Annotated in this window: 46 protein-coding genes (1 of these 46 running past the window's edge); 21 read left to right on the plus strand and 25 right to left on the minus strand. The window is 73.6% G+C overall.

From position 1 onward, the window contains the following. Both ACIRGB_RS26540 and ACIRGB_RS26545 read right to left on the minus strand, forming a co-directional pair. Positions 1-1771 (minus strand): type I polyketide synthase (locus ACIRGB_RS26540; protein WP_403869930.1); only part of this gene is annotated, 1771 nt, incomplete at its 3' end. Next, positions 1768-3024, minus strand: coding sequence for a PucR family transcriptional regulator (locus ACIRGB_RS26545; RefSeq protein WP_403869933.1), 1257 nt, complete (start codon positions 3022-3024; stop codon positions 1768-1770). The genes ACIRGB_RS26545 and ACIRGB_RS26540, both read right to left, overlap by 4 nt. 338 nt (positions 3025-3362) lie before the next feature. On the opposite strand from ACIRGB_RS26545, the gene ACIRGB_RS26550 reads away from it, so the two are divergent. Further along, entirely contained in the window at positions 3363-4673 is a 1311-nt protein-coding gene (locus ACIRGB_RS26550; protein WP_403869936.1) for an acyltransferase domain-containing protein, read from the plus strand. 94 nt (positions 4674-4767) lie between these two features. Here the strand turns inward: ACIRGB_RS26550 and ACIRGB_RS26555 are convergent, their stop codons facing one another. The 8 genes from ACIRGB_RS26555 to ACIRGB_RS26590 all read right to left on the minus strand — a co-directional run bounded on the left by ACIRGB_RS26555 (position 4768) and on the right by ACIRGB_RS26590 (position 16817). After that, positions 4768-5985, minus strand: a complete 1218-nt coding sequence (locus tag ACIRGB_RS26555) for an acyltransferase family protein (RefSeq protein ID WP_403869939.1) — start codon at positions 5983-5985, stop codon at positions 4768-4770. Between the two features lie 314 nt (positions 5986-6299). After that, complete coding sequence (gene msrA, locus ACIRGB_RS26560; protein WP_403870692.1) at positions 6300-6845, minus strand: peptide-methionine (S)-S-oxide reductase MsrA; 546 nt, start codon at positions 6843-6845, stop codon at positions 6300-6302. A 79-nt stretch (positions 6846-6924) separates the two neighbouring features. Next, positions 6925-8355: a GAF domain-containing protein gene (locus ACIRGB_RS26565; protein WP_403869942.1), complete on the minus strand. Its 1431-nt coding sequence runs from the start codon at positions 8353-8355 to the stop codon at positions 6925-6927. 52 nt (positions 8356-8407) lie between these two features. Continuing rightward, entirely contained in the window at positions 8408-9469 is a 1062-nt protein-coding gene (locus tag ACIRGB_RS26570) for a rod shape-determining protein (protein WP_358740770.1), read from the minus strand. Positions 9470-9609: 140 nt separating this feature from the next. Further along, positions 9610-13638, minus strand: a complete 4029-nt coding sequence (locus ACIRGB_RS26575) for an SAV_2336 N-terminal domain-related protein (RefSeq protein ID WP_403869947.1) — start codon at positions 13636-13638, stop codon at positions 9610-9612. Beyond that, positions 13638-14663: an AAA family ATPase gene (locus ACIRGB_RS26580; RefSeq protein WP_403869950.1), complete on the minus strand. Its 1026-nt coding sequence runs from the start codon at positions 14661-14663 to the stop codon at positions 13638-13640. The genes ACIRGB_RS26575 and ACIRGB_RS26580 overlap by 1 nt, the downstream gene beginning before the upstream one ends. Positions 14664-14778: 115 nt before the next feature. Beyond that, positions 14779-16434 (minus strand): trypsin-like peptidase domain-containing protein, encoded by a 1656-nt coding sequence (locus ACIRGB_RS26585; RefSeq protein ID WP_403869953.1) that lies wholly within the window; start codon positions 16432-16434, stop codon positions 14779-14781. Then, a complete protein-coding gene (locus ACIRGB_RS26590) occupies positions 16431-16817 on the minus strand; it encodes a CU044_2847 family protein (RefSeq protein WP_403869956.1) in 387 nt (128 codons plus the stop codon). Before ACIRGB_RS26590 ends, ACIRGB_RS26585 begins: the two co-directional genes overlap by 4 nt. Positions 16818-17043: 226 nt before the next feature. Here ACIRGB_RS26590 and ACIRGB_RS26595 point away from each other — a divergent pair, with 226 nt between their 5' ends. Further along, complete coding sequence (locus ACIRGB_RS26595) at positions 17044-20700, plus strand: S8 family serine peptidase (protein ID WP_403869959.1); 3657 nt, start codon at positions 17044-17046, stop codon at positions 20698-20700. Between the two features lie 79 nt (positions 20701-20779). Here ACIRGB_RS26595 and ACIRGB_RS26600 read toward each other — a convergent pair whose 3' ends face one another. The 4 genes from ACIRGB_RS26600 to ACIRGB_RS26615 all read right to left on the minus strand — a co-directional run bounded on the left by ACIRGB_RS26600 (position 20780) and on the right by ACIRGB_RS26615 (position 25295). After that, a complete protein-coding gene (locus ACIRGB_RS26600; protein WP_403869962.1) occupies positions 20780-20908 on the minus strand; it encodes a hypothetical protein in 129 nt (42 codons plus the stop codon). 62 nt (positions 20909-20970) lie between these two features. Then, positions 20971-22347 carry a carboxyl transferase domain-containing protein gene (locus tag ACIRGB_RS26605; protein ID WP_403869965.1) on the minus strand — a complete coding sequence of 459 codons (1377 nt, stop codon included), beginning with the start codon at positions 22345-22347 and terminating at the stop codon, positions 20971-20973. Next, positions 22340-23797, minus strand: coding sequence for an acyl-CoA synthetase (locus ACIRGB_RS26610; RefSeq protein ID WP_403869968.1), 1458 nt, complete (start codon positions 23795-23797; stop codon positions 22340-22342). The genes ACIRGB_RS26605 and ACIRGB_RS26610 overlap by 8 nt, the downstream gene beginning before the upstream one ends. Positions 23798-23906: 109 nt before the next feature. After that, a complete protein-coding gene (locus ACIRGB_RS26615; protein WP_403869970.1) occupies positions 23907-25295 on the minus strand; it encodes an SLC13 family permease in 1389 nt (462 codons plus the stop codon). A gap of 198 nt (positions 25296-25493) precedes the next feature. On the opposite strand from ACIRGB_RS26615, the gene ACIRGB_RS26620 reads away from it, so the two are divergent. Next, positions 25494-26201 (plus strand): FadR/GntR family transcriptional regulator, encoded by a 708-nt coding sequence (locus ACIRGB_RS26620; RefSeq protein WP_403869973.1) that lies wholly within the window; start codon positions 25494-25496, stop codon positions 26199-26201. Positions 26202-26222: 21 nt separating this feature from the next. Here the strand turns inward: ACIRGB_RS26620 and ACIRGB_RS26625 are convergent, their stop codons facing one another. After that, on the minus strand, positions 26223-26825 hold the full coding sequence (locus ACIRGB_RS26625) for a hypothetical protein (protein WP_403869976.1): 603 nt from the start codon (positions 26823-26825) through the stop codon (positions 26223-26225). A gap of 99 nt (positions 26826-26924) precedes the next feature. On the opposite strand from ACIRGB_RS26625, the gene ACIRGB_RS26630 reads away from it, so the two are divergent. Then, complete coding sequence (locus ACIRGB_RS26630) at positions 26925-27698, plus strand: IclR family transcriptional regulator (protein ID WP_052842408.1); 774 nt, start codon at positions 26925-26927, stop codon at positions 27696-27698. Then, on the plus strand, positions 27695-28555 hold the full coding sequence (locus ACIRGB_RS26635) for an SMP-30/gluconolactonase/LRE family protein (protein ID WP_403869980.1): 861 nt from the start codon (positions 27695-27697) through the stop codon (positions 28553-28555). Before ACIRGB_RS26630 ends, ACIRGB_RS26635 begins: the two co-directional genes overlap by 4 nt. A 220-nt stretch (positions 28556-28775) precedes the next feature. On the opposite strand, the gene ACIRGB_RS26640 is transcribed toward ACIRGB_RS26635, so the two are convergent. The 4 genes from ACIRGB_RS26640 to ACIRGB_RS26655 all read right to left on the minus strand — a co-directional run bounded on the left by ACIRGB_RS26640 (position 28776) and on the right by ACIRGB_RS26655 (position 33195). Continuing rightward, positions 28776-30182, minus strand: a complete 1407-nt coding sequence (locus ACIRGB_RS26640) for an FAD-dependent monooxygenase (RefSeq protein ID WP_403869983.1) — start codon at positions 30180-30182, stop codon at positions 28776-28778. Continuing rightward, complete coding sequence (locus tag ACIRGB_RS26645) at positions 30172-31383, minus strand: MAB_1171c family putative transporter (protein WP_403869986.1); 1212 nt, start codon at positions 31381-31383, stop codon at positions 30172-30174. Before ACIRGB_RS26645 ends, ACIRGB_RS26640 begins: the two co-directional genes overlap by 11 nt. Positions 31384-31486: 103 nt before the next feature. Then, complete coding sequence (locus ACIRGB_RS26650) at positions 31487-32671, minus strand: MAB_1171c family putative transporter (RefSeq protein ID WP_403869989.1); 1185 nt, start codon at positions 32669-32671, stop codon at positions 31487-31489. Then, positions 32668-33195 carry a toxin gene (locus tag ACIRGB_RS26655; protein ID WP_403869992.1) on the minus strand — a complete coding sequence of 176 codons (528 nt, stop codon included), beginning with the start codon at positions 33193-33195 and terminating at the stop codon, positions 32668-32670. Before ACIRGB_RS26655 ends, ACIRGB_RS26650 begins: the two co-directional genes overlap by 4 nt. 244 nt (positions 33196-33439) lie before the next feature. Between ACIRGB_RS26655 and ACIRGB_RS26660 the strand changes: the two genes are divergently transcribed. From ACIRGB_RS26660 to ACIRGB_RS26685, 6 genes are all read left to right on the plus strand, one after another. Continuing rightward, entirely contained in the window at positions 33440-34798 is a 1359-nt protein-coding gene (locus ACIRGB_RS26660) for an extracellular solute-binding protein (protein WP_403869995.1), read from the plus strand. Continuing rightward, the gene (locus tag ACIRGB_RS26665; RefSeq protein ID WP_403869998.1) at positions 34795-35736 is read left to right on the plus strand and encodes a carbohydrate ABC transporter permease; all 942 of its coding nucleotides are present in this window, start codon (positions 34795-34797) and stop codon (positions 35734-35736) included. The genes ACIRGB_RS26660 and ACIRGB_RS26665 overlap by 4 nt, the downstream gene beginning before the upstream one ends. Further along, complete coding sequence (locus ACIRGB_RS26670; protein ID WP_403870001.1) at positions 35733-36602, plus strand: carbohydrate ABC transporter permease; 870 nt, start codon at positions 35733-35735, stop codon at positions 36600-36602. The genes ACIRGB_RS26665 and ACIRGB_RS26670 overlap by 4 nt, the downstream gene beginning before the upstream one ends. Positions 36603-36642: 40 nt before the next feature. After that, positions 36643-38148, plus strand: a complete 1506-nt coding sequence (locus tag ACIRGB_RS26675; RefSeq protein WP_403870004.1) for an alpha-N-arabinofuranosidase — start codon at positions 36643-36645, stop codon at positions 38146-38148. Between the two features lie 28 nt (positions 38149-38176). Further along, entirely contained in the window at positions 38177-38308 is a 132-nt protein-coding gene (locus ACIRGB_RS26680; RefSeq protein WP_403870007.1) for a hypothetical protein, read from the plus strand. A 228-nt stretch (positions 38309-38536) separates the two neighbouring features. After that, complete coding sequence (locus ACIRGB_RS26685) at positions 38537-38659, plus strand: hypothetical protein (RefSeq protein WP_403870010.1); 123 nt, start codon at positions 38537-38539, stop codon at positions 38657-38659. Here the strand turns inward: ACIRGB_RS26685 and ACIRGB_RS26690 are convergent. After that, entirely contained in the window at positions 38631-41387 is a 2757-nt protein-coding gene (locus tag ACIRGB_RS26690) for a beta-galactosidase (RefSeq protein WP_403870013.1), read from the minus strand. The two genes, ACIRGB_RS26685 and ACIRGB_RS26690, sit on opposite strands and share 29 nt — an antisense overlap. Positions 41388-41483: 96 nt before the next feature. Between ACIRGB_RS26690 and ACIRGB_RS26695 the strand changes: the two genes are divergently transcribed. Continuing rightward, positions 41484-41942 (plus strand): Rrf2 family transcriptional regulator, encoded by a 459-nt coding sequence (locus tag ACIRGB_RS26695; protein WP_104635272.1) that lies wholly within the window; start codon positions 41484-41486, stop codon positions 41940-41942. 13 nt (positions 41943-41955) lie between these two features. Here ACIRGB_RS26695 and ACIRGB_RS26700 read toward each other — a convergent pair whose 3' ends face one another. Next, positions 41956-43527 (minus strand): substrate-binding domain-containing protein, encoded by a 1572-nt coding sequence (locus ACIRGB_RS26700; protein ID WP_403870017.1) that lies wholly within the window; start codon positions 43525-43527, stop codon positions 41956-41958. Positions 43528-43788: 261 nt separating this feature from the next. On the opposite strand from ACIRGB_RS26700, the gene ACIRGB_RS26705 reads away from it, so the two are divergent. Continuing rightward, on the plus strand, positions 43789-44763 hold the full coding sequence (locus tag ACIRGB_RS26705) for an arabinan endo-1,5-alpha-L-arabinosidase (protein ID WP_403870019.1): 975 nt from the start codon (positions 43789-43791) through the stop codon (positions 44761-44763). A gap of 40 nt (positions 44764-44803) precedes the next feature. Here ACIRGB_RS26705 and ACIRGB_RS26710 read toward each other — a convergent pair whose 3' ends face one another. The 4 genes from ACIRGB_RS26710 to ACIRGB_RS26725 form a co-directional block, all read right to left on the minus strand. Beyond that, positions 44804-46015 carry a helix-turn-helix domain-containing protein gene (locus tag ACIRGB_RS26710; protein ID WP_403870021.1) on the minus strand — a complete coding sequence of 404 codons (1212 nt, stop codon included), beginning with the start codon at positions 46013-46015 and terminating at the stop codon, positions 44804-44806. Positions 46016-46210: 195 nt separating this feature from the next. Beyond that, the gene (locus tag ACIRGB_RS26715; protein ID WP_403870024.1) at positions 46211-47152 is read right to left on the minus strand and encodes a hypothetical protein; all 942 of its coding nucleotides are present in this window, start codon (positions 47150-47152) and stop codon (positions 46211-46213) included. A 52-nt stretch (positions 47153-47204) separates the two neighbouring features. Continuing rightward, positions 47205-48785 (minus strand): DUF6801 domain-containing protein, encoded by a 1581-nt coding sequence (locus ACIRGB_RS26720; protein ID WP_403870027.1) that lies wholly within the window; start codon positions 48783-48785, stop codon positions 47205-47207. A 110-nt stretch (positions 48786-48895) separates the two neighbouring features. After that, on the minus strand, positions 48896-49528 hold the full coding sequence (locus tag ACIRGB_RS26725) for a hypothetical protein (RefSeq protein WP_403870030.1): 633 nt from the start codon (positions 49526-49528) through the stop codon (positions 48896-48898). Between the two features lie 553 nt (positions 49529-50081). On the opposite strand from ACIRGB_RS26725, the gene ACIRGB_RS26730 reads away from it, so the two are divergent. The 8 genes in view from ACIRGB_RS26730 to ACIRGB_RS26765 are tightly spaced (at most 6 nt apart) and all read left to right on the plus strand, a layout consistent with a single transcriptional unit that may run on beyond the window. Next, entirely contained in the window at positions 50082-51092 is a 1011-nt protein-coding gene (locus ACIRGB_RS26730; protein WP_403870033.1) for an ABC transporter ATP-binding protein, read from the plus strand. After that, entirely contained in the window at positions 51089-51853 is a 765-nt protein-coding gene (locus ACIRGB_RS26735; RefSeq protein ID WP_403870036.1) for an MlaE family ABC transporter permease, read from the plus strand. Before ACIRGB_RS26730 ends, ACIRGB_RS26735 begins: the two co-directional genes overlap by 4 nt. A 6-nt stretch (positions 51854-51859) precedes the next feature. Further along, the gene (locus ACIRGB_RS26740) at positions 51860-52666 is read left to right on the plus strand and encodes an MlaE family ABC transporter permease (protein WP_403870039.1); all 807 of its coding nucleotides are present in this window, start codon (positions 51860-51862) and stop codon (positions 52664-52666) included. Between the two features lies 1 nt (position 52667). Continuing rightward, on the plus strand, positions 52668-53924 hold the full coding sequence (locus ACIRGB_RS26745; RefSeq protein ID WP_403870042.1) for an MCE family protein: 1257 nt from the start codon (positions 52668-52670) through the stop codon (positions 53922-53924). Further along, on the plus strand, positions 53921-54985 hold the full coding sequence (locus ACIRGB_RS26750; protein ID WP_403870045.1) for an MCE family protein: 1065 nt from the start codon (positions 53921-53923) through the stop codon (positions 54983-54985). Before ACIRGB_RS26745 ends, ACIRGB_RS26750 begins: the two co-directional genes overlap by 4 nt. Continuing rightward, entirely contained in the window at positions 54982-56034 is a 1053-nt protein-coding gene (locus ACIRGB_RS26755; protein ID WP_403870048.1) for an MCE family protein, read from the plus strand. The genes ACIRGB_RS26750 and ACIRGB_RS26755 overlap by 4 nt, the downstream gene beginning before the upstream one ends. Next, positions 56034-57086, plus strand: a complete 1053-nt coding sequence (locus ACIRGB_RS26760) for an MCE family protein (RefSeq protein ID WP_403870051.1) — start codon at positions 56034-56036, stop codon at positions 57084-57086. The genes ACIRGB_RS26755 and ACIRGB_RS26760 overlap by 1 nt, the downstream gene beginning before the upstream one ends. Then, positions 57083-57362, plus strand: partial view of an MCE family protein gene (locus ACIRGB_RS26765; RefSeq protein ID WP_403870054.1) — the 5' portion only. Its footprint extends 857 nt past the window's final position; the window shows 280 of its 1137 coding nt (coding positions 1-280); it begins with the start codon at positions 57083-57085; its stop codon lies beyond the right edge, outside the window. Before ACIRGB_RS26760 ends, ACIRGB_RS26765 begins: the two co-directional genes overlap by 4 nt.

The raw sequence follows: 57362 nt of genomic DNA on the forward strand, positions 1-57362 counted from the left end.
CCTCATACAACTCCCGGCCCATCCCCGCCCGCTGCGCCCCCTGCCCCGTAAACAAAAACGCCGTACGCCCCTCACCCACCACACCCGACACCACACCCACACCACTCACAGCGGTGGAGGACTCGCCCGCCTCCAACGCCCGCAGACCCGCCACCGCCCCCACACCCTCACGCGCCAGCACCACACCCCGATGCTCGAACACCGACCGCGACACCACCGACGACAACCCCACATCAACCAGCCCCGCACCCCCCTCCACCAACCCCGCCACACGCCCCGCACCCACCCGCAACGCCTCCACCGAACGCCCCGACACCACCACCGGCACCACACCCGGCGACTTCACGGCCGGCGCCGACTCCTTCTCTGTCTCCGGCTCCGGGGCCTGTTCCAGCACCACATGCGCGTTCGTGCCACTGACGCCGAAGGAGGACACCGCGGCCCGCCGCGGACGGCCCGTCACCGGCCACGGCCGGTTCTCCGTCACCAGCTCCACCGCACCCGAGGACCAGTCCACCGCCGGCGTCGGCTCATCCACATGCAACGTCCGCGGCACCACCCCGTGCCGCATCGCCAGCACCATCTTGATGACCCCGGCCACCCCCGCCGCACCCTGCGTATGACCGATGTTCGACTTCAACGACCCCAGCAACAACGGCTCGCCGTCCGGCCGGGACCGGCCGTAGGTCGCCAGCAGCGCCTGGGCCTCGATGGGGTCGCCCAGCCGTGTTCCCGTGCCGTGCGCCTCGACGACGTCGACCTCGGCCGGGGACAGCCCCGCACTGGCCAGCGCCTGCCGGATCACCCGCTGCTGCGACGGACCGCTCGGCGCCGTCAGCCCGTTGGACGCACCGTCCGAGTTCACCGCGCTGCCCCGGATCACGGCCAGCACCGGGTACCCGAGCCGCCGGGCGTCGGAGAGCCGGGCCAGCGCGAGCATGCCCACGCCCTCGGAGAAGCCGGTGCCGTCCGCCGCCGCCGCGAACGCCTTGCAGCGGCCGTCGGGTGCGAGGCCGCGCTGCCGGGAGAACTCCACGAAGCCGTCCGGCACCGGGATCGCCATGGCGCCGCCGGCCAGCGCCAGCGAGCACTCACCGCCCCGCAGGGCGGTCACGGCGTGGTGGATCGCCACCAGCGAGGACGAGCAGGCGGTGTCCATGCTGACCGTCGGCCCTTCCAGGCCGAGGACGTAGGAGAGGCGACCGGAGGCGACGCTGGTCAGCATCCCGGTCATGACGTGGCCCTCGGTGTTGGTCGCCGTGCCGTCGACGGAGTAGCCGGTGTACATCACGCCGACGAACACACCGGTGTCGCTGCCGCGCAGCGACCGGGGGTCCATGCGGGACCGCTCGATGGCCTCCCACGTGGTCTCCAGGAGCAGCCGCTGCTGCGGGTCCATCGCCGCGGCCTCCCGCGGCGAGATGCCGAAGAACTCGGCGTCGAACCCCTTGAGGTCGCTGAGGAACCCGCCGTGGCGGGAGTAGAACTTGCCCGAGGCGTCGGGGTCGGGGTCGTACATCGCGTCGACGTCCCAGCCGCGGTCGGCGGGGAACTCGGTGATCGCGTCGACGCCGTCGAGGGCCAGTCGCCACAGCTCATCGGGCGTGGACACGTCGCCGGGGTAGCGGCAGCCCATGCCGAGCACGGCGATGGGCTCCGAACGGCTCGACTCGAGTTCGTCCACCCGGTCCCGGGCCTTCTTCAGGTCCGCGGTGACCCACTTGAGGTAGTCGAGGAGCTTCTCGTTCTTGTTGTTCTGGTCGCCACTCACCTGGACACCGCCCGAATCGAGTTTTCCAGTCCTGCCGTTGCCGCCGCGGGGTCCGGCCCGGCCAGCACCGCCGAGCCGAGCCGTTCCGCCAGGTACAGCGCGAGGTGCAGGCGCAGGTGGTCCTCGCGCAGGGACCGCCCGAGCAGCTGCTCCGCCTTCTTCACCCGGTAGACCACCGTGTTCTTCGCGATGTGCAGGTGCTTGGCCGTGACGGCCACGGCCCGCTCGTTGTCCAGCAGGCACCGCACGGTCTCGCGCAGGGCGGCCATGGTCTTGCTGTCCTCGGCCAGCGGGCCGAGTTCGCGCCGTACGAAGTCGGTGGTCGCCTCGGCGTCGTTGCCGAGCAGTATCACCAGCTCCAGGGCGCCGTAGTCGCACAGCCGGGACGGTCCGCGCTCGGTGATGCGGCCGACCCGCTCGGCGGTGATCGCCTGCTCGTGCGAGCGCCTGAATCCGGCCACGCCGTCACCGGGGAGTCCGGAGGCGACGTGGATGTGCGAGGGCACCTCCACCTTCTGGTCGGAGTGCCGCAACTCGTGCGGGCGGCCGGAGGCGCGGCCTCCCCACGCCCACAGCCGGCCCGGACCCGCGGGCAGCAGCAGCGTCGAGGAGCAGCCGGCCTGCTCCAGCAGACGCAGCGCCGTGGTGCCCAGTTCGTGACTGCCGTCCGGGGTGACCTCGTCCTGCCACACGACCAGCGCGATGTGGTGCAGCGTCAGTTCGTAGCGCAGCTGGCGCATCGCCCGGCGGTTGCCGACCGGCTTGCCCTCCAGGATCGAGGTGACCAGTTCGAAGCGTTCCCCCGCGGGGCCGGCGAACCAGCGGTCGCGCTCGGTGGCGAACTTCTCGGTCACCGCGGCCGAGAGCGTCTCCATGCCCTCGAACAGGTCGGCCGAGATGGCCCGCATCAGGGCCGGCTGCTCCTCGGCGGGGAGGTGCTCCTCGCAGAATTCGAACAAGGCGCGGGTGAAACTCGCGTGGGTGGCGCGGACGTAACGCAGCAGCAGATCGACGGTCGTGCTGTCCGCGACGTGTTCCCGAATGGCGTTCGTGAGTTCCGTCGAAAGCAGCCCGGTAATGCTCCGGACGCCGCTCAGCCGCATCACGACCCACAGGGCGATCGACTCGACGAGCCGCGTGTCACTACAGGACTTCCGGTCGAATCGGGAGAACGGTTCTTCGGCCAGTTCGGCCAATAACAGACGGCTGTTCTCGATCGCCCAACCGGTGGCGCCCGAGCCGACGCGACGCACGGACTCCTCGACCAACTGGGCGCTGGCCGAGGGGAGATGGAGTACCGAATCGTCAGCCGGACGCAGTAGGTGCAGCAGCGAATAGAGCGACGTGATCTGTGGTTGTGCATGAATGGCGGTCTGTGATACTGGGTAGCCTGACAACGAGCAGCCTCCGTGCTGAAAGCGGTCGCGACTGGGTGGTCGAAGCCTGACATGGCCTTGACTGCGGGGGGTAACGTTCCGGTAACTGGCATCTCTTTGCAGGATTACCGGGCGATGGGTCCCGACCCGAGCGACGCGGATATCTTGCCTTTCGCGATCCGTTGATCGGCGGCGATGAGGAGTTGCTCGTGACCATGTCGGCCTCACAAGACGTTCGAATCGGCGCCGGCACGGTGCCCTGGGTGCTCTCCGGGCGCAGCGAGGCGGGCCTGCGCGGCCAGGCGTCCCGGCTGCTCGCCCGGATCGAGGCGGACTCGACGCGTGATGTCGTCGACGACGTCGCGCGGGTGGGCCGGTCGCTGGTGGCGGCCGGTGCGGCCAACGAGTACCGCGCGGTGGTGCTGGGGCACGACCGCGAGGAACTGCTGGCCGGGGTGCGCGCACTCGTCGACGGGCAGGCCGCGCCGAACGTGACCCGTGGCCGGGCGACCAAGCAGGCCCGGGCCGAGGCCCGGCCGGTGTTCGTGTTCCCCGGTCAGGGCACCCAGTGGGCGGGCATGGCGGTCGCCCTGCTCGACGGCTCACCGGCCTTCGCCGCGGCGGTCCGGGACTGCGAGCGGGCTCTGGCGCCCTACCTGGACTGGAAGCTGGAGGACGTGCTGCGCGCTGCGCCGGACAGCCCGCCGCTGGACCGGGTGGACGTCGTGCAGCCCGTCCTGTTCTCGATGATGGTCTCGCTCGCCCGCCTGTGGGGCCGCTTCGGCGTCGAGCCCCGGGCGGTGGTGGGCCACTCCCAGGGCGAGATCGCCGCCGCGCACGTGTCCGGCGCGCTGTCCCTCGCGGACGCGGCCCGGATCGTCGCGCTGCGCAGCCAGGCCCTGACGGCGATCCGCGGCCGTGGCGAGATGCTGACCGTGATGGCCCCGGTCGACCAGGTGCGGGCGATGCTGACCGAGTGGGACGGCGCCCTGTCGGTGGCCGCGGTGAACGGCCCGGGCACCGTCACGGTCTCCGGCGACGTCGCCGCGATGACCGAGTTCGGCGCCAAGCTCCGCGCCGAGGGCATGATGCGCTGGCGGGTGCCGGGCGTCGACTTCGCCGCGCACTCCGCGCATGTGGAGGACTTGCGGCCGACCCTGCTCGACCTGGCGGCGGAGGCGAAGCCGGTGCACACCGACGTCCCCTTTTACTCGACGGTCACCGGCGAACGCGTCGACACCGCCGGACTGGACGCCGAGTACTGGTACCGCAACCTGCGCCAGGAGGTCCGCTTCGACGCGGCGGTGCGCTCGCTGATCGCCGAGGGCCACACGGTCTTCGTGGAGTGCAGCGCCCAGCCGGTGCTCTCGGTGGGGATGCAGGACATCGCCGAGGAACTCGGCCGCCCCGTCACGCCGATGGCCACCCTGCGCAAGGAGGACGGCGGCCTCGGCCGGTTCCTCGCCGCGCTGGCGGAGGCGTACGTGAACGGGGTCGCGGTGAACTGGACGGCAGCCTTCGAGTGATCCGCCGCCAGGGCCCGTCCGACGTCCGCCGGACGGGCCCTGGAACGGCCGGCTCGTGCGCCCGGGCGGTTGCGTTCGCCCGGGCGCACGCGGGTCACCGTGCGGAGCCCGCTTCCACCGGGGGCGCTGCCGGCTGGTGGAAGAGCGGCACGCCCGTGCCGCCCGGCTTGTGCCGGCCGAAGCGCCGCACCAGCGGCTTCTCCACGCACAGGTACAGCACGGTGGCGATCACTCCGGCCGCCGCGAGCACCCCGAGGGAGATGAGCGCGCCGACCCCCAGCGAGAACGTGCGGGTGCCGAGCAGTTCGGCGGCCGTCACGATGGTGATCCAGTGGACCATGTAGAACGCGAAGGAGATCTCGCCGAGGAACACCACGGTGCGGTTGCGGAACACCGAGGTGGTCTGGCGCCGGTCGGCCGTCGCGGCGGCGGCGATGAGCGGCGCGGTCCAGATGGTCGCCAGACCCGCCGAGCCCGCCAGGTACGGCTCGTACAGCGCGATCACGTAACCGGCCACGGCGAGGGCGAAGGCGGGCACCAGGCCGACCCTCGGCCACCGCCCGGCCGCGACCACCCGGGCCAGCAGGATGCCGAGGACGAACTCCAGCGCGCGCACCGGCGGGAAGAAGTACACGAACCAGACCTGCTTGAAGGACAGTTCGCCGGAGACGGAGAAGGCCAGCAGCCGCGGCTGGTCGCTCACCACGTAGGTGGCGATCAGGAACGCGCCGGCGATCAGCAGCACCACCACGCCCAGGGCGGGCCACAGCCACTCGTCGCGGATCCGCCGCAGCAGCGGCAGCAGAGCCGGGAACATCAGGTAGAAGAAGAACTCGCAGCACAGCGACCAGGCCACGCCGTTGACCGCCGCGCTGGTCTCCACGCTGGGGAACCACGCCTGCTGCATGGTCGCCGCCGCGATCCAGTCGACGGCGCGGGTGGGCCGGTCCGTGCTGACCACGAGGATGGCCGCCAGCGCGAAGGTGACCACGTGCATCGGGCCGATCTTCGCCAGGCGACGGCGCCAGAACGAGGGCGCCGTGTCGTCCGAGCGCGCGGTCCAGGTCAGGACGAAGCCGCTCAGGATGAAGAAGAAGCCGACGCCGTAGGAACCGGAGAGGGTGAACTTGTCCCGCAGGTCGTCGCCCGTCTCGCCCGGGATGAGCGTCGTGTACCAGAGGATGTGGGTGAGGAAGACGAGCAGGGCCGCGAAGGCCCGCAGTCCGGTCAGCGACGGCAGCCGGGAAGGCGCCGACCCGCCGGACGCGCCCTTGCCGCCGATCGCGCTCACACCGGTTTCCTGAGTCACCATGTGATCACCGGACCCGGGCCGGAAAGCGCGTAATCGTCGGCGGGACGCGGGGTGAGCGGCGGACGATAGGGGGATCTGATCTGCCTGTGCACAGGAATGCGAACCCGTGCTGTCGGGGAGCCTGACAACGAAGTGCCTCCGTACCGGAAAGCGGGACGCGACTGGGTGGCCGCAGGCTATCCACGGATTCTCGGAGGCCGGTAATCGCCCGGTAATCGTCTGCCGGAGACGCAATTACCGGGCGGTGGGTTCCGCGCGGTCGGCCGACCCCGTTCCCGGTCCGGATCGGCCGCCGCGGGCGGAACTTCGCGGGGTCAGTCGGTGTCCAGGCCCAAAGAGCGCAGCTTCGGCTCGATGACCGCCCGGCAGTACGGCTGGCCGCGGTTCTGGTTGTAGAAATCCTGCTGGTCGGCCTCGGCCACGAAGAACTGCGCGTACGGCCGCAGGTCGGTCACGATGTCCTGGCCGAGCTTCTGCCGTACCAGCTCCATGACCTTCTCGGCGCTGGCGCGCTGCTCCTCGTCGGCGTAGAAGATCGTCGAGTGGTAGATGGAGCCGCGGTCCGCGCCGCTCTGGTTCGGCGTCGTCGGGTCGTGGCTCTGGAAGAAGAAGACCAGCACCTCTTCCCGGCTGATCACGTCCGGGCGGAACGTCAGCTGCACCGCCTCGACGAATTTCTGCGGGTTCCGCCCGTAGCGCAGGTAGTCCTCGTAGTTGGGCGGTGGACCGTGGTCCCCGGCGTATCCGGCGACACTCGAGGTTATACCGGGCGTACGACGCGCCACCGCGTCGAAAGACCAGAAACAACCGGGACCCAGCGTCAGAGTTTCGACGGAATCGGATTTCTCATTCACGGACATCGCATCGGCCACAGGAGCCCTCTCCAGACTTATTCGCCCGTATCTTTTTTGGAGTGTAGCAGCGCCGGGTGACGTATTTTCAGCCGTGTATTGAGTGGTGCCAGACGCTCGTCGTGCCCCGGCCGCCGCCCGCGCCCGCGGGGCGCTCGCCGTCGTCGGAGACCGACAGCCGCACCGCGCCGTCCGGGCCGCCGTCGGTGGCGTCCACGGTGACCTCGACGCGGGTCGTCCCCGGGCGCCGGGCCGCGTCGGCCAGGGCCCGGCGCAGGGCGGTGACCAGTCGGTCCGCGACCGGCTCCGGGACGCGGGTGTCCACGGGGCCCCGGAACTGCGTGGACGGCGGGAAGCCGAGCAGGGCGGCGGCGGACGCGCTCTCGCGCAGCACCCGCCCGCGCAGGCCCGTCGGCGGACCGGCCGGGGGCTGCTGAAGGGTGAGGATCGCCGTCCTGACCTCCCCGACCGTGGACCGCAGTTCGTCCACCGCCCGGTCCAGAAGGCCGCCGACGTCCTCCGCGCCGGGGCGGCGCCGGGTGGACTCCAGCATCATGCCGGTGGCGAACAGCCGCTGCACCACCAGGTCGTGCAGGTCGCGGGCGATCCGGTCGCGGTCCTCGTAGACCGCCAGCCGCTCCCGGCCGCGCCGGGCGTCGGCCAGGACCAGGGCGAGCGCCGCCTGCGAGGCGAACTGCGTCGCGAGCCGCCGTTCCAGGTCCGTGTACGGCCGCCCGCCGCGTCGGCGCGGCAGGGCGAGGGTGCCGATGAGCCGGCCGTCCGCCCGCAGCGGCAGCATCATGCTGGGCCCGAACCGGTGCCGCACCCGCGTCGTCATACGGGGATCGGTCGCCGAGTCCTCGATGAACACCGGCTCGCCGCCGAGCAGTTGCTCCAGCACGGGGCTGCCCGGTGCGATGGTCGCGCCGACGATGCCGTCCGGGTCGTCGGGCGACGAGGCGGCCACGATCTCCATGCCGCCTTCGGCGGTCGGGTGCAGGATGACGCCCGCGCAGGCGCCGGCGAGCAGCCGGGCCCGCTCGGCCACCGTGGTCAGCGCGTCGTCGGCGCCCTCCTCGGTGAGCAGCGCGGTGGTGACGGCCGCCGCGCCCTCGATCCAGCGCTCGCGCTGCCGGGCCGTCTCGTAAAGCCGGGCGTTGCCGATCGAGACACCGGCCTGCGCGGCCAGGACCCGCAGCAGCTGCTCGTCCTCGACGGTGAAGGGCGCCGCCCCCGGCCGTCCGGCCAGCCGCAGCTCGCCGAACTCCTCGTCCCGCACCAGGATCGGCACCCGCAGCAGGGGCGCCGTCTCCGGTACGTGCTCCGGGCCCGGGGTGCGGATCTCGGCGAGGCCGCTCTCGCCGGGGTCCGCGACGACCAGGGCCGCGCGGCCGGCGCCGGTCAGTTCGGCGGCGCCGTCCACGACGCGCCGCAGGACGGTGCGCAGGTCGAGGGCGGTGCCGACGTCCAGGAGGGCTTCGAGGAGACGGGTCAGTCGGGGCGCGGGCTGCGCGGTCATGCGTCCGGCTTCCTCGGCTTCCTCGGTTCCTCGGCCCTCGGACCCCCGGCCCTCAGTCGGCGTCGGCGTCGGCGGTCGTCGGGTGCAGGACGAGCGGCTCGACCCGGCCCTCCAGCATGCTGCCGAGGCCCTGGACCGCGCACACGTCGGGCCGCTCCGCGATGTGCACCGGCATACCGGTGGCCTGGCGCAGCATCTGGTCGAAGCCGGGCAGCAGCGCGCTCCCGCCGACCATCATGATCCCGCGGTCGGCGAGGTCCGCGACCAGGTCGGGCGGGCAGTCCCGCAGCACCTTGCCGATCCCGTCGAGCACGGCCGTCAGCGGCGTCTGGATGGCGTTGCGCACCGTGGCGGTGTCGACCCGCACACTGCGCGCCAGCCCGGTCGCCACGTCCCGGCCGTGGATCTCGGTGGACGCCGGACCCTGCGGGGTCAGCCCGTTGCCGGACAGCGCGAGCTGAAGCGGGCGCACGGACTGGCTGGGCAGCACCAGTTCGTGCTGGTGGCGCAGCAGCTGCACGATCGCGTGGTCCACGGCCTCGCCGCCCACCGGGATGCGCTCGGCCGTCACGATCGAGCCGAGGGAGAGCACCGCGACCTGCGTGGCGTGCGCGCCGCACACCATGATCATGGTGGCCTCGGGCTGCTCCACCGGCAGTCCGCAGCCGACCGCCGCCGCGATGAGCGTGTCGACCAGCTCCACGCGGCGCGCGCCGAGTCCGACCAGCGTCTCGATCGCCGCGCGCTGGGACAGCGGGTCCGCGTCGTGCGGGGTGCACACGGCGGCCCGCAGCCGGGGCTTGCGGCGCAGGTTGCGGCGGATCCGGTCGCCGAGCAGGTGGCGCAGCATCCGCTGGGCCATCTCGATGTCGACCACCGTGCCGCCGGAGACCGGTCGTACGACGCGGATGTAGCCGGGGGTGCGGCCGGTCATCTTCTCCGCGAACTCGCCGACCGCGATGAGCGCGCCGGTGCGGGTGTTGACCGCCGCGGCGGACGGCTGGTCGACGACGAGCCCGGCCCCCTTCACGTAGACGCGGGTCCGCGCCGCGCCCAGGTCGACGGCGAAGTGGCAGCGGCGCAGCGCCTCCAGACTGGCGGTACTGGCGGTCATGGCGAATCCTCCCGAGAGCGGACCGTGCGGGGCCGCCCGGTGGACGGCCTCCTGGACACCGATCGTGCGGGGCGGGACGGGCGGGCGCCCGTTGGAGGGGGCCGGGCGGGGGGCCGCTGAACGGGGGGCGCGCGAAGCGTTCAGCGGTGCCCGGCGGCGGTGGGCGGCTCCGCGGCGCCGGGACCGCCGACCAGCCGGTACCAGCCGGTGCCGTCGGGCAGCGGCTGGAAGAGGTCCGGGGGGAACGCGGGCCCCTCCTGGCCCTCCTCGCACACCTCGTCGTAGTAGAGGGAGTCCGAGAGGGCGATCACCGCCTGCGCGGGCGAGGCGTCCAGGACCGCCCCGACCGATTCCCCGGCGGCCCGGAACGCCTCCTCCCCGGCGCCGTCCAGCCGGAACTCCACCTGCCAGAACTCCGCCCGCAGCCGTCGGCCGCCCAGGCGCGGCAGCAGCCCGGGCAGACCGGCCACGGTCGCCCTGAGCAGCGGGGCGGCCTCGACGCCCGGCGTCAGCAGCACCAGCAGGCCGCCGTCGTCGTCCAGGAGCCGGTGCGAGGCGCCGTCCATGCCGCTGTCCGCCAGCAGGTCCGCGACCACGCCGTGCAGGGCCGCGCGGGCACCGGAGGCCACCGGGTTCTCCGGGCGCCCGGGGGCCCCCGGTTCGCCGGTGAAGGCGTAGCGGGCGCAGGCGCGGAAACCGGTGTCGAGGCCGTCCTCCGGGTCGTCCGGTTCCCCGTCCCCCGGACCGGGTCGCGGCTCCTCGTCCCCCGCGGGTTCCGGTTCCGGCCCCTCGTCCCGCATCACGTCCCGTTCCTCGCTCGCCTCCCGTTCCTCCCTGGCCGCCGCGTCCGCCGGGGCCCGTGCCGTGTCGTGCTCCGCGTCGTCCGCCGGCAGCGGTGTCCACAGGCGGTCCGCCGCGGGGAAGGGGCTCTCCGGCGGCTCGTCCGGCGCGGACCCGACGGACGCGGTGCCGTCCGGGTCCCCGGGCCGCCGCCCGTACTCCGGCCACGGCGCGTCGTCCGCCGGTACCGCGTGCTCCTCGCGCAGCTCCCGGCCCAGGGCCGTCAGGGCCGGGCTGCGCCCCCCGGACAGCTCGTACTCCTCGTACACCTCCAGCGCCTCCTCGCCCCGGCCCTGGCGGCGCAGCGCGATCAGGTACAGGCGGCGGAAGTCCTCCCGGTGCGGGTGGGCCCGCAGCAGGCCGGCCAGTTCCGTGGCGGCCCGGTCGTACTCGCCGAGGGCCAGGTCGAGTTCGGCACGCCGGGTGTGCAGGGCGAGCCGCAGCCGCAGCAGCCGGGTGCGGGCGGTGCGGGCGGCGGGGCCGGGCACGTCCGCGAGCGGTTCGGCGTCGCCCCACAGCGCCAGTGCCTCGGTGACCAGGCCGTGGGCCTCGGTGAGCGCGTCCCGCAGACCGGCCGCGTCGGCAGCCCGCACCAGCTCGTCGCAGCGCACCAGGTCCAGGTCGTCGGCGCTGGTGTGCAGGGCGTAGCCGTGGGCGGACTTCGCGAGGACGCCCGGGCCCAGGACGTCCGCCAGCCGCGTCGCCAGCCGGGTCACCTCGGCCCGCGGGTTGCGGGGCTCGTCGCCCGGGTCCCACAGCCCCCAGCGCAGTTCCTCGTGCGTGACCGTGCGGCCGTGCTTGAGCAGCAGCATCGCGAGCAGCGCGCGCACCTCGGGGGCGGGGCCGGACGAGCCGTCCGGGAGGCCGACCCGCAACGGGCCCAGGGCGCGGTACCGGCGCGGCCGGTACGCCTGCTGCGCCCGGGTGAGCAGGTGCGGGTCCGCGAGCAGTTCGAGACCGCGGGCCTGGGCCGCCGCCGAGGGCGACATCAGCTGGTCGAAGGCGTGCGCGTAGTGGATGCGCAGGGCGGGGGGCAGCCGGTCCAGGCGGCGCGAGTCGATCGGGACGGCCGGGCGCGCGGGCCCCGACGTCAGCCGCAGCAGGACGTCGCACAGGGCGCGCAGGTCGGCGGAGCGCCTGCCGGGGCCCGAGGCCAGGCCCGGTTCGAAGAGGCTGAGCCGGACCGTGCCGTCCGGCAGCAGGACCACCCGGGACGCCTCCAGGCCGCCGTGCGCCAGGCCCGCCCGGTGCAGGGCGGTGAGTGCCCGTGCCAGCTGCGACCCCACCGACACCGTCAGCGGGGCCGGCAGCCGCCGGTCGTCGGGCCGGGTGAGGGCGCCCAGCGCTATGCCGTCCAGGTGCTCCATGACGACGTACGGGACGTCGTCCTCGATGCCCGCGTCGAGCACGGTCACCAGGTTGGGGTGGGAGATCCGCGTCAGCAGGCCCGCGTTGCGCAGGAACGCCCGGCGGGTGGCCGGGTCGGGGTCCGCGTCGTGCAGCCGGATCGCCACCGTCCGGTTCGTCGGCGACGGGTCCGGCGCCGTCCGCTCCGGTCCGGTGTCCTCCGCCAGCCAGATCCTGCCGGACGGGGTGAGCCGGCGCGTGGGCCGGTAGCGGGCGCCCAGGGCGGGCGGGAAGGGCGACGGGACGGCGGGCCGCTCCCGCACCGTCAGCTGCCGGGCGCTCTCCTCGCTGATCGCCGCGAACGACTCGCCGGTGTCGGCCCGTTCGGTGCCCTCGCGGGAGGGGATCAGCGCCCGGAACTCGCCGGGCGAGCGGCCCGCCCGCTCGTCGATCAGGCCGCCGGTGCGCAGCAGCAGTTCGTGGGTGCGGTTGCGGGCCGTGCGGGGCAGCCCGCGCAGGAGCAGCTCGCGCACGCCGGGGCGGAAGGCGTAGGAGCCGGGCGGCCCGGGGACCGTGGTGAGCAGCCCGCCGAGGATGACCTCCGCCAGGTGCTGGGGCCGCGGGTCCGGCTCCACCGCGGCCTGCACCAGCCGCATCACCGGCAGGTCGGGGCGGCCGAGCGCGAGGTGGCCGGCCAGCCGGTAGGCCGGTGGGGAGGCGCTGGCGCGGAAGCGCAGGACGAGTTCCTCGGCGGACAGCCGCGCCAGGTCGGTGCGGTCGTCGGCGTCGGCGGGCAACGGGCGGTGCAGCGCGGCGGCGGCACCCGGGTACGGGGTGCCGCCCGGACCGGCCACCAGCGCGGCCCAGTTGGCCAGCCACTCGGGTCCCGGCTCCAGCACCGGGACGTACGCCGTGCCCTCGGGGGCCCGGGGTGCGGCGCCGTCGTACGGCGTGAAGGCGAGCGAGGCGCTGGGCGCGGCCCGGTGCGGGGCGGACAGCCGGCCCGGCACCGGCGGCAGGGCGGTGTCCCGCCACAACTGCTCGGGCAGCGGCTGGAGCACGGCCAGCGGTGTGCGGCGCGCCCAGCCGCGCAGCGTGCCGAACCAGCGGGTGCCGGCCGGGCCCTCCCGCCACTGCGGTCCCATGCAGTCGCTGATCAGCAGCATGACCGTACGGCCGTCGGCGGGGATCTGGGCCCCGTCCCCGCGGACCGTGCCGTCGGCCTCCGCGCGGTGCAGGGTGACGGTGCGGAAGACGCCCGACTGGGCGAGCGCGGCGTGCAGTTCGCGGACCAGGGGCTGCCAGACGGGCATCGTGGGGCCCGCGTCGTGCACCAGGTGCAGGCGCAGCCACCGCTCCCGTACCGGGCGCAGCACGGGCAGCCACCACTCGGGTCCGGCGCCGAGGCGCGCGATGCGGTCGGCGGTCGCGGACTCGTCCACCTCGTGGCCGACGGGCGCGTCGCTGCGGCGCTTCAGCGGACGCAGGGAACGCTGAAGCGCCAGCGGGTGGCGCAGCATCGGCGGTGCGGGCGCGAGCAGGGCGCTGTGCGGCTGGGCCGTCGAGGTGCCCGGGGCCGGGGCCGGGGACGGCAGGCGCAGGGGGGTGCGGGGGGCCTCGGACCCGGGAGGGGGTCCGGCCGGCCGGTCGGCCCGGGAGCGCCGCCCGTGCCCCTCCGGCTCCGGCCCCCGGTCCTGGTCCTCGTCCGGACGCCGGTCGGGCCGGCGGTCCCGGTGCTGCTCCGGGGCGGCTGCACGGTCCGGGGGCGGCTGCTGCGGCCGCGTCCCGGACGCCGGGCCGTCCGGCGGGTCCGCGGGGTCCGCCGGGCCGGCCGTCGGGGGCTCCATCTGCCCGGCCAGCCACAGCAGTTCGGCCAGCTCCAGCGGGGTCGGGCGGGCGCCCGTGGCCGCCGCCCGGCCGAGGATGTCGGCGAGGCGGGGCAGGGGCTCGGGGTCCGGTGCGCCGGGGCGGTCGGCGGGCATCAGAAGGCGTCGGCCCCCGCGGACCGGCCGAGGTACGGCATCAGCTGCTCGGCCAGCTCGTCCAGGGAGTCGGCGCCCAGACCGGAGGAGCGGGCCAGGTAGATGGCGTTGAGCAGCTGGTCCGTGGCCAGTTCGCCGCTGCCCACCCGGGACAGGAACCGGTGGATCAACTGGCGCGCGTACCCGTCGGGCTCGCCCAGGTGGGCGCGGACGATCTCGGCGAGGTGGTCGTCGTCGGGCTGCCGCAGCCGCAGCGAGACGCAGCGGCGCAGGAAGGCCGGCGGGAACTCGCGCTCGCCGTTGCTGGTGAGGACGACGAAGGGGAAGGCGTTGCAGCGGACCCGGCCGCGCTCCACCGGCACCCGCTGGTCGGCGCCGTCGATCAGCACCTCGGCGTGCGGGCCGGGGGAGTCCCGGGAGGCCCGGACGAGTTCGGGGATCTCGTACTGGCCCTCCTCCAGGACGTGCAGCAGGTCGTTCGGCAGGTCGAGGTCGCTCTTGTCGATCTCGTCGATCAGCAGGGCGCGCGGCCGGGCGTAGGGCAGCAGGGCGGTGCCGAGCGGGCCCAGCCGCAGGTGGTCCTCGACGCCCGTGGCGGCGGCGGGGGCGTCGGACGGCCGCGCGGTGTGGCGCGCGGCGTACAGGCGGGAGAGCGGGTCGTAGGTGTAGAGGCCGTCGCCCAGGGTGCTGCGGCTGGTGATGTTCCACCTGAGGACCGGGCCGAGCCGCAGCTCGCGGGCGACCGCGTAGGCGAGGGACGACTTCCCGGTCCCGGGCGGCCCGGTGACCAGCAGCGGACGCCGCAGGTACAGGGCCGCGTTGACCAGTTGCACCGTGTCCTCGGTGGCCTGGTAGGTCGCGGCCCGGTGGGTCCGGTCGGGCGAGGCGGCCGCGGCGTCGCCGTCCGCGTCCGGCGGATCGAGCACGGGACCGCCGTCGAAGTCCCGCCAGGGCGGGGGCGGGGGCAGCCGGGCGATGCCGTCGTGGGGGTCAGGCGCGCCGGTGTAGACGGGCCACAGGGGCATGGGTTCTTCTCTCCGGGCGGTCGGTACGGCGGTTGGTACTGCGGTGGATACGGCGGTCGGTTCGTCACGGTCGTGGTTCGGCGGGGTGGTCGGCGCACGGGCGCGGCGGGCGGGCTCAGCCGACCGGGGAGTGGAGCAGGGCGGGCGGCTCGGCGAAGCAGCGGGGGTCGTCCCACAGGAGCTGGACGTCCCGCGCCCAGTGCTCGTCCGGGGCGTCCGCCGCGTCCGCCGTCTCGCGCAGCTCCATGACCAGGCGGGGGAGTTCGGCCGGCGGCACGCCCGCCACGGACGCCGCCAGCTCGTCCAGGAACGCCGTGCCCGCGCAGCGGCCGTCGGGTCCCTCCTCGCCGGGGCAGTCCCGGCGCGGCCACAGCAGCACCGGGACCGGGAGGTTGAGGCCGACCTCGAAGTACTCCGGCGCGGCCGAGGGCGGGGTGGCGAAACCGGCCAGCTCCGCGTCGTCCCGCAGCCGTTTGCGCAGCCCGGCCGGCCGCTCCCGGGTGCCGCAGTCCACGCGGTGCAGCCGGCCGCCCGGGCCGGAGCCGAGCCTGCGCCACTTCTTGCGCAGCTGGTGGCGGAGGCGTCCGCTGCGGTGGCGGTACCGGTCGGTCACCACGAGCGGGTAGGCGCAGCCCAGCGGTGTGGAGTCGTCCTCCCCGCACTCCCAGTGCGCCACCGGTTCGTTCAGCCACTCGCGCGGGAGCACGAAGACGAGCAGTTCGTCGGCGCCGGGGTCGAGCTGGGTGAACGCCTCGTCGATGCGCTCCTGGACGAAGGAGCGCACCGCGCCGCGGGCCAGCCGGCGCGAGCCCACCGGGCGGCGCTGCCCGTCCCGGTAGGCGGACACCTCGACGGTGACCTGGTCGGCGCCGGCCCCGCTGTGGTCGATCTCCACGACGATGGGCGACCAGGCGGCGGGGCGCGGCGGCGGGGCGTGCAGCCGCTCCGCCAGCCGGTCGGCGAACCGGGCCACGGCCGCCGGGTCCGGCACCTCCCACTGCACATACGCGGCGGCTTCCCGCAGGGAGGCGAAACCGCCCGGCGGCAGCGGCGGGTCGAAGGCGTCCATCGCGGAGACGTACAGCCGGTTCGGGTCGCAGTCCAGGCCGCCCTCCTCGGCCCGGCGCACCAGCGCGTACAGCCGCCTGCGGGCGTCCGCCCGGTGACCGGGGGTGGGCACCAGCTCGCCCAGCTCCGGCCAGTAGCGCGCCATGACCTCGACGGGCAGCATCCGCCCGACCCGTACGTCCCGGGCGCCCGCGACGGCGGAGACCATGCCGACGACCGTGCCGTCGGCCAGCGTCAGCGCCGCGCCGCTGAACCCGGCGGCCAGCGGCTGGCCGTGCGCCGTGAGCGCCTCCAACTGGACCCACTCGTCGGAGATGAGCGGTCCCGGCAGGGCGCGGTAGGAGGCGAGCATGCCCTCGTCGTACCCCTTGGGGAAGCCGTAGGCGATCAGCTCGGGGACGGGCGCGGTCCGCTCCGTGCCGGGCGGGGCGAAGGCGGCGGGGGTGAGCGGCACCTCCCGGTCCAGCTCCAGTACGGCCAGGTCGCCGAGGTCGGCGGCGCCGTCCCGCCAGCCGCCGTGCACGGCGACCGTGCCGGACAGCTCGCCCAGCTCCCGGCGCCCCGGGAAGCTCACCGTCACCGGCGCGCGGTCGGCCCACCTGACGACATGGGCGCAGGTGAGCAACCGGCGGGCGGAGACGAGGAATCCGGCGCCGACCTCCGTGCCGCACGCGACGCGGGCGTGCCAGGCGGCACCGCTCATGACAGCGCGGCGGCGTCCGGGGTCGCGGGACGCGTCGAAGCGGGCTCCGGCTCGGCGCGGGCCGGGGACGGCTCGGGCGACCAGCTCAGTCGCACCACCAGATGGCCCTCCGCCGAGCCCTTCGCGATGACCGCGCCGGCCTCCGCGCTCAGCTTGACCCCGAACTCCAGCTCCACCGCGTCGGGTCGGAGCGAGCCGTCCCGGAAGACCCGCAGCGCGGACGCGGCCGCCGCCCGCACGCCGTCCAGCGAGTCCTCGAAGGTGCGGGCCGCGCGGGCCGGGCCGTCGCCGCGCGAGACCAGCCGGGCGCCGTCCTCGTCCTCGACGCCCTCGACGACCACCCGTACGCCGTCCTCGGTCTTGAACTCGACCAACCCGTCCATGACGCCGCTCGCTCCCCGTGTGCCGTACGTGTCCGTGCGCGGCACCATTGTGACGGACGGTACTCGGCCGTGTCCCGTCCCGCGCCGTCGGTCCGTCCGGCCGCTGGCGGAAACCCGCCAGGGCGACTAACCGCCGCCCCTGGTCAACTCCCTTGCCCCACGGGCCCCCTGAGACTGCTCACAGCACTCGTCACAGCACTCTACGACGACACGAAGAGAGACGTGGATGAGCACAGGACCAGTCAGACGCGGGGCGGCCCTCCTGTCGGCGGGGCTCGTGATCGCGCTGCTGCCGGCCGGGACGGCGGCGGCGCAGGACCCGCCCCCGGACCCGGCGCACCCCCCGGCCGCGGCCGACCGCACGGCCACCGCGCACGGCGCGGCCCGTACCGTCACCCTCGTCACCGGGGACCGGGTGACCGTCACCGATCTCGGCGGCGGGCGGAAGACCGTCACGGTCGAGCGGCCCGAGGGCGCCACCGGGGCCGTGCGCACCAGCAGTTCGGGCGGCCGGACCACCGTCGTACCGGACGAGGCCCTGCCGCATCTGCGCGACGGCAGCCTCGACGAACGGCTCTTCGACGTCGGTGAGTTGCTGAAGCAGGGGCTGGCCGACGACGAGACCGGCGAGCTGCCGCTGATCGTGACCTACGGCAAGGGCGCGCGGGCCGCCACCCCGCGAGGCACCGAGCGGACGCGGTCGCTGCCCAGCGTGCGCGGCGCCGCCGTGCGGGCCGGCAAGGGGCGTGAATTCTGGCGGGAATTCACCCGTGGCGGCGCCGGTGTGGACGGTGTGTGGCTCGACGGACGGGTCACCGCGGCGATGGCCGAGTCCAACGCGCAGATCGGCACGCCCGAGGCGTGGGAGGCCGGACTGACCGGCAAGGGCGTCACCGTGGCCGTGCTGGACAGCGGCGTGGACGCCGGGCACCCCGACCTCGCGGGGCGGATCGCCCGGAGCAAGAGCTTCATCCCCGGCGAGGAGGTCGCCGACCGGCACGGCCACGGCACACACGTCACCTCCACCGTGGGCGGCAGCGGCGCGGCCTCCGACGGCAAGGAGAAGGGCGTCGCGCCCGGCGCCACGCTCGCGGTCGGCAAGGTCCTCGACGACGGGGGCTCCGGCAGCGAGTCGGAGATCATCGCGGGCATGGAGTGGGCCGCCCGGGACGTGGACGCCGGCATCGTCTCCATGAGCCTCGGCTCCACCGAACCCAGCGACGGCACCGACCCGATGGCCGAGGCCGTCAACACCCTGTCCCGCGAGACCGGCGCCCTGTTCGTGATCGCGGCCGGGAACACCGGCGCCCCGTCCTCCATAGGCTCGCCCGGCGCGGCCGACGCCGCCCTCACCGTGGGCGCCGTCGACTCCGCCGACCAGGCCGCCTGGTTCACCAGCGCCGGGCCCCGGTACGGGGACAACGCGCTCAAGCCCGACCTGTCGGCCCCGGGCGTCGGCATCCTCGCCGCCCGCTCCCGGCTCGCCGAGGGCAGCGGCGACTACACCAGCATGGACGGTACGTCGATGGCGACGCCGCACATCGCCGGGGTGGCCGCGCTGCTCGCCGAGGAGCACCCCGACTGGAGCGGTGCGCGCCTCAAGGACGCGCTGATGTCCACCTCGAAGGAACTGGACGCCCCCGTCCACCAGTCGGGCGCCGGCCGGGTCAGCGTGCCGGACGCCGTGAACGCCGACCTCACTGCCACCGGCAGCGCCGACCTGGGCTTCTACGCGTGGCCGTACGCGTCCAACGAGCCGGTCACCAGGACGCTCACGTACACCAACGACTCCGACGCGCCGGTCGAGTTGCGACTGTCCGCGCGGGGCGCCCCCGAGGGTGTCGTCACCCTCGCCGACACCTCCCTGACCGTGCCCGCGCACGGCACCGCCGCCACCACCGTCACCGGTGACGGGTCCAAGGCGCCGGTCGGCACCACCGGCGGACAGGTCGTCGCGGCCGACGCGAGCGGGAAGACCCTCGCGCACACCGCGTTCGGGCTGGTCAAGGAGGACGAGCGGTACACGCTCACCGTGCACGTCAAGGACCGCTCCGGCGCCGCGGCCCCGGCCGACCTGACCGTCCAGCGGCTCACCGGGGGCGTCGACCCCGTGCCCGCGCACGTCCCGGACTCCGGCACCCTGGAACTGCGGCTCCCGCGCGGGACGTACAGCCTGGCGTCCTTCCTCGACGTGCGCGGCAGCCACGGCGCCGACTCCCTCGGCCTCGGCTTCCTCGCCGCACCGGAGGTCGCCCTCGACCGGGACCGCGAGATCACCCTGGACGGCCGTGAACTGCGCGAGATCAGCGCCGAGGTCGACAAGCGCACCGAGACCCGGCAGCTCCTCATGGAGTACGACCGCAGCGCCAACGGCTCCGACCTGTTCGGCGCCGTCCAGGTGCCGCTGACGTACGACAGCGTCTTCGCCGCGCCCACGAAGAAGGTCACCCAGGGCGACTTCGAGTACCGCACCGTGTGGCGGCTCGGCAAGCCGCTCCTGGAGGTCAAGGGGATCGGCGAGGCCGCCGTGCAGTCCGGCGGCACCCTGATCGAGGGCCGCACCCGGCTGCCCCTGGTCGACGTCGGCGCCGGGCCCTTCCCGGGCGGCGTCCGCGGCAAGGCGGTCCTCGCCCGGCTCACGGACGGGACCGAACCTACGGCGCTCGCCCAGGCCGCGCAGGACGCGGGCGTCAAGGCGCTGTTCGTCACCGACGACGCGCCGGGACGGCTGATGTCCTGGTGGGGCACCGACGACAACGCCGACCGGCCGCTCCAGATCGCCACGGTCTCCGCGGCCGACGCCGCCCGGCTGCGCAAGGCCGGACGGGTCGACATGACCGGCACCCGCGACACGCCCTACGTGTACGACCTGTCCGAGGGGCACAAGGGCGCCGTGCCCGACCGGGACCTCGCCTACGCGCCCGGACACCGCGGCCTCGCAGTGCTGCACACCAAGTACCACGGCGACGAGCCGTCGAGCGGCGGCGAGTTCCGGTACTCGATCACCGACACCTTCCCGATCGGGCTCGGCTTCCGGGAGCGGATCGCCTACCCCGCCGAACGCACCGAGTACGTGTCCACCGGGCCCGGCCAGCTGTGGCACGAGACCGTGACGAGCGCCGGTGAGGCGCTGGAGGAGCGCGGCGGACTGTCCGAGTACCGGGGCGGCTCGCGCGCGGAGCTGAACTGGTTCAAGCCGGTGTGGCACCCCTACCTCGGCACCGGGCTCGGCTGGGGACAGCAACGGGCCGGGAACCGGCTCCAGTTCAACGCGCCCGGCTGGGGCGACTCGGGGCCCGACCACACCGGTTTCGGCGACGTGTGGAGTGAGAGCAGCGGCATGTCGCAAACCACGTCGGTGTACCTGGACGGTGAACTGGCCGACCAGGGAACGGGTTCCGCCGCGTACGTCTCCGACGCCCCCGCCGACGCGCACACGTACCGGCTCGTCACCGACACCGCGCTGGACGCGGCACGCTGGCCGCTCGCGACCAAGGGCCACGCGGAGTGGACCTTCCGGTCGGCGGCCACGCCGGACGACCGGTGGACCTTCCTGCCGCTGATCAACCTCTCCTTCGACGTGGACACCGACCTCGCGGGCACGGTGCGCGGCGGGAAGAAGCTGCGGGTCGGGCTCGGGGCGGCGCACGTGGCGGGCGCCCCGGACACCGGCACGATCGGCGGCGGCAGGCTGGAGGTGTCGTACGACGACGGGAAGACCTGGCAGCGGGTCGGGCTGCGCGGCGGTGCCGGGGTGGCGTCCTGGCACGGGACGCTGAGCGTGCCGCGCGACGCCGAGCACGTCTCGCTGCGGGCCTTCGCGCGCGACGACCGGGGCGGCTCGGTCACCCAGGAGATCCTGCGGGCGGTGGCCGTGCGGTAGGCCCCGCTCCCGCTCGTCCGCACGCGGACGGCGCCGCCTCCCTGGGACGGGGAGGCGGCGCCGTCGGTTTCTCGGACCGTCAGACCAGCCAGCCGACGAAGTGGACGAGGCCGGCGAGGATGTCGGTGAGAAGGTTCATGATCGTGCAGCTCCTTGCGCTGTTGCTGTGCGGGGCCCGCCGGGCACCGCTGGGACTTACTCGGGACATGTGCGTCAACTACGGTCTGCAGCCCGTTGCTCGCACACCGTAAGTATCGTTGGTCCCTTCAGTCACCTACGCTCTTCAGAGCGACGATCACCTGTTCCAGGGAACACCTGCTCCCTTGTTCGGATCACGCCAAGCCGGGCCAAGTCCTGCGGGCGCAACCGCAGTTGACCGGCCGTCGTCTCCACCTCCTGCGGCGGGCGCTTGAGGATCGCCGCCGCCTGCTCCGGCGCGATGACGGAGAAGTAGCTGTCCGGGGTGGCCCAGGTGGCGCCCGGCGCCGCCAGGGCCAGCGCGCCGCCCGAGCCGCCCTCGCCGATCACCAGCGTGGTGACCGGCGTGCGCACCGAGGCCACGGCGCCGAACAGGTCCGCGATCGCCGGACCCACCCCCTCCCGCTCCGCCTCCGCGTCGTTGGCCGCGCCCGGCGTGTCCACCAGGGTCAGCACCGGGATGCCGAGCCGGTCCGCGAGCCGGAGCAGCCGGGTCGCGGTGCGGTACCCGGCGGGCCGGGTCGCCGTGCCCGTCTGGGCGGCGTACGCCACCGTCCGCCCCGCGTGCGTGCCGAAGCCGCACAGCATGCCCTCCGGGTCCCGGCCGCCGCAGCGGTCGCCGGACAGCGCGACGCGCTCGGTGAAGTAGGCGTCCAGGTACGCCACCGCGCGGGGACGTCCGGGCGCCCGGGCCCTGCGCACCGCGTCCCAGCCGTCGGCCGGCAGGTCCCGCGCGCCCAGCGGCTCCGGCACCGGCGCCGGGTCCCCGGACGGCGCCGTCAGCAGCCGCAGCCACCGGCCCAGCGTCGCGCGCAGCTCCCCGGGCGGTACGACGGCGTCCGCGCTGCCCGCCGCCACCTGCGCCTCGGCCGTGTACGCCGCGGGGTCGGCGTCCGGCGGCCGGACCCGCGAGCCCGCGAAACCGACCTGCGCGCCGGGCAGGGCGAGGACCACGTCGGCGCCCGCGCCCAGCGTCGCCCAGCCGCCCCCGGTCGCCGGGTCCCGCACCACCGCGATCTGCGGAAGACCGGCCGCCCGGGTGAGCGCCGACTGCCGGGCGACCCGCTGGAGCTGGGTCAGCGCGAGCATCCCCTCCTGCATCCGGCTGCCGCCGGTCGCCACCAACGGCACCACCGGCAGCCGGTGGGCACGGGCGTGGGCGTACGCCGCCGCTATCCGGTCGCCGGTGCGGTGCCCCAGCGAGCCGCCCAGGAAGCCGAACTCGAAGGAGATGAGCACGGCCCGGGTGCCCTCGACCCGGCCGGTGCCGCAGACGACGGACTCCGCCTCGCCGGTGCGCTCGGCGGCGCGGGCCCGCGAGGCGTCGTAGCCGGGCCAGCCCAGGGGGCCGTCCGGCCGCCACGCGCCGTCCGGGTGGGGGAGTTCGGCGAAGCTGGAACCGTCGGTGACCAGGGCGAGGAACTCCCGCGCGGTCAGGCGCTCAGCCACGGTCCAGCGCCCGCTTCATGATCTTCCCCATGTCGTTGCGGGGCAGCGCGTCCAGGTACCGGACCACGCGGGGCCGCTTGTGCGGGGCGAGCCGCCCGGCGACGTGGTCGGCCAGCGCGTCGAGGGCGGGCGGCGCGGCGGGGTCGGCCGGGACGATCCAGGCCACGATCCGCTCCCCGAGGTCCGGGTCCGGCTCCCCGGTGACCGCGGCCTCCCGCACCCCGGGGTGTTCCAGCAGCGCGTTCTCGATCTCGCCCGCCCCGATCTTGTACCCGCCGCTCTTGATCAGGTCGGTGGCCTTGCGGCCCACGATGCGGACGTAGCCGTCGGGGTCGCGCACCGCCATGTCGCCGGTGCGGAAGAAGCCGTCCGCGGTGAAGGCGGCGGCGGTGGCGTCGGGGCGGTTCAGGTACTCGGTGAACAGGTTCGGGCCGCGCACCTGGATCTCGCCGACGCTCTCCCCGTCCAGCGCCGCGAGCGGGGTGCCGTCCTCCTCCACCAGCCGCAGCTCCACGCCGGGCAGCGGCACGCCCACCGTCCCGGCGCGCGGCTCGCCGTCGGCGCGGACGCTGGTGTTCATCAGAGTCTCGGTCATGCCGTACCGCTCGATGACCCGGCGTCCGGTGGCGGCGGCGATGCGTTCGTGGTCGTGCACCGGCAGCGCGGCCGACCCCGACACCAGCAGCCGCGCCCCGGACAGCGCCTTCGCCAGCTCCGGGTCGCCGGGGAGCGTCTCGGCGATCCGGTGGTACATCGTCGGCACGCCGAACAGCATGGTCGCGCCGTCGTTCAGCTCCCGGGCCGCGCCCTCGGTGGAGAACCGGCCCAGGTGCCGCACGGACCCGCCCCGGCGCAGCGGGCCGAGGATGCCGAGGACCAGCCCGTGCACGTGGAACAGCGGCAGCCCCTGCACGAGGACGTCGTCGCCGGTCCACCGCCACGCGTCGGCGAGCGCGTCCAGGGTCGCCGCCAGCGCGCGCCGGGGGATGACGGCGCCCTTGGGCGGTCCGGTGGTGCCGGAGGTGTAGACGACCAGCGCGGGGTCGCCCTCGCCGGCGCGGTCCTCGGGGACGGTCCCGCGGGCCCGCACGTCGACGTCGATGCGCTCCAGGGCGCCCAGGGCGGGCGGGAGTCCGGCGCCCGGGGGTGCCAGGACGAGGGAGGGCGCGCTGTCGGAGAGGATGTGCGCGAGTTCCTTGTCGCCGGACTTCGGGTTGAGCGGCACCGCCGGGACCCCGGCCAGCAGCGCCGCGACCACGGCGACGGCGGTCTCCATCGCCGGGGCGGCCCAGACCGCGACCCGGCCGGCGCCGCCGATCCGCCCGGCCGTGGCGCCCGCCGCTGCGGCGAGTTCCGCGTACGTCAGCGAGCGCTCGCCGAACCGCAGCGCGGGCCGGTCGGCCGGAGCGCCGGTCGGGGCCGGGGAGAGGGCCGGGAAGAGAGAGGACACGCGTCGTACTCCTTAACTGTCGCCCGGGAACTGTCGCCCGAGAGCTGTCGTTCAAGGCTGCCGGATCACGGCGGATCGCGCCGGATCGCGCCGGACCCGCGAGGTGGGCCTACCCGAATCGGGGCACCACCAGCACCAGCCAGGCCAGCGCGGGCACGGCCGCCACCACGATCCCGCCGTAGACCATGAGCTGCCGGAAGAAACGGTCCCGGTCCACGTCCGGGGCCGCGGCCAGCACCAGCGCGCCGTTCGTCGAGAACGGGCTGACGTCCACCACCGTCGCCGACACCGCGAGCGCCGCCACCATGCCGGCCGCCCCGATCTCGCCCTGCGCGAGGAAGGGCACCGCCAGCGGGATCAGCGCGCCCATGATGCCCACGGAGGAGGCGAACGCCGACACGAGGGCGCCGATGTAACAGAGCAGTACGGCGGCCAGCAGCGGGACGCCGATGCCGCCGACGCCCTCACCGGCCCAGGTGATGGTGCCCATCTCCTCCAGCACACCGACGTAGGTGAGGACACCGCAGATCAGCAGCACCGTGGACCAGGCGATCTCGCCGACGGCGCGGCGGCTGTCGTCCGGCCAGACGGTGCTCAGGGCGACGGCCAGGGTGACCGCGGTCAGACCGGCGTCCAGGTCGAAGCCGAGGACGGCCACGACCAGGGCGACCAGGGCGACCAGGGTGGCGATGCGCGAGGGGGTGAGACGGAGGCCCTCGGCGGTCCCGCCGGTCTCCTCGCCGGGCCGGACGGCCACGGCGGCGGGGGCGGTGCCGCCGGTGCCCTCGGCCGTACCGGTGCCGGTGCCCGCGTCCGTACCGGTGCCGGGGGCCGTGGTCTCCGTGCCGCCCTTGCCGGGGGCGCCGCCGTCCTGCGGTGCCACCGCCCCGCGCGCCCACAGCCCCCGCCCGCCGAGCACCGCGAACAGCACGGCCGCGATGAGGAGGTTGGCGACCAGGGAGGCGAGGAAGAGGCCGATCTCGCTGCCGGGGAGCTTCTCCCGCTCCACGATGCCGTTGACGATCGAGCCGTAGATGCTGATCGGCGAGAAGCCGCCGGCCTGCGCGCCGTGCACCACCATCGTGCCCATGAGCAGCGGGCTGATCGAGTACCGGGTGGCGAAGCTCAGGGCGATCGGCGCGACGATCGCGACCGCGGCCGGGCTGACCGCGCCGATCGCCGTGAGCGCGCCGGTGAGCGCGAACATCACCCACGGAATCAGCGCCACCCGGCCCCGCACCAGCCGGACGGCCGCGTGCACCAGCCAGTCGGTGGTGCCGTTGGCCCGGGCGATGGCGAACAGATAGGTGACGCCGACGAGGACGACGAACAGGTCACCGGGGAAACCGGCGAAGATGCCGTCCGCGTCGAGGTCGGCGACGAGCGTGCCCACCCCGAACGCGGCGGCGAAGGCGAGCGCGCCCATGTTGACGGAGCGGGTGGTGGCGATGACGAACACCACGACGAGGACGAGGATCGAGATGAGTTCGGGGGACATGCGGGGGCTCCCGAGTGCTGCCCTGACGGTCGGTAGGAGTGGCCGAGTGGCTGAGCCACTTGGCGTGGTGCGGTTGGCTGGTCAGCGTGGGCCCAGCGGTGGGCGACGTCAAGAGGTCGCGCGAGAATTGGTTCAGCCACTCGGCCATCGGGCCACCGGCGGCCCCGGTGCTACGCTCCCGGCGAGAGGGGGGATCTCATGACCGACGCCCTGCGGCCCATGACCAGGCAGCGCCTGTACGAACAGGTGCTGGAGCGGCTGCGCCAGTACGTCACCGACGGCGGCCTCAGGGCCGGCGACCGGCTTCCGCCCGAACGGGACCTCGCCCAGCGCCTCGGCGTCAGCCGCGCCTCGGTGAAGCAGGCGATCGTGGTCCTGGAGGTCCAGGGCCTGGTGGAGGCGCGGCACGGCGGCGGGACCTATCTGGTCCGCGACAGCCTCGACGTCGAACCCGTGGAGAAGATGGTCGAACGCCGCCGGCGCCTCCCGGACGTCCTGGAGGCCCGCGAGGCCCTGGAGACCAAACTCGCCGAACTGGCCGCCGAGCGCCGCACGGAGGACGACCTCGCCGCCCTGCGGTCCGCGCTGGACGTGATGGCCGAGGAGATCGACGGGGGCGGGCACGGCGTCGAGGGGGACCGGCTGTTCCACGCGGCGGTGACGGCGGCGGCGCACAGCAGCCTGCTCGCCGAGTTCATGCGGTCCATCGCCCACCAGATCGCCGAGAGCCGCACCGAGTCCCTGCGCCAGCCCGGCCGCCCCGGCCGCTCCCTGGCCCAGCACCGGGCGATCCTGGACGCGGTGGCCGCCCGGCAGCCCCGGCAGGCGGCCACCGCGATGCGCCGCCACGTCCGCACGGTCGCCAAGGTCCGCCTGCTGGACTGGGACCCGGAGGGCGAACGCTGACCCGGTGACGCGGGGCCCGCGTCACCCACCGACGGCCGTGCGCTGCAACAGGCCCCAGGTGAACTCGGCGGCCACCTCGTGCCGTACGCCGTCCCGGTCCGGGGCGGCGAAGGCCAGCCCCCACCGGGTCGGGGCCGAGCCCTGGAGCGGCCGGGCGGGGGCGAAGGCGCGGGCCGCCTCGTCCACCGTGCAGGACCAGGGCGTGAGGTCCTCCAGCGTGCGCAGCTCGGGCCCCTGCGCGCCGGGGGCGCGCACCAGCCACTCGGTCCAGACGGTGCCCCGGTCGGCGACCAGCACCTCGAAGCGCAGGTCCGGCCACAGGGGCAGCGCCCACCGCCGGGCCTCGCACTCCAGGCCGCCGATCCGGCGGGACGCCACCGACTCCGGTTCACCGAGGACCGAGCGGTACCGCGCGGCGGCCGAACGGGACCGGGGGGAGTGGAGCATCGCCTGCCAGCGCTTGTTCGCCTCGCGCATGTCCGCGACCGAGGCGCCCAGCTCACGGCGGGCGTCCTCCACCGGCCCCGGGTTGTGGTCGGCCATGCGGCGCAGCAGGACCAGCTGGAAGTCGCGCGGGGTGAACGGTGTCGCGGGCTGCTTTCCGGTCGGCATGGCCACCATCATCACCCGCCCATTGCCCAGGCAAACGCGATATGAGTAGCCTGTGTTCGTCATTCCGACCGCCTGTTGAAATCTCGAACATACTCAGGGAGGGGGCTGGACATGGGACGCCTCGTGCCGGCCGTGACCCGGGCTCTCGACATACTGGAGCTCTTCCTCGACGGGGACGGCACGCTCTCCGCCCCCGACATCGTGCGCAGGCTCCAGCTGCCGCGCACCACCGTGCACGAGCTGGTCACCACGCTCGCCGCCCGCAAGTACATCGTCCCGGTCCCCGGGCAGTCCGGACGGTACCGGCTCGGCGTGCGTCCGTACCAGCTCGGCGCCCGCTACGCCGAGCACCTCGACCTCGCCGCGGAGGGCCAGCAGGTCGCCCGCACCGTCGCCGAGACCTGCGACGAGACGGTGCACGTGGCGATCCTGGAGGACACCGACGTCATCTACATCGCCAAGGTGGACTCCACGCACGCGGTGCGCATGGTCTCCGCGGCCGGGCGCCGGCTGCCCGCGCACTGCACGTCGGTCGGCAAGATGCTGCTGGCCTCCCTGCCCGAGCCGGAGGTCGCCGCGCGCTTCCCGGACGGCGCCGAGCTGACCGCGATGACCCCGAACAGCATCACCGACCCGGCCGCCCTGCGCGAGGCCCTGGCCGCGATCCGCGAGCGCGGCACCGCCGTGGAGAGCCGCGAGTCCAACCCGGACGTCTCCTGCGTCGCCGCCCCGGTCCGCGACCGCACCGGCCGCGTCGTCGCCGCGCTGTCGATCTCCGTGCCCATGATCCGCTGGAGCGAGGAGCGCCGCGCCGAACTGGAGCAGCTCGCCGTCAAGGGCGCGGCCGACCTCTCCGAGCGGCTCGGCCACCGGAGCGCGGCATGACCGCGACCGGCACGGTCTTCGAGGTGGCCGTCCGCGCGGAGGCGTCCCTCGGCGAGGGCCCCACCTGGGACCCGGCGACGGGCCGCCTCCTGTGGCTCGACATCCTGAACTCCCGCGTGCACACCTACGACCCGGCCACCGGCCGGCGCACGCTGCGCCGCACCGAGCAGCACGTGGGCGCCGTCAAGCCCCGCGCGGGCGGCGGCCTGGTCCTCAACCTGCGGGACGGCGTCGGCCTGCTCGACCCCGACGACACCTTCCGCTGGCTGCACAGGGAACCGGTCCCCGGCCGCCGCGGCAACGACGCCGCCGTCGCCCCCGACGGCAGCCTGTGGGCGGGCACCATGCGCTACGACGAGGCACCGGGCGGCGGCACGCTGACCCGGTTCACCGGCGACGGCACCGCCGAGACCGTCCTCGACGACGTGACGGTGAGCAACGGCACCGGCTGGAGCCCCGACGGCACGCTGATGTACTACGCCGACACCCCGACCCGCCGTATCGACGTCTTCGACGTCGCCGGGGACGGCCGGATCGCGAACCGCCGCCCGCTGGCCGTGATCGAGGACGGCGCGGGCTTCCCCGACGGCCTGTGCGTCGACGCCGACGGCTGTGTGTGGACCGCCCTGTGGGACGGCGGCGCGATCCGCCGCTACACCCCGTCCGGCGAGCTGGACCGGGTGATCGCCCTCCCCGTCCCGCGCGTCACGGCCTGCGCCTTCGGCGGCCCGGACCTCACCGACCTGTACCTCACCACCGCCCGGGTCGGCCTGGCATCCCCGCACCCCCTGGCGGGCTCCCTGCTGGTGGTGCCGGGCGCGGGACGGGGGGTGGCGCAGCCGGCGTTCGCGGGGTGAACGGCACCGCCGGGCGGCGACACACCGATGCTCCCGCCCCGACCGCCCCGACCGCCGCGGGGGTCGGGCGGGACGGTGCGTGCGCGCCCCGCGCCGCGGGACGGCCTGGACGGCAGCGGCACGGTGCCGCTGCCGGGCGGGGGCTTCGCCGGGTGTGCGACGCTCCCCCGGGCGGGGTCGTCCGCCACGCGGGCGGGGGGCCGGTCGCCGTACCGTCCGCTCACACCCCCGTGCGGTCGAGCCCGGCGAGCACCTCGCGTTCGCCGGGCGTCAGCGGCGGCCCGGTCAGCAGTGGGAGCGGCGGCCCGGCGAGGGCGGCGAGGACCGCCGCCGGGTGGAACAGGCGGGTCGGCGGCGTGAGCATGCTGGTGACGTCCCAGATCGCGGAGGCCGCCGCGAAGCTGGAGGTCGCCGCCCTCGTCATGCGCCGCGTGTACGCCGTCACCGCCCGGTCCACGATCCCCGGCCGTCCGCCGCCGCGCGTCGCGGGGTAGAGGACGTCCTGCCCGACGGCCATGGCCCAGGCCGCGTCCACCGGGCGCGCCGCGCCCCGCAGCACCCGCCGGGCCAGGCCGGGCGTGTCGAGGCCGGCGGCCCGGTCCAGCTCCCGGCCCAGGACGCGGGCGCCGAACGCGGCCACCGACATGCCCTGCCCGTAGGCCGGGTTGAAGGTGCCGAGCGCGTCGCCGAGGACCACCAGGCCCTCCGGCCAGTGCGGCGCCTTGTCCAGGTAGTGCCGCACATTGCTGGTGGACCGGCTCAGGTGCACGTCGGTGAGCGGTTCGGCGCCGGAGATCAGCCGGCCGACGACCGGGTCCGGCAGGTCGAGCGTGTACCGCAGGAAGCCCTCGGGATCGGCCGGCGGCTCACCGCCGCGCGTGCCGCCGCAGCTGACCAGCCAGCGGTCCCCCTCGACCGGCATGACCATGGCGCTCCGGCCCGGCCGGGACACATACGGATCGGCCTGCACGATCGTCAGCGGGAACCGCTCCGCCCCGGCCGGCACCCGGTACAGCCGCGAGGCGTTGACCAGCCCCGAGTCCACCGTCCGCGTCCGGACGCCGGACAGCCCGAGCCCCTCCAGCCAGGAGACGACCCGCGTACCGCGTCCGCTCGCGTCGACGACCAGGTCGGCGTCCAGGTCCGCCTCCCCGTCGGGCCCCGAGACCCGCACCCCCCGCACCCGCCCCGCGGACCCGGACAGCCCGACCGCGGCCGCCCGGCGCACCTCGACCCCCGTGTGGTCGAGCACCGCGGCCCGTACCGTCCAGTCCACCAGCGCCCGGGTGCAGGTGAGCATGACGGGCCCCTCGCGCCGCCACCGGCGCAGCCAGCCCTCGGAGGTGCGCGCCAGCATGCCCGAGCTGAGGGATATCTCGTGCGCGCCGGCCGCGAGCAGCCGTTTGCGCAGGCTGACGCCCGGCACGATCTCCTCCATCGCGGTCAGCCCGCCCGGCATGAGCAGGTGCGCGTGCCGCCCCTGGGGCAGCCCCCGGCGCTGACGGGGACCGTCGGGCAGTTCGTCGCGGTCCAGCACGACGACCTCCTCCACCCCCGCGTCGGCCAGTACGGCGGCGGCCAGCATCCCGGCCAGCCCGGCACCGACGACGACAGCTCTACGCGACATGGGGCTCCTCGGGTTCGGTCAGGGTTCCGGTCAGGGACGACGGGTTGGTGCCGCCGGGCGCGGTGGCCCGGCCGGGCGGGCGGTGCAGTGCCTGGGACAGTTCCACCAGCCCGCTCGGGCCGGGCACCTCGGTGGCGTGCAGCCGGTAGGACCCGGTGGCCCCGGGCGGTTCCTCGTGGGCGGCGGCCCGCCGCGCCGCGTCGGCGAGCATCGCCGCCTCCGCCGCCAGCCGGGCCTCGTGGGCGGAGCGGCCCGCGCGCAGGGCGGCGTCCCGCGCCCGTTCACGGACCCGGTGGTCGAAGTACGGCGCCAGGGTGAGCAGGGCGTCGTGGATGGAGACCTCACGCCACTGGAGCCGGGCGCGGGGCAGCTGCCACCAGGCGGACGGCTGCCGGGGGGCCGTGGACGCCGACTTCACCAGCGACCACAGCGGACCCAGCCGCCGGTAGTCGTCCAGCCCCCGCCAGTGGGCGAGCACGGACGGCAGCAGCCTGGGCAGGGCGAAGCCCACCGAGCACACCAGGGCCGCCAGCGACGCCATCGGCGGGGCCACCGTGGTGGACAGGAAGTCCAGGTCGTGACCGGTCCACCGGGCCGCCACGGCCGTGTACTTGGCGAGCTGGAACCCCACCAGGTCCAGCAGCGCGCCGAGCAGGATGAGCCGCAGCCCGACCCGCAGCAGACCCCGCACCTCACGGCTCCACTTGAGGCAGACGGCGCACATCACCAGCATCGCCGCGCTGTGCCCGAGCAGGTACAGCAGGATCATCTCCCGCATGAACGGGGTGCCCGCGTAGTACGTGTCGAGATCGGTCAGCCGCTCGGTGTCCGCGTCGGCGAGCAGGAACAGCACCACGATGGCGACCACCAGCAGACCGTAGGCGGCCATGCTGCGCAGCACCGCGCGCCGCACCACCGGCCGGGGGCCGCCCCGCCAGTTGATCAGCAGCACCAGCACCGCGCAGCTGTACGCGGAGAGCATGCCGTAGGTCAGCGGGGCCCCGAAGTTGGTGACGCCGGTGAGTTCGTTGACGGTGCGCAGGGTGGCCGGGGCGGCGCACACGAAGACCAGGGCACCGAGGACGATCGCCACACAGGTGGACAGGGTCAGCGGATTGCGCACGGCGGTGCGCGGACGGCGGAACAGCAGCACGGAGGTCATGCCGAACACCAGGGCCGCCAGGTAGACGACGAGACTCACGTCCGACCACTCCTCTCGTGCGGGACCCGAGCGTCCCGGCCGTGCCGGGCGCCCGCGCGGCCGCCCGTGTCCCCGTCGTCCCCGTCGCCGAACCGGCCGGCCCTCACGCGGTGCCCGCCGTCGTCCTGCCGCTCGGCACGGCGGACGGGGCCGGTACCCGCACGGCGCCGGCGAGCACGTCGGCGATCCGCGCGAGGGTCGCCGGGTCCGGTGACGGGCCCAGGGGGCGACCGGTGCCGGCGCCGGGCGGCGACACCGTCCGGGGGCCCGCCTCGTGCCGCAGCGCGTCGACGATCACGGCGGCCCAGGCGCTCGCCCCGGCCAGCTCCGGATCGCCCGTCGCCGCCAGCGCGTCGGCGCGGGTCCGGTCGTACAGGTCCCGGTCGCAGTACGCGTCCAGGTGACCGAGTGCGTTGTGGATGCTGGTCCGGCGCCACATCAGGAGGGTGCCGGGCGAGGCGAACCGCGGGCGCGGCAGTCGCAGCGCCCGGCGCACCAGCAGGTCGTCCAGGACCCGCTCCAGCGGCCCGAGCCGGGCGTAGGCGCGCCCCGCCCGCCGCCACTCGGCCAGCCGCGGCGTCACCAGCGGCACCAGCACCCCGACGACCACCAGCAGGGCGCCGAGGCCGGCGGCGGCCGGGGAGACCGTGGTGCCGAGCGCCGACCAGTCGCGCCCCAACCAGCGGGCGCCCACCGCGACGAGCTTGGCGACGCTGTAACCGGCGCCGCACAGCGAACCGGCCCCGATCAGCGTCAGACCCGCCCGCAGCCCGCCGCGCACCTGCCGCGCCCAGCGCAGCGCGGACACCGTCGTGACGGTCACCGCGGTCAGGTGCGCGACCAGGTACAGCACGATCATCTGGGCGAGGAACGGGGTCGTCGCGTAGTAGGTGTCCAGATCGGTGCGGCGCTCCACGGGCGCGTCGCCGAGAGCGAAGGCCACCGCGATGCCGAGGACCACGGCGGCGTAGGCGAGCGTCCACCGGCGGGCGGTGCGGCGCACCCGGGGTCCGCCGCGCCAGTGGACGACGAGGACCTGGGAGGCGGCGCAGTATCCGGTGATCGCCGCGTAGGTGAGCGGCGCCGCGAGGTTGGGCACGCCGCTCAGCCGGTTGACGGCGCCGACCGTCGGCGGCGCCCCGAGCAGGAAGCAGAGCCCGGCCAGTCCCAGCACCGCGCAGATGGCCCGCAGATACGGATCGTGCCGGTGCCGCAGCAGGTCGGGGGCCCGCACCGCGAGACCGAGCCAGAGCGCGCCGCAGCTCAGGTAGTTGATCAGGCTGTTCATCTGGTCGTCCCGCGGTAGTTGAGCGCGGCCCCGATGCGGCCGGCGAGGCTCTGCGGGCTGGCCGGGCCGCCGCCCTCCGCGGCGAACACCGAGTCGGTGGAGGCGTCCAGCCAGGTGCGCAGCCGGCTGCCCATCAGCATGCCGAAGCGGTCCGCCTCCTGCTCCTCGGCCAGGGAGAAGTCGGTGCGCGCGGCCACCGGCCGGGGCCGGTCGCCCGCCTCCGCGCCGCCCTCCGCCTGACGGCGGCTCATGTGCCACACCTCGTGGCAGAGGATCACGATCTGGTGCCAGACGGCCGCGCGTTCGTCCACCACCACGTCGTCGTGGCTCTCGCGCTCCAGCCACAGTCCACTCGCGGTGTGCGGCGGGAAGGCCGCCCGGTGCACGAGCACCTCCCGGCCCCGCCACGCGCTGACGGAGGCGACCAGTGCCTCGAACAGCACCTCCGGGTCCGCCGGCACGGCCACCTGGATGGGGTCGATGAGGGCGTCAGCGAGGCGACGCATCTCCTTCCTGGTACGCACCGCTGTCTCCTCGTCCCCCCGGCCGTCCGTCGGTCACCCCTGCAATATGCCAAGACGCATGCCCTGTGGGCCAGTTCCGCGGCGGGTCCGGGGCCGTCTCCGCGCCCTCCGGGAAAGTCCTGCCCGAGATCTTGCCCGAACCATTGACGCGCAAGCGCTTCCCACCTACGTTCCCGTTCGAAGTTACGAGCAGCATCCGAAATATCGAACGCCAACGTCCGATTGACGACAGATGGGGCAGGGCATGGGACGACCTGGCCTGAATCGCAGGCACTTTCTGGCCGCGGCCGGCGGTCTGACGGTCGCGGGCAGCTTCGGCTTCGCGGCGCTCGGCACCGGCGCCGACGCGCTCGCCTCCGGGGCGGACACCCGGGTCCGCTACTGGAACCTCTTCAGCGGCGGCGACGGCTACAACATGATCGCGATGCTGGACTCCTTCCGTAAGGAACACCCCGGCATCGACGTGAAGGACTCCACCCTCCAGTGGGGCAGCCCCTTCTACACCAAGCTCGCCATGGCCGCCGCCGGCAACCGTGCGCCCGACCTCGGGGTCATGCACCTCGGCCGCGTCACCGGATTCTCGCCCGGCCGCCTCCTCGACCCCTGGGACACCGCCCTGCTCGCCAAGTACGGCGTGCGCGAGGAGGACTTCAACCCCGAGCTGTGGAAGCGCGCGGTCGTCGACGGCAAGCTCTACGCGCTGCCGCTCGACATCCACGTCCAGCTCTGCTTCTACCGCAAGGACGTGCTGAAGAAGGCGGGCCTGCTCGGCGAGGACGGCCGGATGGTGCCCGTCACCTCCCCCGGCGAGTGGTTCGACGTGCTCAAGGAGGCCAAGAAGGCCACCGCGAAGGGGTTGCAGACCATCGGGCTGTGGCACAACGACCAGAACTTCCAGTGGTGGTTCTTCGTCGCCTTCTACACCCAGCTCGGCGGCACCTGGTTCGACGACTCCAGGACCGAGGTCACCTTCGACACCGACAAGGCCGCCCAGGTCCTGGAGTTCCTGCGCAGGCACGTCGCCGACGGCTACGCCAACCCCGCCTTCGGCGGCAACGCGGGCGCCGAACAGTTCGTCAACGGCTCGCCGTTCGCCTGGGAGGGCAACTGGTCCGTGCCCGTCTTCGACACCGCGAAGCTCGACTACGGCGCCACCCCGCTGCCGCCCGTCTTCGGCAAGCGGGCCACCCACGCCGAGTCCCACTCCTTCGTCCTGCCGCACCAGGCCGGCCGCGGCGGCGCCGCCAACGAGGGCGCGCACCGGCTCGCCGCCTACGTCGTCACACACGCCCGGCAGTGGGCGGTCGGCGGGCACATCCCCGCCTACACACCGACCCTGTCCACCGCCGCGTACCGGAAGCTCCAGCCGCAGAACGAGTACGTCTCGGCCATGGACCACCAGGCCACCGAGCCCAAGGTGTGGTTCGCCGGGTCCACCGGCATCCTCGCCCAGCGAGTCGGCCCGATCGTCGTCTCCTCCACGACGGGCTCCGCGAGGCCCGAGTCCGCCGCCCGCCGGATGAAGGGCACGCTCACCGAACTGCTCGCCATGAAGAACCCCATGGACGGCCGCACCGCCGCACAGGGAGGCAGCGCCGCATGACCGCCACCAGCGCCGAAACGATCATCCGCCCGGCGCGGGCGAGGACCGCCGCCGACAGCGCCGGCGTCCGCCGCGGGCAGGGCTTCCAGCACGGCGGCTGGTTCGTCGCCCCGTTCCTCGCGCTCTTCGCGCTCTTCGTGGTCTGGCCGCTGCTGCGCGGCCTCTACCTCAGCTTCACCGACGCCAACATCTCCGGCGACAGCGCGAGCTTCATCGGCCTCGACAACTACCGCGAGGCCCTTCAGGACCCGCTGATGTGGGACGCGCTCGGCCACAGCGCGTACTTCACGCTGCTCGTCGTGCCCTGCATCACCGTCCTCGCCTTCCTCCTCGCGATGCTGGCCCACCACATCGAGCGCGGCAAGTGGCTGTGGCGGCTCTGCTTCTTCCTGCCGTTCCTGCTGCCGTCCACCGTCGCGGGCAACCTGTGGCAGTGGCTGTTCAACCCCGGCACCGGCATGGTCAACCACGTCTTCGGCCTCGACACCCCGTGGCTGACCGACAAGTCGTACGCGATGCTCGCGGTCGTCATCACCACCCTGTGGTGGACCGTCGGCTTCAGCTTCCTGCTCTACCTCGCCGCGCTCCAGGGCATCCCCGCCCACCTCTACGAGGCCGCCAAGCTGGACGGCGCGAACGCCTGGCACCGCACGGTCCACGTCACCCTGCCGATGCTGCGCAACATCACCGGCCTCGTCGTCGCCCTCCAGATCCTCGCCTCCCTCCAGGTCTTCGACCAGGCCGTCGTGATGCAGGACTTCGGCCCCGGCCCGGAGGACTCGACCCGCACCTTCGTGCAGTACACGCTCGAACAGGGCTTCACCAGCTACCGCGTGGGCTACGCCTCCGCGATCTCCATCATCTTCTTCGTGCTCATCGCGGCCGTCGCCCTCGCCCGGATGTGGCTGCTGCGCAACCGTGAGGAGGGCGGCCGATGACCACCGCCACGGCGCACCCGGCCCGGACCACCAGGCCGCGCAGGGCCTGGACCCCCGCCCAGATCGTGCTCACCCTGCTCGGCACCGCCGTCTCCGCGGTGTTCCTCGCCCCGCTCGCCTGGGCCCTGTTCACCTCGCTCAAGTCGGAGACCGAGGCGGTCGAGGTGCCCACGCACTGGCTGCCGGACGACTGGACCGGCCAGGCCTGGAAGGCCCTCTTCGAGACCGGCAACATCACCAACTGGTTCGTCAACTCGCTGGTCGTGTCGGTGTGCGTGACGGCGATCGTGCTGCTGGTCGCCGCGCTCGCCGGATACGGCTTCGCCCGCACCGAGTTCCGGGGCAAGGGCGTCCTGATGGGCGTGGTGATGACGGGCCTCATGGTCTCCCCGGCCGTGCTCGGCGTCCCGCTGTTCACCAGCGTCCAGCAGATGGGGATGGTCGACACCTACTGGGGCATGATCCTGCCCCAGTGCGCGCCCGCCGCCATGGTCTACATCCTCTACAAGTTCTTCCAGGGCATCCCGCGCGAACTGGAGGAGGCCGCCTTCATCGACGGCGCCGGCCGCTGGCGCGTCTTCTTCACGATCATCGTGCCGCTCTCCCGCCCCTCGCTGGCGGCGGTCGGCATCTTCACCTTCATCAGCTCCTGGAACAACTTCCTGTGGCCCTACATGGTCACCAACAACCCCGACCTGATGACCATGCCGAACGGCATCGCGACCGTCATGAACTCCTACGGCATCCAGTGGGCCCAGCTCATGGCCGGCGGCCTGATGGCGGGCCTGCCGCTGATCATCGTCTTCGTCTTCTTCCAGCGCCAGATCGTGGCGGGCGTGGCGCACACCGGCCTGGCCGGCCAGTAGCGCGCCCCGCACGCCGACACGTCACCCCCGAAAGGAAAAGATGCGCACCGCCCGCTTCACCCTCGACCCCGCCTTCACCGTCGGCACCGTCAACCCCCGCCTCTTCGGCTCCTTCGTCGAGCACCTCGGACGCTGCGTGTACACCGGCGTCTTCGAACCCGGGCACCCCACCGCGGACGCCGAGGGCCTGCGCCAGGACGTGCTGGAACTGGTCCGGGAACTCGGCGTCACCGCCGTCCGCTACCCCGGCGGCAACTTCGTCTCCGGCTACAAGTGGGAGGACTCCGTCGGCCCGGTGGAGGACCGCCCGCGCCGCCTCGACCTCGCCTGGCGCTCCACCGAGACCAACCGCTTCGGCCTGTCCGAGTACATCGCCTTCCTGAAGAAGATCGGCCCCCAGGCCGAGCCCATGATGGCGGTCAACCTCGGCACCCGCGGCGTCGCCGAAGCCCTGGAACTCCAGGAGTACGCCAACCACCCCGCCGGCACCGCGCTGTCCGACCTGCGCGCCGAGCACGGCGACAAGGACCCCTTCGGCATCAAGCTCTGGTGCCTCGGCAACGAGATGGACGGCCCCTGGCAGACCGGCCACAAGACCGCCGAGGAGTACGGCCGCCTCGCCGCCGAGACCGCCCGCGCCATGCGCCAGATCGACCCGGACGTCGAACTCGTCGCCTGCGGATCGTCGAGCCAGGCGATGGAGACCTTCGCCGCCTGGGAGGCGACGGTCCTCAAGGAGACCTACGACCTGGTCGACCACATCTCCCTGCACGCCTACTACGAACCGCACGACGGCGACGTCGACTCCTTCCTCGCCTCCGCCGTCGACATGGAGTCGTTCATCGAGAACGTCGTCGCCACCTGCGACCACGTCGGCGCCCGCCTCAAGTCGAAGAAGCGGATCAACCTCTCCTTCGACGAGTGGAACGTCTGGTACATGAGCCGGACCGAGGCCCAGGTGAGCGTCCTGGACTGGCCCGAGGCGCCGCGCCTGCTGGAGGACAACTACAGCGTCATGGACGCGGTCGTCTTCGGCTCGCTCCTGATCGCCCTGCTGCGGCACGCCGACCGCGTCACCGTCGCCTGCCTCGCCCAGCTCGTCAACGTCATCGCCCCGATCATGACCGAGCCGGGCGGCCCGGCCTGGCGCCAGACGACGTTCTTCCCCTTCTCCCAGGCCTCGGCGTACGGCCGCGGCGAGGTGCTCGACGTGCGGGTGGACTCCCCGACGTACGAGACGGCGAAGTACGGCGAGGCCGACCTGCTGCACGCCACCGCCGTGCGCGCCGAGGACGGTACGGTCACCGTCTTCGCCGTCAACCGCTCCCGCACCGAGGCCCTTCCGCTGGAGGTCGCCCTGAGCGGCCTGGACCTGAGGGAGGTCGTCGAGCACAGCGCCCTCGCGGACGCCGACCCCGACGCCCGCAACACCCTCGCCGAGCCCGAGCGGGTGGTCCCGCACCCGGTGGACGGCACGGCCCTGAGCGACGGCAGGCTCACCGCCGCCCTGGAGCCGCTGTCCTGGAACGTGATCCGGCTGCGCTGAGCCGGACCCGCCCTTCTAGGCTTCGCCCGTGCTCACGACACCACTCGCTCCCGTGGTCCGCGGGACGGCCGCCGCCCTGCTCGTCGTGGCCTCGGCGGCGGCCTGCGACGTCGAGCCCGCGGCCGCGACGGTCTCCGCCGAACAGGTCACCGGGGGCTAGCGGTCCGGGGGCGGGGCGACCCTCGCCCTGTCCTCGGACCGCACCTTCACCGCCCACGGCCTGGACGAGGGCGCACTCGCCGGGGCCGGCTGCCCCGGCGGGCGCACCGAGGGAGGCTGGGCCTTCTTCGCCGACCAGGGCGACGGCGGGTACCGCACCTCCGAACGGGCGGCGTCCGGCTCCGAGATCGGCCTCTCCTTCGCCCGCCCGGCCGGTGAACCCTGCCGGATGACGCTGACGGTGGTGGACGAGGGCGAGGCGCTGTGCGCCACCTTCGATCCCGACGTCCCCTGCGATCTGGACGTCCGCTTCGCGCGCCCCGTCAACCGCGGTGCCGGGCCGGGGAGCTGACGGGCTTCACCGGTACCCCGCCGGCCGCGCTGCCCAGCAGGTCCAGGCGCACCGGCCCTGGGCCCGGCGGTGTGTCGCCGCCGGACAGGACCGCGAGGGCCAGGGTGTTGGCGGCGGCGCGGGTGCGCAGGATGCCGTTGGGCAGGACGACGGTGTGCGGGGCGCCCGTGCCGGCGCCCCCGTACTCGCCCATGTTCCAGCCGTTCAGGAAGACCTGGACGCGCACGTCGCGGGCCCGGGTGTCGCCGACGACCAGGCCGACCGAGGCGTCGGTCTCCGGCGGGACGTCCAGCCGGAAGGTGGTCCGGTACCAGGTCACGCCCTGGCGCCGGTCCGCGTCCCCGGCAGCTGCCGGGGACCCCGGCTCCCACGTGCCGTCGTCGTACCCCGGCAGATGCCAGCCGTGGCGCTCCCCGTACAGCCCGCCGGTGTTGAGCGGCCCGCGCACCGGGTCGGGGGCGGCCGCGCCCATGATCCGCCACCGCACGTCGGGCGAGGCGCCCTCGAAGCGGGCCGAGGTCAGGCCGCGGGCCGCCCGGTACCCGTCCTGGCCGTGCTGGGTGCGCCGGACCAGGACGGACAGGAGGGGGCCGCCGTCCTCGCCGCCCCGCGCGCGCAGGGCCTGCGGCACCCGGAAGTCCGCCGTGGCCGTCCAGGTGCCCTTCCCGTCGCCCGCCCCGCCCGGCCGGTGGCTGCCCAGCGGCTCCCCGTCCAGCCAGGCCATCAGCAGGCCGTGCGCGCCCGTGCGGTACGACAGGGACACCGACTCCAGGCCGGCGGCGCCGGTGAGGCGGGCGCGGTACCAGACGTCGCCGTAGTGGAAGCCGTAGTCGTCGGCGAAGAGCACCGGCTGCCCGTCGGGGACCGGGGTCGTGCCGTGCGTGGTGCGCCGGTCGGCGACCGTCCAGCCCTCGTCGCCGTAGTCGGGCCGGGACTCGAAGTTCTCCGCGCGCCGCCGCCAGCCGTCGAGCGCGGGCAGGACCAGGCGGGGCACGCCGGGCAGCGGCCACACGGTCATCAGGCTCTGGGCGCGGCCGAGGCCCGACTGCACCCGCGTGCCGTTCCAGGTGACGTCGGTGATGCCGGGCGGTGCCCACACCTCCAGCTCGCGCTCGTCGACCGTGTCCCCGGTCAGCCGGATCACGGCACCGTCCAGCGCGGCCTCGCGCAGCAGCTCGGGGCCGCGCACCAGGACCCGGCCCGACGGGGTCTCGTACGGCCACAGCCGCAGCGAGGCGGCGTCGTCGGCGAAGAGCAGGAGCAGGGTGCGGTCGGTCTCGCCGCTGCGCACCCGCACCCGGGTCAGGCGGTCCTCCTTCAGCGGCACCATCACGTGCAGCTCGCCGTGGTCGAAGGTCCAGGCGGCCTCCTCGTCCAGCCGGGTCGGCCACGGCTCGTCCGGGCAGTCCAGGACCAGGTGCGCCATCTCCCCGGCCCGGCCCACGAACGCGGCGATGTCCAGCGTCCCGACGCTCAGCGACAGCATGGGCTGCACCGTGGCGTACGCGAGCGTGCGCCCCGCGCCCAGGTGGAGGCCGGTGGCGAGCAGCTTGGCGTCCCGGGCGGGGACGGTGACCTCCACGTCCCTCCCGCCCATCGGCAGCGTCGAGGTGACGTCGGCGGCGGAGTCGTTGCGCAGGACGTAGGCGTGCGCGCCGGTGTCCGGGTTGGCCAGGTGCCGCACCCGGACCCGGGGGTCCGCGGCCCGCACCTCCTGCGCCGCGGTCATCCGGGTGAAGTCCGGTACGTGGCGCAGGAGATGGCCGAGCTGGTGGAGCGGCGCCAGCTTGGCCGTCGGCCGCCGTGCCTCGTCGATCGCCGCCGTGGGGTCGTACGTCGGGGAGGGCGCCGACGGCGCGGCCAGCCACCCCCACGAGGTGCCGCCGAACGCCATGCGGACGTTGTGCAGCGTGCTGCCCCGCGCCAGGCGGTCGAAGTGCGCCCGCCGCGCCTCGGCGGCGTCCCGGGTCGGCCCCGGCTCCTGCCAGGCCAGCGGCGAGCCGGCGTGCAGCAGCGGCACCTCGATGCCGTCGGCGCGCAGCCGGTCCCGCAGGTGGTCCAGGTCGGCGCGCCCGGGAGTGTCCGCCCGGTAGAGCAGCACCGTGCCGGTGCCCCGGGTGAACTGGTGCCGGGCGGCGATCGCGTTGACCCGGCGCAGCCACTCGTCGGCGTGGCGCAGGAAGGCGGGACCGGTGCTCCCGGCCCGCCCCTCGACCGTCGTCAGCCAGCCGGGCAGGCCCCCGGCGTCCACGTCGGCGCCGATGTACGGGCCGGGGTGCAGGACGACGTACAGACCGCACTCGGCGGCCGTGCGCAGGAACAGGTCGAGGTCGCGGACGCCGGTGAAGTCGTACCGGCCGGGGGCGGGGGAGTGCTGGTTCCAGGCCAGGCGCACGCTGACCGCGTTGTGGCCGTACGCCCGCATCTTCTGGAGCACGTCCCGCCACAGGGACGGGCTCGGCAGCCGGAAGGGGTGCAGCTCGCCGGACCACAGGGCCAGCCGTCTGCCGTCCACCAGCAGCGAGTACCGGTCCAGGGCGATCCGGTGGCGGCGGCCGTCGGCGCCGGGCGGGCCGGGCGGCGGCCCGGTGGGCACCGGGCCCGGAGCGCCGGAGGCGGGCAGCGCCCCGCCGCTCACGCTGCCGCCGAGCGCGAGACCGAGGACGGTGGTGCCCGCGAGGGCGCTGAACGCTCGTCTGCCGAGCTTGCTGGGCCTGCTGAGCTCCAAGGGAGCCTCTCCTGTTGCGCGCGTACCTCTGGTCCCGTCGGTCGCCCGGGACGCCTGTGCCGGGCCATTGTCCCAGCGCGCGCCACAATGGTCGGCATGAGGATCTCGGCGCGGGCGGACTACGCGGTGCGGGCGGTACTGGAACTGGCCGTCCGGCAGGACGATTCCCCGGTCAAGGCGGAGGACGTGGCCGCCGCGCAGGACATTCCGCACAAATTTCTGGAGGGGATCCTCGGGGACCTCAGGCGCGGCGGCGTCGTGGCGAGCCGGCGCGGCGGGGGCGGCGGGTACCGGCTGGCGCGCGAGGCGGCGGCCATCACGGTGGCGGACGTGATCCGGGCGGTGGACGGCCCGATCGTCTCCGTGCGCGGGGAGCGGCCGACGGGGCTGGTGTACACGGGGACGGCGGGGCCGCTGCTGCCGCTGTGGGTGGCGCTGCGCGCCAACGTGCGCAGGATCCTGGAGGGCGTGACGATCGCGGACCTCGCGGCGGACGCGCTGCCGGACCCGGTGCGCGAGCTGGCGGCGGAACCGGCGGCCTGGGAGAACCCGTAGCCCGTGCCCGGGGTCACCTCGCGGCGGGTGATCCGTCCGGACGGCACAGCAGCGGCTTGTCCAGTTCGGCGCAGGGGCGGTGGCCCCTGGAGCGGATGACGTCCTTGCCGACCTCGTCGGCGAGGTAGCGCAGGAAGCCCGCGGCGATCGAGTCGGCCGGGGGTTCGCCGTAGGTGTAGGCGATCTCCGTCTGCCAGTACGGGTAGGCCCCCTGGTCGGCGCCCTCCAGGGTGGCCGGATAGCCGTCGATGCGGACCTGCCGGACGCCGTCGTGCGCGGCGGCGGCGCCCACCTCGCTGTGCCCCAGGGCGCCCGGGGCCGAGGCCACCGTGTCCAGCAGCGCCCCGGTGCCGCCCACCTCGCAGCGGCCCGGCCGGTCGCGGTCCAGGCCGGCGCAGTCGGGCGTGGTGACCGCCGGGAGGGCGCGGCCGCCGAGGACCTGCCGTTCGAGCGTGGTGCGGGTGCCCGAGCCGGGGTTCCGGCTGACCAGGTGAACGGGCACGTCGTTGCCCCTGACCTGGCTCCAGTTGGTGATGTTCCCGGCGTACAGGTCCCGCACCTGCTTCAGGGACAGGTCCTCGACCCCCGCGTCCTCGTGCACGACCAGGGTGAACAGGGACAGCGCGACGGGCCTGGGCAGCAGCCGCGGGCGGCCGTCGGACTTCGGGCCGTCGCTGAACGCCAGCCGGTTCCCCAGTCCCCGGCCGTCCGGGAGCCGGGCTTCGGCACCGGCCGCGGCGAGGGTGTCGAGCCCGTCGACGCTGCCCTTGAACGAGGTGGCGGTCAGCGGGATGCGGGCGTCGGGGCAGGTCCGCTCGTACTGCCGCGCGGCCTCGCGCAGCACCGGCGCGAAGGCCGTGGAACCCGACAGGTGCAGGGTCCCGGCGGCGCAGTCCAGCGGCGCGGCGGCGCCGTCGTCGCTCCCGGCCAGGGTGAACGCCGACTGGGTGGCGCTCACCAGGATCAGCGAGGCGAGCAGCCACCGGACCTGCCGTGAGGCGAACGGGTAGTACGCGGTCTTCTTGATGTTGCCGCCGCGCACCCCGCCCACGACCCCCGCGGTGACCTCCGCCTCGGGGAACTCCGGTTCGGTGAAACCCTCTTCACGGTCCAGGACCGCCAGCACCTTGTAGTGCGCCCTGCGGTTGAGGATCACCTTGGGCAGCTTGATCTCCCGGCCGGTGGTCTCGAACCCCTCGGCCCCCGGCACGAAGAAGGTGGGCGGCACCTGGGCGCTGCGCTCGGTGACGGTCATGCCGACCACGCGGCGGCCGGGGAAGGCGATGCGGATGCCCACGGGGTCGCTCGCGGGAGCGACGTAGTCGCCGGCGACCACGGGGCTCCAGCCGGCGTTCTCGATCCGCAGCAGCACGACCGAGGGGTCGCGCAGGTTCGTACCGTCCCACTGCATGCGTTGCAGCACCGTGGTGTCGGGCCCCGAGGCGGCCGAGTCCCGGATCGTGGTGTCCAACTGGACGCGGTAGCCCAGCCGTTTGCGGCCCGCCAGCACGAACTCCCACAGCGCGGCCACGACGGGCACGGCCAGGCCCAGGACGGCGGCCACGGAACCCCAGGACAGACTCACGCCCGGCTCCCCCTCAGGACGGTGACATGGGAGGCCATGGTGGCGGGGCGGCGGCGGCAGGGAGCGCGGGTCCGGTGATTCGCCGGTTCGCATTCATGCGTCGGACACCTGTGAAACCCGGCGTTTTCCGGACGTTGGCCACCGTCGCCGCGCAGAGCATTGACGCGCAGGGGCATCGACCCTACGTTCCCGTCCGAAGAGGCGACCAATGTTCGACATCACGAACAGTCAGTGGAACGCAACGGAACAGGAGCGCCACCCATGAGCCGCACGCGCACGAGAACCGCACTCCTCGCTCTCCCCGCCGCCGCCCTGCTCGCCCTCGTCCCCTCCGCGGCGTCGGCCTATCCGAACCCCGGCCGGGTCACCGGCTCCGTCGTCACCCACGACCCGACGATGATCCGCACCTCGTCCGGGCAGTACCGGCTCTACGCCACCGGCGGCGGCATCAGCAGCAAGGCGTCCTCGGACCGCACCGCCTTCTCCGCCGGGGCGGACGCCTTCGGCTCCCGGCCCACCTGGTGGTCGCAGTACTCCGACGTCCCCGAGGCGTGGGCGCCGGACATCTCGTACCACGGCGGCAGGTACCTGATGTACTACTCCGTCTCGTCCTTCGGCGTGAACGACTCCGCGATCGGGCTCGCGGTCTCCACCACCGGGGCGCCGGGCAGCTGGACCGACCGGGGCGTCGTCTACACCTCGAACGCCGCGAGCGACTACAACGCCATCGACCCGAACCTCTTCGTCGACGACGACGGCAGGTGGTGGCTGTCCTTCGGCAGCTGGTGGACCGGCATCAAGATGATCCGGGTCGACCCGGCCACCGGCAAGCAGCTCGCCTCCGACACCGCCCGCCGCTCCCTCGCCTCCCGCCCGACCGGGACCAAGGCCGTCGAGGCCCCGTACGTCGTCAAGCGGAACGGGTACTACTACCTCTTCGCCTCGTACGACGTCTGCTGCGACGGCACCAGCTCCACCTACAAGGTCAAGGTCGGCCGGGCGACGAGCGTCACCGGGCCCTACCGCGACCGCAACGGCGTCTCGCTGATGAACAACGGCGGGACGCCGGTCCTGGAGTCGCACGGCAGCGTCATCGGACCCGGCGGCCAGTCGATCATGAACGACGTGGACGGCGACCTGATCGTCTACCACTACTACGACGGCAACGACAACGGCACGCCCAAGCTCGGCATCAACCTCCTGGACTGGAGCAGCGGCTGGCCCGTGGCGTACTGAGCCGCACGCCGGTACGGAACCGCACACCGGCCCCCGGGCATCACTCCGCGTCGTCGTGGCCCCGCAGGTGCAGCGAGCGCAGGGCCACCTCGATGGCGAAGCGGTGGTCGGGGTCGGCGAGCCGGTCGCCCAGGTGGGTGTCCAGCGTCCGCAGGCGGTAGCGGACGGTCTGCGCGTGCACGCCCAGCATCTCGCCGACCTGCTCCGCGGGCGCCCGGGTGGACACGTGCACGCGCAGGGTCTCGACCAGCCGGTCGCGCCGCCTGGCCGGCAACGCGTCGAGCGGGGCCAGTTCACGGGCCGCGATCCGGTCGACCAGGGCGGGGTCGGACAGCAGCCACAGGGTCGTCAGATGGTCCTCGCAGCGGATCAGCGGGGCGTCGGGTACGACATCGTCGTCAACGAGCTGGAGCACGCGGCGGGCCCAGCGCACGGAGTCGGCGGCCTGGGTGATCGGCACGGTCAGGCCCAGCGCGGCGCGGGTGCCGGTCAGGGCGGTGCGGAGCATGTCCAGGCGGGCGGGCGTGAGGTCGCCGGGCACGAGCAGGTGCGGCTGCGGTATGTCCAGGTCGGCGAGGACGTCCCGGTCGAGTCCCGCCTGGATGTGGTCCGGTGCCGGAGAGCGCAGGGCGACGAGGAAACACGACCGGGGCAGCTCCCAGGCGGCGGCCTTGCACAGTTCGGAGACGGCCGTACGGGGCAGCGGCGAGGCGGCCAGGAGGAAGTGCAGTAACTGTCTTCGTAACGCGGACTCCTCGGAGGCGGCCCGCTCCCGGACCTCCGCGTACCCCTCGCGGGTGATCGCCTCCAGTTCCTCGACGTACGCGAAGAGCGCGTCGGCGAAGGCGAGGATCAGCGAGGGGGAGAGGCTGTACTGCCGGCCCAGCGTCTTGGCCCGGCGCAGCGCGATGCGGGCGCCGAGCCGGTAGGCGCCTTGCAGGACCTCCAGGTCGCGGCCCTCGTACGCCTCCACCCGGCCGAACCTGCGCAGCAGTTCGTCCCGCAGCTCCGAGCTGCTGGAGGGGTCGGCCACCCGGTCCACGAAGGCGGTCAGCGCCTGTTCGACGCCCTGCCGGATCGCGTCCCCGTCCGGGCCGTTGAGCAGCCTGCCGTAGACCGGGTAGCTGCGGGTGACCTCGGTGCGTATCTCGTTCAGCAGCCCGGGCAGCAGCGGGCGCATGAAGGCCGCGAACTTCTTCGGGAGGGGGTCGAGCGGTTCACCGAGCACCGAGGGACGCGCGCTTGAGGGCATGAGTGATCCCTTGCCGTCGACATGTCCGGTGGGATGGGCCGACCGGGCCCCGCCCTCGGCGGGCGGAGCCTGGACCGGTCCAAGGCGTTCACCGGTCTGGCAAGCAGACGGTAAATCAACTTTGTTGTGTTGTACATCTCTTGGGGAGGAATCGTGTCACGGTTGTGTACGTCGTCAACCGCGTGCGCACGACCGCTAGTTGACGGCGGAGTGCCAGTTCTTCGAGAGCACCTTGCCGGCGTCGGGGGCGACGGTGCCGGGTGCGTTGAGGCCGGTGAGGTGGGTCCGGGTGTCGTTCAGGGTGAGGCTGTTGTTCCCGGCGGCGGAGGGCAGCCCGGTCTTCGCGTTCACCGCGGCGTTGATCAGACCGACGTTCAGGCCGCAGCCGGTGGCGCCGGGCACCGCGAAGGTGCTGTCGTTCTGGGTGGCGCCGGTGAGGTTGATCCGGCTCATCTCGCCGGCCGCGTCCTCGGTGCCGTCGCCCTGGAAGAAGGTCAGGCCGAACTCGGGATAGTCGCGGTTCTCCGGGCGCAGCACGATCGGGTGGGCGGCCGTCCCGATGTAGCACTTGTCGCCGAGCAGCGGGTTCTCCAGGTGGATGCGGACCGGCAGGGCGACGATGGGCAGGTCGGTGAGGGCACCCGCGGTCTGGTCGAAGGCGTAGGGCGCGCCGACCGACTCCATGGTCGCGGTGATCTTGTTGAGGCCAGAGTTCTCCAGCGACTTGCAGATCCCCGTGATCACGAAGATGTCGCTGGGGCACATCAGGCCGAGCAGTCCGCCGGGCACGGTGGCGGGCTCGGCGACCAGCGCGCCGGAGGCGGGGGCGACCACGCTGCTGGTGCCGTCCGCGTTCTGGACGATGCCCATCTGGAGGTTGGTCCTGCCGGTCGTCACGGTGGTGCCGCCCAGCTTGATGGAGCCGCTCGCCGAGGTGGACACCACGCACTGCGGGGTCTTCTCGAAGCCGTCGGCCGCCAGCATCGCCGGGGCGTCCACGGGACAGCGGGTGAAGGGGGCCCACGCGCCGTTCAGCGCGGGGTCGGCCGCGGTCGCCGTGCCCAGTGAGGCGAAGGCGCCGAGCGCGGTCAGCGCGGACACGGTGGCGAGCCGGGCGCGGGAGGAGATCGGGGGCATGGTGGTGGCCTTCCGTGGAGGTGGGCGGGGAGGGGCGGGGCGGGGTGCCGGGTCAGCGCTCGGCGACGGGGATCTGGGCGGGCTGGAGGTCCTCGGTGCACTCCAGCGGGTTGACGTTCATGACCGCGCACGTCTGCCCCTGGACCTGCTTGATGTAGTTGCCGGGGCCGGAGACGGAGGCGGTGAGCAACCGGTCGAGGTCCTCGCCGCCGGTGCCGCAGCCGGAGAAGGCCGGGATGGTCGCCTCGCCGGACAGCACACCGCCGGAGGTGAGCTGGTAGCCGGTGGCCGGCTGGCCGGTGACCTGCTCGCCGCGTCCGAACAGCACCAGGTGGTCACCGGGGAAGTGCGCGGGGTCCGGGTCGGCGGAGGTGAGGGACGTCTCGGTCCGGCAGCCCGGACCGACGTCCAGCGGTGTCCCGTTGACCTCGAGGGAGGTCACATGGAGGACCAACGGAGCCCGGACGTAGGTGTCCATGGTCGTCAGACCCTCGAGGAGGTACAGCTTCAGACGGGAGTCGATCCTGATGGGACCCGTCTGCTCCAGCACCATGGTGGCGGTCACCGGGACGAAGTCGAAGGACAGGAAGGTGCTCCGGAACGGCGGTGTCCGCTTGCGCCCCTGGTAGTTGAAGTCGCCCCACGACACGGTGTCGAAGATCAGGGCCTCCGGGTCGGGGGGACCGGCCACGGGGTCACCCTGTTCGATCAGCATGCAGGACGGCGGCAGGTACGAGGCGGCCTTCTGCTTGCGCACGTTGGTGTAGCCGGTGATGTAGGCGTTGAGCGACTTCGAGGTGGGCGGGTGCTGCTCGTCGTAGCGGCACGGCGGGACGTCGTCGCGGTCCACGGCGGCGCCGGGGGTGTTCTCCAGCACCTTCGGCGACCTCTCGGACTGCCGCTCCGGCCGCCGGTCGGCCGGTGCGTCCGGCCGTCCCTCGTCCGGCGCCCCGGAGGTTCCGGACGGTCCCGGCGAGGACGGCGAACCGCTCGTTGCCGGCCCGCCCGCGCCGACCGGTACGGTGGCCAGCAGCCCCTGCTCGGGCGCGTCCTCGGCGAGGGCGCAGTCGACGGTCAGCGAGCCGGGGGCCGCGGTGGCCGGGTCCGCCGCCCCGAGTTCCAGGTCGAGGGCGAGGGCGCCCGCGGAGAACGTCAGGTCGCCGTCGCCCCGGCCGGCCACGGAGGGGACGTCGCCCGTCGCGGTCAGCGTCAGCGGGCCCGACCCGGGCAGCGCGACCGGCTCGGAGCCGCCCCGCCAGGTCGCCGTCGCCGTGGCCGCGTTCTGGGCGACGCCGACGGCGAGCCGGGTGGCCGCCCGTACCTCGGCCGCGCCGCGGGCGGTGAGGTCCGCGACCGCCTGGGCCGGCAGCTCGACGGTGGTGGTGACGTCGGACGGCGTGAACGCCTCGCCCGCCCCGGCCCGTTCCGGGAAGTCCGCCGAGATCCGCACCGTCGCGGGCAACTCCCCCGAGGGGAGGGCGCAGACGTAGGGCAGCTCGGCCTCGACCTCCTGGGTGCCCGAGGCGGAGGCCGCGGTCGGGACCAGGGCGGCGAGCGCCACGAGCGCGGCGATCGACGTGGTCCGGGCGCGGGCCCGGGGCGGCCGCGGGGCGGCGGCTGGCGTGGCTTGCATGCGACTCCGCTCGGATGACTCGGACGGGAGGCCGTCTGTTCTCGGGCGCGGCTCGGGGCCCGCGCCCGCCCGGCCGGGGTGCCGGCCGGGCGGACGGGCTGGTCGGCGGCCTACGGGTTGGAGCCGACGATGGTCGGGATGGCGCCGGTGCTGGCCACCTTGACGGCGTAGTTGCCCTTGAAGGTGGGCTTGGTGGCGGTGGTGACGATCGCCCCGCAGTTGACGGGGTTGGTGACCACCAGTTCACCGGCGGTGCTGTTGATCGCCAGCACACCGGTGGAGTTGGTGTACGTGCCCGACGCCTTGCCCGTCACCGTGAACTTGCAGGCGCCGGCGGTCACGTTGGCCTTGACGTTGCCGACGTAGCCCTTGGTGACACCGGTGGAGGCGGTGTAGTCCTGCGCGATGACGTCCCACGGGGTGACCGACGTGGTGGTGACGTTGCCCAGGACGCTGGTGCACGGCGAGCCGGACGCACCGAAGTTCATGGTGGTGATGTCGGCGACGTCACCGGGGTTGCCGGTGGTGCTCGCCATCGTCCCGGCCGCGTTCGAGGTCGTGCACGTCATCGGGATGGTGGCGGTCAGCACGATGTTGCCGACGTTCACGGCCTTGAAGGCGGCCGGCGAGGGGTTGACCGTCCACACCGTGGAGGGCACCGCCGAGGACGGGACGGCGGCGAGGCCGAGCGCCGACGCGGCCGCACACGCCACGAGGGCCGACCTTCTGATGCTCTTCTTCATGACTCGGTCTCCTTGAGGGTTGACCTGCATTGCGCCGTGACGTTACTCGCCGGAAACATAGCCGAACAATGCGGCCGTCCATGATTCTTTGAAAAGGGGAACAAGCTGTTTCCGGGGTGAGTGAATCGCCATTCCTCTTAGTCACCTGCTGCCAAGGTCGAAGCGGCCGTCCCGCACCGCTCCCGCGCCGCCACCGTGGCACGCGCCGGGGTCCTCTTACTCACCCGATGACAAGGTGCCGAGTCGTTTTTGTGTCGCCCCTGACAGGTTCCGGAGGGCCGGGGCCGAGATCCCGGAAAACTCCGATTCCGGTGTTGCCCACCGAGGTTACTCGGCCGTAACGTGCCGGTGCGGTGCTCGGTTCCAGGTCGGTGGCCCCCGTCGGCCGGAGCCATGGCGGACGTGTGCGGGCCCCACCTCCTGTCGGGCCCGGGGGTCCGCCGGCGGGGTCCCGCGGGATCCACACCCCCCGGAACCGCGAGGCCCCGCCCTGTCTCCCCGGAGACAGGCGCGGGGCGGGCGGGTTGTCTGCGCGGTGACAAGGTGAGGTGATATGGGAATCGAAGTAGTGGTCGAGGGTCTGACCAAGTCCTTCGGTAAGCAGAGCATCTGGCGGGACGTGTCACTCACTCTTCCGGCCGGCGAGATCAGCGTGATGCTGGGCCCGTCCGGAACCGGTAAGACCGTTTTCCTGAAGTCGCTCATAGGGCTGCTCAAACCCGAGAAGGGCCGTGTCCTCATCAACGGGGTGGACATGGTGAACAGTCCGGAAAGAGACATCTACGAGACCCGTAAACTGTTCGGTCTCATGTTTCAGGACGGCGCCCTCTTCGGCTCCATGTCCCTTTTCGACAACATCGCCTTTCCGCTGCGCGAACACACCCGCAAGAAGGAGTCCGAGATCCGCCGCATCGTCATGGAGCGGATCGAGGTCGTCGGGCTGCTGGGCGCGGAGGGGAAACTTCCGGGGGAGATCAGCGGCGGTATGCGCAAGCGGGCCGGGCTGGCCCGCGCGCTCGTCCTCGACCCGCAGATCATCCTGTGCGACGAACCGGACTCCGGGCTCGACCCGGTCCGCACCGCCTACATCTCCCAGCTGCTGATCGACCTGAACGCACAGCTCGACGCGACGATGCTGATCGTCACCCACAACCTCGACATCGCCGCCACCGTGCCCGACAACATGGGGATGCTCTTCCTGCGCGAACTCGTCACCTTCGGCCCGCGCGAGGTGCTGCTCACCAGCGACGAGCCGGTCGTGGCCCAGTTCCTGGGCGGCCGGCGCGAGGGGCCCATCGGGATGTCCGAGGAGAAGGACGCGGCCACCCTCGCCGCCGAGGCGAACGCCGCCCCCGCCGTACCCGACGGGCCCCGGGTCATCGTGCCGCAGCTGGAGCCCTCGCCGGGCCTGCCGCCGCGCCGGGCCGTCGCCCGCCGGCGTGAGCGTGTCATGGGCATGATCGACACGTTGCCACCCGCGGCCCGCTCCGCCATCCGGAAGACCTACGCCGAGAACGCCGAGGCGGCCACCCTGCCGATGCCCGCCGCCGGGAGCGGCGCGTGATCACCGGCGCGCTGCGGCAGACCGGGCGGCTGTTCGCCCTCGCCGCCGAGGTCGTCCGGGCCGTCTTCCGAAGGCCCTTCCAGTTCCGCGAGTTCGTCGAGCAGTTCTGGTTCGTCGCGAGCGTGACCATCCTGCCCGCCGCCCTGGTCTCGATCCCCTTCGGCGCCGTCATCGCCCTCCAGGTCGGCTCCCTGACCGAGCAGCTGGGCGCCCAGTCGTTCACCGGGGGCGCCAGCGTCCTCGCCGTCGTCCAGCAGGCCAGCCCGCTCATCGTCGCCCTGCTCATCGCCGGCGCCGGCGGCTCGGCCATCTGCGCCGACCTCGGCTCCCGCACGATCCGCGAGGAACTCGACGCCATGGAGGTCATGGGCGTCTCACCCGTGCAGCGCCTGGTCGTGCCGCGGGTCCTGGCCACCATGGGCGTCGCCGTCCTGCTCAACGGCCTGGTCTCGGTCGTCGGCATCCTCGGCGGCTACTTCTTCAACGTCGTCATGCAGGGCGGCACCCCCGGCGCCTACCTCTCCAGCTTCTCCGCCCTGGCCCAGCTGCCCGACCTCTACGTCAGCGAACTCAAGGCGCTGGTCTTCGGGTTCATCGCGGGCATCGTCGCCGCCTACCGGGGGCTCAACCCGCGCGGCGGCCCCAAGGGCGTCGGCGACGCCGTCAACCAGTCCGTCGTCATCACGTTCCTGCTGCTCTTCTTCGTCAACATGGTGATGACGGCCGTCTACCTCCAGATCGTCCCGCCGAAGGGAGGCTGAGGACCGATGGCCTCCCCGCTCGCCCGGCTCGACCGCTCCGGCGACCAACTCCTCTTCTACGTCCGGGCCCTGCTGTGGATCCCGCGGACCCTGCGCCGCTACCTCAAGGAGGTGCAGCGCCTGCTGGCCGAGGTGGCCTTCGGCTCCGGCGGCCTCGGCGTCATCGGCGGCACCATCGGCGTGATGATCGCGATGACGCTCTTCACCGGGACCGTCGTCGGACTCCAGGGCTACGCGGCCCTCGACCAGATCGGCACGGCCGCGTTCACCGGATTCGTCTCCGCCTACTTCAACACCCGCGAGATCGCCCCGCTGGTCGCCGGACTCGCCCTCTCCGCCACCGTCGGGGCCGGCTTCACCGCGCAGCTCGGCGCCATGCGCATCAACGAGGAGGTCGACGCGCTGGAGGGCATGGGCATCCGCTCCATGCCCTACCTCGTCACCACCCGCATCATCGCCGGCGTCGTCGCCATCGTCCCGCTCTACGCCATCGGGCTGCTCTCCTCCTACCTCGCCTCCCGCTATGTGACCGTCCTGTTCAACGGGCAGTCCCGGGGGACGTACGACCACTACTTCAACCTCTTCCTGTCCCCGACGGACGTGCTGCTGTCCGTACTCAAGGTGCTGATCTTCAGCGTGATGGTGATCGTCGCCCACTGCTACTACGGCTACCGCGCCTCCGGCGGCCCGGCCGGCGTCGGTGTCGCCGTCGGCCGGTCCGTGCGCAACGCCATCGTGCTGATCAGCGTCACCGACTTCTTCCTGTCGCTGGCCCTGTGGGGCGCGACCACGACCGTGAAGGTGGCGGGGTGAGATGAGCCGACCGAGAGGGCACACCCTGCGGCGCCGGCTCGCCGGAGTGGTGTTCGTGCTGGTGCCCGTCCTGCTGATCTGGCTGGCCGTCGCCGTCTACGACAAGCGGTTCACCGACTCCGACCCCGTGGTCGTCGAGACCGGCAGCGCCGGCAACCAGATGCACCCGGGCGCCGAGGTGAAACTGCGCGGCGTCGTCGTCGGCGAGGTCCGCGCCATCGACGCCACCGGCGACGGCGCCCGGCTCACCCTCGCCATGAAGCCCGGCGCACTGGACGACGTACCGTCCGACGTCCGCGCGCAGATGCTGCCCACCACCCTGTTCGGCGAGCGGTTCGTGGCCCTCGTACCGCCCGCGGACCCCTCGCCCGAACCGCTGGCCGCCGGGGCCGTCGTCCCCCAGGACCGGTCCGCGAACGCCATCGAACTCCAGCAGGTCCTCGACGACGTCCTGCCGATGCTCACCGCCGTCCAGCCGCAGAAGCTCTCCGCGACCCTGTCCGCCGTCTCGCAGGCCCTCGAAGGCCGCGGGGAACGGCTCGGCGACACGCTCACGCTGCTGGACGAGCACCTGAAGGAGTTCAACCCGAACCTGCCCGCCCTCAACCGCGACCTCAAGGAACTCGTGAAGGTCAGCCATGTCTACGCGGACGCCGCGCCCGACATCATCACGGCGCTCACCGACTTCACCACCACCAGCGGCACCCTCGCCGAGCAGGAGGCGGACCTGGCCGCCACCCTCGGCGCCACGACCCGGACGGCCGAGGACGTGACGGCCTTCCTGCGGAAGAACAAGGACACCATCATCCGGCTCGGCGACACCAGCCGCCCCACCCTGGAGCTGCTCGCCGAGTACTCCTCGGCCTTCCCCTGCACCCTGCGCACCCTCGCCGACTTCGTGCCGGCCATGGACAAGGCGCTCGGCAAGGGCACCGACCGGCCCGGCATCCACGTCGACGTCACCAGCGTCGCCTCGCGCGGGGCCTACCGGCCCGGCCGCGACACCCCGGTGTACGACGCCGGCGGCGGCCCCCGCTGCCCCTCCGTGCCCTACCTCGGCGCCCTGCCCCGGCCCGCCGCGCCGGCCGCCGCACCCGCGGCCGAGCAGGACCTCGGGCCCGCCAACTCCCCGCAGGAGAACGACCTCGTCAACGAACTCCTCGCCCCCGCCGCCGGGAAGAGCCCCGGCGACCTGCCCGACTGGAGCAGCCTGCTCGTCGGCCCCGTCTACCGCGGTACGGAGGTGACCCTGCGATGACCAGGTCCGACCACGCGCACACCCGGCGCCGCCCGCTGACCGGACCGCTGGTCAAGTCCCTCGTCTTCGTGGTGGTCACCGCCCTCGCCACCACCGTGCTCGGCCTGAGCGTCGCCGGCACCAGCGTCGACTCCGGCAGCGGCGCCGACACCTACAAGGCCCTGTTCACCGACGTCACCGGGCTCACCGACGGCGACAGCGTGCGGATCTCCGGGGTGACGGTCGGCGAGGTGACCGACGTCCGCGTGGTGCACCGGCGCACCGCGCAGGTCACCTTCACCGTCCGCGACGACCGCAGGCTGCCCCGGTCGACCACCGCCGCCGTGAAGTACCTCAACCTGGTCGGCCAGCGCTACGTCGCCCTCGACCGCGGCAGCGGCGACCTCACCGGCACCCTCCCGGAGGGCGGCACCGTTCCGCTGGACCGCACCACGCCCGCGCTCGACCTCACCCTGCTCTTCAACGGCTTCAAGCCGCTGTTCGAGGGACTCTCCCCGAAGGACGTCAACGAACTCGCCGGCTCGATCGTGCAGGTGCTCCAGGGCGAGGGCGCCACCGTCGACAGCCTGATCCGGCACATCGGGTCGCTCGGCACGACCGTCGCCGCCAAGGACAAGGTGATCGGCCAGGTCGTCGAGAACCTCACCACCGTCCTGGACACCCTCAACGACCGCGAGGACGACTTCGACGACCTCGTCGTCACCCTCCAGAAGCTCGTCAGCGGCTTCAACCGGGACCGCAAACCCCTCGGCGAGGCCGTCACCGCCATGGGCGACCTGACCACGGTCACCGCGGGACTCCTGGAGGACGGCCGCGCGCCCCTCAAGAAGGACATCCGGGAACTGGGCCGGCTCTCCACCCATCTCGGCGAACACACCCCGCAGATCGAGGACTTCCTGGAGAAGAGTCCCGCCAAGATGACCGCCCTGGCCCGCCTGTCCTCCTACGGATCGTGGTTCAACCTCTACCTCTGCGAGGCGCGCGTGAGCGGAGTGACCACCTCCGACGGCTCGAAGCCGCCGACCGGCATCGCGATCACCGAATCGAGGTGCCGCGGATGACGCGCCCCCGTAACACGCCGCGCTTCAAGCCGGTCAAGGAGCGCAACCCCGTCGCCGTCGGCGTCGCCGGACTGCTCGTCCTCACCCTGATTGCCCTCCTCGCCTACCACGTCGACCGGCTGCCGTTCGGCGGCGGCACCACCTACAGCGCCGACTTCTCCGAGGCCGCCGGCCTGGACGAGGGCGACGAGGTGCGCATCGCCGGCGTCAAGGTCGGCCGGGTCACCGGCGTCGCGCTCGACGGCGCCAAGGTCAAGGTCACCTTCGAGGTCGAGGACGCCTGGCTCGGCGACCGGACGACCGCCGCCATCGCCATCAAGACCGTCCTCGGCGACAAGTACCTGGCGCTCGACCCGCTCGGCTCCGGCCGCCAGGACCCCGGCGCCCGCATCCCGCTCGCCCGCACCACCTCCCCGTACGACGTGACCCAGGCGTTCCAGGACCTCAGCGGCACCGTCGACGCCCTCGACACCGGGCGGCTCGCGGAGAGCTTCGAGACCATCTCCGACACCTTCAAGGACTCCCCGCCGCACGTGCGCAAGGCGGCCACCGGCCTGTCCGACCTGTCGAAGTCGATCTCCAAGCGCGACGCCAAGCTCGCCGAACTCCTCAAGGGAAGCGCCGACTTCACCAAGACGCTGGAGAACAACAAGTCCAGCTTCGAGACCCTCATCGAGGACGGCGACCCGCTGCTCGGCGAACTCCGCGACCGCCGCACCGCCATCAGCGCCCTGCTCAAGGGCAGCCAGGACCTCGGCACCGAACTCGGCGGCCTGGTCAAGGACAACGAGAAGCAGCTCGGCCCCACGCTGAAGGCGCTCGGCCGCGTCACCGGCGTCCTGGAGAAGAACAACACCCGCCTCGGCGAGACCCTCGCGCTGGTCGGCCCGTACTACCGCCTGGTCGGCAACACCCTGGGCAACGGCCGCTGGTTCGACAGCTACCTGTGCGGCGTCGTGCCCCGCGACTACCTGCCCGCCACCTCCCAGCCCGAGACCGGATGCCTGCCGCCCAAGCAGCCCGCGGCGGCCCAGGGGAGCGGTGCGTGATGACCCGACGCCGAAAGATCCTCACCGGGGTGCTCGCCCTCGTGGTGCTCGCCGCCGGCGGCCTGGTCGCCGCCCGGGTCCTCGCACCCGACGGCACCCGCGTCACCGCCTACTTCGACCGCGCCATCGGCGTCTACGCCGGGTCCGACCTGCGCATCCTCGGAGTGCGCGTCGGCGAGGTGGAGTCGGTGGACCCCGAGGGCACCAGGGTCCGCGTCGGCCTCCGCCTGGACGAGGGGATCAAGGTCCCCAAGGACGCGCGGGCCGTCGTGGTCGCGCCCAGCGTCGTCGCCGACCGCTACGTGCAGCTCACCCCCGCCTACCGCGCGGGCCCCGCCCTCGCCGACGGCGCCGTCCTGCCCGCCGCCCGCAACCACGTCCCCGTCGAGATCGACCAGATCTACGACTCGATCACCGAACTCGGCGACGCCCTCGGCCCGGACGGCGCCAACTCCGACGGCGCCCTGTCCGAACTGCTGAAGACCGGCGCCGACAACCTCGACGGCAACGGCAAGGCCATCGGCGACGGCGTCGAGGAGTTCGGCAAGGCGGCCAAGACCCTCGACGGCAGCAGCGGCGACCTGTTCAGGACGCTCAGCAGCCTCCAGACCTTCACCACCCTGCTGAAGAACAAGGACACCGACGTGCGCACCGCGCAGGAACGCCTGGACGACGTCGTCAGCTTCTTCGCCGACAACAAGGACGACCTCACCGGCGCCCTGGAGGAACTCGGCAAGGCCCTCGGCCAGGTCAAGACCTTCATCGAGGACCACCGGGGCGAGCTGAAGAAGAACGTCGACCGGCTCGTCCCCCTCACCCGGACCCTGGTCGAGCAACGCGCCTCGCTGGCCGAGGCGCTGGACGTGGCACCCCTGGCCGCCGGCAACGTCGTGAACGCCTACAACCCCGACACCCGCACCCTGGACGGCCGCGCCAACCTCAACGAGATCAGCAGCGGTGGCCCGCTGCTGCCGCTGCCCGTGGCCGGTGCGACCGGCGAGGCGACCGATGCGACCGATGCGAAGAAGACGGAGAAGGGGGCCGGGCGATGAGGCGCCCCGGGACCGGCGCGGGCCGGGCCGCGGGCCTCACCGCCGGCGGACTGGCCGCCGTCGGACTCGCCCTCGCCCTGACCCTCGGCGGGGTCACCGTCGTACCGAGCGGCTTCGACGGCATCGAGGACCTGCCGCTGCCCGGCGGCGCCGACCTCGGCGACCACCCCTACACCGTCACCGCGGAACTCCAGGACGTGCTCAGCCTCGTCCCGCACGCCGCCGTACGCGTCAACGACGTCGCCGTCGGCCGGATCACCGGCATCGAACTCGGCG

Source organism: Streptomyces sp. NPDC102490, from assembly GCF_044765285.1.
Classification (GTDB): domain Bacteria; phylum Actinomycetota; class Actinomycetes; order Streptomycetales; family Streptomycetaceae; genus Streptomyces.

Coding starts and splice junctions, on each gene's coding strand:
- ACIRGB_RS26550 (WP_403869936.1), top strand. CDS start 3,363: ATGTCGGCCTCACAAGACGTTCGAATCGGCGCCGGCACGGTGCCCTGG.
- ACIRGB_RS26555 (WP_403869939.1), bottom strand. CDS start 5,985: ATGGTGACTCAGGAAACCGGTGTGAGCGCGATCGGCGGCAAGGGCGCG.
- msrA (WP_403870692.1), bottom strand. CDS start 6,845: ATGTCCGTGAATGAGAAATCCGATTCCGTCGAAACTCTGACGCTGGGT.
- ACIRGB_RS26565 (WP_403869942.1), bottom strand. CDS start 8,355: ATGACCGCGCAGCCCGCGCCCCGACTGACCCGTCTCCTCGAAGCCCTC.
- ACIRGB_RS26570 (WP_358740770.1), bottom strand. CDS start 9,469: ATGACCGCCAGTACCGCCAGTCTGGAGGCGCTGCGCCGCTGCCACTTC.
- ACIRGB_RS26575 (WP_403869947.1), bottom strand. CDS start 13,638: ATGCCCGCCGACCGCCCCGGCGCACCGGACCCCGAGCCCCTGCCCCGC.
- ACIRGB_RS26580 (WP_403869950.1), bottom strand. CDS start 14,663: ATGCCCCTGTGGCCCGTCTACACCGGCGCGCCTGACCCCCACGACGGC.
- ACIRGB_RS26585 (WP_403869953.1), bottom strand. CDS start 16,434: ATGAGCGGTGCCGCCTGGCACGCCCGCGTCGCGTGCGGCACGGAGGTC.
- ACIRGB_RS26590 (WP_403869956.1), bottom strand. CDS start 16,817: ATGGACGGGTTGGTCGAGTTCAAGACCGAGGACGGCGTACGGGTGGTC.
- ACIRGB_RS26595 (WP_403869959.1), top strand. CDS start 17,044: ATGAGCACAGGACCAGTCAGACGCGGGGCGGCCCTCCTGTCGGCGGGG.
- ACIRGB_RS26600 (WP_403869962.1), bottom strand. CDS start 20,908: ATGTCCCGAGTAAGTCCCAGCGGTGCCCGGCGGGCCCCGCACAGCAAC.
- ACIRGB_RS26615 (WP_403869970.1), bottom strand. CDS start 25,295: ATGTCCCCCGAACTCATCTCGATCCTCGTCCTCGTCGTGGTGTTCGTC.
- ACIRGB_RS26620 (WP_403869973.1), top strand. CDS start 25,494: ATGACCGACGCCCTGCGGCCCATGACCAGGCAGCGCCTGTACGAACAG.
- ACIRGB_RS26625 (WP_403869976.1), bottom strand. CDS start 26,825: ATGATGGTGGCCATGCCGACCGGAAAGCAGCCCGCGACACCGTTCACC.
- ACIRGB_RS26630 (WP_052842408.1), top strand. CDS start 26,925: ATGGGACGCCTCGTGCCGGCCGTGACCCGGGCTCTCGACATACTGGAG.
- ACIRGB_RS26635 (WP_403869980.1), top strand. CDS start 27,695: ATGACCGCGACCGGCACGGTCTTCGAGGTGGCCGTCCGCGCGGAGGCG.
- ACIRGB_RS26640 (WP_403869983.1), bottom strand. CDS start 30,182: ATGTCGCGTAGAGCTGTCGTCGTCGGTGCCGGGCTGGCCGGGATGCTG.
- ACIRGB_RS26650 (WP_403869989.1), bottom strand. CDS start 32,671: ATGAACAGCCTGATCAACTACCTGAGCTGCGGCGCGCTCTGGCTCGGT.
- ACIRGB_RS26660 (WP_403869995.1), top strand. CDS start 33,440: ATGGGACGACCTGGCCTGAATCGCAGGCACTTTCTGGCCGCGGCCGGC.
- ACIRGB_RS26665 (WP_403869998.1), top strand. CDS start 34,795: ATGACCGCCACCAGCGCCGAAACGATCATCCGCCCGGCGCGGGCGAGG.
- ACIRGB_RS26670 (WP_403870001.1), top strand. CDS start 35,733: ATGACCACCGCCACGGCGCACCCGGCCCGGACCACCAGGCCGCGCAGG.
- ACIRGB_RS26675 (WP_403870004.1), top strand. CDS start 36,643: ATGCGCACCGCCCGCTTCACCCTCGACCCCGCCTTCACCGTCGGCACC.
- ACIRGB_RS26685 (WP_403870010.1), top strand. CDS start 38,537: ATGACGCTGACGGTGGTGGACGAGGGCGAGGCGCTGTGCGCCACCTTC.
- ACIRGB_RS26695 (WP_104635272.1), top strand. CDS start 41,484: ATGAGGATCTCGGCGCGGGCGGACTACGCGGTGCGGGCGGTACTGGAA.
- ACIRGB_RS26705 (WP_403870019.1), top strand. CDS start 43,789: ATGAGCCGCACGCGCACGAGAACCGCACTCCTCGCTCTCCCCGCCGCC.
- ACIRGB_RS26710 (WP_403870021.1), bottom strand. CDS start 46,015: ATGCCCTCAAGCGCGCGTCCCTCGGTGCTCGGTGAACCGCTCGACCCC.
- ACIRGB_RS26715 (WP_403870024.1), bottom strand. CDS start 47,152: ATGCCCCCGATCTCCTCCCGCGCCCGGCTCGCCACCGTGTCCGCGCTG.
- ACIRGB_RS26720 (WP_403870027.1), bottom strand. CDS start 48,785: ATGCAAGCCACGCCAGCCGCCGCCCCGCGGCCGCCCCGGGCCCGCGCC.
- ACIRGB_RS26725 (WP_403870030.1), bottom strand. CDS start 49,528: ATGAAGAAGAGCATCAGAAGGTCGGCCCTCGTGGCGTGTGCGGCCGCG.
- ACIRGB_RS26730 (WP_403870033.1), top strand. CDS start 50,082: ATGGGAATCGAAGTAGTGGTCGAGGGTCTGACCAAGTCCTTCGGTAAG.
- ACIRGB_RS26740 (WP_403870039.1), top strand. CDS start 51,860: ATGGCCTCCCCGCTCGCCCGGCTCGACCGCTCCGGCGACCAACTCCTC.
- ACIRGB_RS26745 (WP_403870042.1), top strand. CDS start 52,668: ATGAGCCGACCGAGAGGGCACACCCTGCGGCGCCGGCTCGCCGGAGTG.
- ACIRGB_RS26750 (WP_403870045.1), top strand. CDS start 53,921: ATGACCAGGTCCGACCACGCGCACACCCGGCGCCGCCCGCTGACCGGA.
- ACIRGB_RS26755 (WP_403870048.1), top strand. CDS start 54,982: ATGACGCGCCCCCGTAACACGCCGCGCTTCAAGCCGGTCAAGGAGCGC.
- ACIRGB_RS26760 (WP_403870051.1), top strand. CDS start 56,034: ATGACCCGACGCCGAAAGATCCTCACCGGGGTGCTCGCCCTCGTGGTG.